The organism is Methylobacterium sp. Leaf361 (genome assembly GCF_001424445.1).
Taxonomy (GTDB): Bacteria; Pseudomonadota; Alphaproteobacteria; order Rhizobiales; family Beijerinckiaceae; genus Methylobacterium.
Genome location: NZ_LMPY01000089.1, coordinates 1 through 53,731, shown reverse-complemented (window position 1 = coordinate 53,731; position 53,731 = coordinate 1). Strand labels below are relative to the sequence as shown.

Below are 53,731 nucleotides of genomic sequence, written 5' to 3'. Positions count from 1 at the left end.
GGGCAGCATGTCGACGTCGCCCGAGGGGCTGTCGGCGAGCATGCGGAACTCGAGCTTGGCGGTGGAGCCGAGCAGCTTCTCGAGCCGCTCCGGGTTCTGCTCGCCGGGCACCTGGATCAGGATCCGGTCCGCGCCCTGCTGCTGGATCGAAGGCTCGGTGGTTCCGGTCGAGTCGAGGCGGCGCCGGATGACCTCGATGCCCTGGCTCACGGCCCGGCGGGTGCGGTCGGTGATGCCGGCATCGGTGAGGGTCAGGCGGATCACCCCGCCCGGCTGCTCGGCGATGTCCAGGGTGCGGGCCGCCGTCTGGCCGATCGAGGTGGTGATCGGCTGCGACAGCTCCTGGAGCTTCGGCAGGACCTTGGCCCGGGCGGCGGCGTCGTCGATCTTCACCTGCACGCCGCGCGGCAGCAGGCCGATGCCGCCGTCGGCGCGGACGTTCTCCTGCTGGAGCACGCGGCGCACGTCGTCGCGCAGGGCCTTCGCCTGCGAGGCGATCAGCTCGTTCTGGTCCACCTCGAGCAGCAGCTGCGAGCCGCCCTGCAGGTCGAGGCCGAGCACGATCGCGCGCGTCGGCACCACCCAGCTGGGGAACCAGGGGGGCAGGCTGGCGACGAAGCTCTTGCGCTGCTCGGGCGAGAAGAAGCTCGGCACGGCGAGCATCAGCCCCACCAGGATCAGGCCCAGTGTCGCGATGATCTTCGCACGGGAGAAGCGCAGCATCGGCCGTTTTTTCTCTTTTGGGCCGGCGCGCGGCGCCGGCCGGTTCAACCGGGAATCAGGCGGCCTTCACCGTGCCCTTGGCGCGGACCTCGGAGATCATCGACCGGACCACCCGCACGCGCACGTTCGGGGCGATCTCGACCTCGATCTCGGCCTGGTCGTCCGAAGCCTTGGTCACGCGGCCGACGAGGCCGCCGTTGGTGACGACCGTGTCGTCCCGGCGCACGGACTTGAGCAGCGCCTGGTGGTCCTTGACCCGCTTCTGCTGCGGTCGCAGGATCAGGAAGTACATGATCACGAAGATCAGGACGAACGGGACCACCTGAAAGGCGATCTCCGCTCCGCCAGCGGCCGCACCGGCCCCTTGCGCGAAGGCGGGGGTGATCAACGAGCGTCTCCTGCGAATGGCGCGCAGGCCTGCCGCCGGATGTGGCGCCCGCAGACCTGTCGAAAAGCGCGCGGACTATAGCCAGGGGCTTCCCGAAAGCAACGCCGAACCGCCGGGCATCGGCGGCGCGCTCATAGCAGGGCGCGTATCGCCGCCGCGAAGGCGTCCGGCGCCTCCTGGGGAAAGTTGTGGCCGACCCCCGCGACGATCTCACGCCGGTACGGGCCGGTGAAACGGCGGGCGTCGGTATCCGTGGCGGTCGGCGGCCCGACGCCGTCATCGCCGCCGAGCAGGACGATCGACGGCACGGCGATCGCCGGCTGGGCCGCCAGCCGCCCCTCGATCGCCACCAGCGCCGGATCGCTCGGAACGAGGCCGAAGCGGTGTCGGTAGGAATGCACCACCACGTCGACGAAGTCGGGATTGTCGAAGGCGCGGGCGGTCCGCGCGAAAGTCTCCGCGTCGAAGGCCCAGGTCGGCGACCAGAGCTGCCAGAGCAGGCGGCAGAAGGCGTCCCGGTTCTCCGCGAGGCCGGCGCGGCCGCGCTCGCCGTGGAGATAGTACTGGTACCAGAGGCGGTGCTCGGTCTCCGGCGCGGCCGGGCGCCCGGCGGCCGGGATGTTCTGGATGTTGTAGCCGACGCCGCAGCTGACGAGGCCCCGGGCCCGGCCCGGCCAGAGCGCCGCCACCACGCAGGCGGCCCGGCCGCCCCAATCGTAGCCGGCGAGCACGGCGCTCCCGACGCCGAGGGCGTCGAGGAAGGCGAGCAGGTCGGCCCCGAGCGCCGCCTGCTCGCCGGAGCGCGGCGTGGCGGCATCCAGGAAGCGCGTCGGCCCGTAGCCGCGCAGGTACGGCACGAGACAGCGCACGCCGTCGGCGGCGAGCTGCGCGGCCGCGGCCGCGCAGGCGTGGACGTCGTAGGGGAAGCCGTGGAGCAGCACCGCCGTCGGCCCGCCGGCCGGACCGAACTCGAGATAGGCGACCTCCAGGACGCCGGCCCGCACGCGCTTCATCGATGGCTCCCGGGTTCGTGACGCCGGGATCCTAGCCGGTTCGCCGCGCAATTGCCGCACGCGCTTGCCGTCGCCGGTTCGCGCCCGACTTCACCCTGCGACGAAGAAGCGCGACGGTGGAGAACCATGGGCCTGCTCGACGGTGCGAAGACCCTGATCGGCGATGTGGTTGCGGCGGCCGACCGGGCCCTCGAGGAGACCGGCAGCGGCAAGCTCGCCCTGTCGCTGGCGAAGTTCTATCCCGGCGGCCTCCCGGCCTTCCTCGACCGCCTGCGGGAGACCGGGCACAGGGAGGCGGTGGCATCCTGGCTCGGCTCGGGCGCGCGGCAGACGGTGCCGGAGAGCGCCATCGCGGCCTGCCTGCCGCAGGGCGTGACCGAGCGCCTCGCGTACGATCTCGGCGTCCCGGAGGCGCGCGTCCCCACAGTGCTGGCGGAGTTCCTGCCCGCGGCGGTCGCCGACCAGAGCGAGAACGGCACGCTGAAGCCGCAGCCGAATTTCAGCACCCAGGTCCGCTGATTGCCCTTATCACGGGGCGGCGCACTTCATCTGCGGCGGCGCGGTCGCGCAGCTCAGGTGGCAGCTCTGACCGGCGAAGCAGAACCACGACAGTTCGCCGCTCTTCAGGCAGGAGCCGCCGCAATGGCGGTACGTCCCGTAGAGCGGCCGAACGAAGACGGCATCCGCGAGAGGGCGCTCCTGAGCAAAGCGCTCCTGCGCCGGACGCGTCGCTTCCGCGTCCGGCAGGGCCGCGGAGACGGACGCGACCGCGAGCACGCATGACAGCGCCAGGGATCTCATGAGAGCCGACCGCGGACCGATGTCCCGGCCGGCATTCCGGACCGAAAGCCGATCGCTGTCGACTAAATTGCGGTTCACACCGGAGCGTCGCGGACCACCGGCCTCTCCCGCTTCGCGGAGATTGCTCTAGACTCCCGCCACTGACCATTCGACGGGGGTCCACATGAGTCTGCTCAACACTCTCGGCGGCTCGCTGGGGCAGATCGTGCTGAAGGCATTGCCGGGCGTGATCCAGCAGGTGCTGCCCGGCGGACTGAACGCGCTGCTCGATCAGCTCCGACGCTCCGGCTACGAGAGCCAGGTCAATTCCTGGCTCGGCCGCGGCCCGAACGAGCCGATCACGGCCGAGGACCTGCGCAAGGTGCTCGACAACGAGCAGGTGCGCCAGATGGCGGAGAAGCTCGGCATTCCGATGGACCAGCTGTTCCCGACCCTGGCGCAGGCTCTGCCCGAGACCGTCGACCGTCACAGCCCCGAGGGGACGCTGCAGGCGCCGAAGGCTTAGAACAGCCGGCGGCCGACCCGCGGACGACGACGCGAAACGGCGGCCCCGTCCGGGACCGCCGCCGCGTCTTGCCGTCTCGTTCGGTCGCGCGTGGGCCGGCCTCGGCCCGGCTCCGACCGCCTCAGTTGCTGGCGAGCTGGGACATCGGATCCACGGGCGCGCCGCCCTTGCGGATCTCGAAGTGCAGCTGCGGCGAGGTCACGTTTCCGGAGGCGCCGGACTTCGCGATGGTCTGTCCGCGCTTGACCTTCTCGCCGGGCTTCACGTCGATCTCACCGTTATGGGCGTAGGCCGAGACGTAGCCGTTGGCGTGGCGCACGAGGACCAGCTTGCCGTAGCCCTTCACGTCGGAGCCGGCATAGGCGACCGTGCCCTCCTCGGCTGCCTTAACCGGAGTACCCTCCGGCACGGCGATGTTGATGCCCTCGTTGCCGGAGGTGCCGTAGCCGGAGATCACCCGGCCCTTGGCGGGCCAGCGGAAGTTCTCCGTCGCTTCGGCCACCGAGCCGGTGGCGGCGGGCTCGGGCTTGGCCGGCGCGGCAGCGACCGGGGCCGCCTTCGGCGCCTCCTTGGCGGCGACCTTCTCGACCTTCTCGGCAGCGGCGGCCTCCTTGGCGGCCTTCTGGGCAGCTTCCTTAGCTGCCTTCGCCTCGGCCAGCTTCTGGGCGGCCTCCGCCTTCGCGGCGGCCTTCGCCTCGGCCTTGGCCTCTTGAGCCTTCGCCTCGGCCTTCGCCTTGGCCTCGGCCTTCGGATCCGCCTTCTTCTCGTCGGCCTTCTTCTCGTCCGCCTTGGCGACCTGTCCCGGGCGCACGTGCTTCGGCTTCTCGCCCTCCTTCGGGGCAACGTCCTTGCGGGTCTTGGCGTCGGCGACCTTGCGGGCGGCAGCGTCGCGGGCGAGCGCCTCCTTGCGCTCCGCCTCCTTCTCGGCGGCGGCGGCCTTCTGCGCGGCCTCCTTGGCGGCCTTCGCCTCGGCCAGCTTCTGGGCGGCCTCCTTGGCGGCTTCCTTGGCCTCCTCGCGCTTGGTCGCGATCTTGTTCTCGACCTGCTTGGCGTCCTCGCGCTTCTCCTCGGCGGCCCGGGCCGGCCGGGCGGTCATCGGGGACGCGGCGGGGTTCAGCCCGGAGGCGTTGTAGACCGGGATCACGATCTGGCGGCCGGGCGTGATCTGGTTCGCGTTGCTCAGGCCGTTGGCGGCCAGGATCGCCGAAGCGGGCACGCCGAAGCGGGTCGACATCTGGTTCAGGCTGTCGTTGCGCGACACGGTGATCTGCGTGCCACCCTCGGCGCTCCAGCCGACCTTGCCGGTCGAGGCGACGCGGGTCGCGGGGGCGGCGGCGTTGGTCTGGACCGGCGTCGCGGCGGCGGCCGGCCGCGCGGCGGCTGGCGCGCCCAGCGCCTCCGACTGGATGCGGCCAGTCCGGACCGGCGGGACGGATTTGAGGCTCCCGTCCGGCAGGCTGCCGGTGGCGGAGGGTTCCGAGTCGAACGGGTTCGAGAACGGGTTCGTCAGACGCGACGCGTCCGACGAACAGGCGGCAGCCGCACCGCCGATGATGCCGATGAGCGCGACGCGCGACAGCGTCCGCAACATCTGACCCGTACCGCGCACCCGCATCGACGCACCCGTTTGCCTGACGCAACCTGATGCGCCAATGAAGACGGATTCAGGTTAAGCAACCGTTCCCGTTCCGGCGGTCTGCGACCCTGGAGCGAAGGTAGGTGCAAGGTTTTCGCGTGGCCCCGAGGATGATTCCCGCTCGCGGGATCGTCCCTTTTCGTAACCGGCCGGCACCCCACATCGCATCCATGTTTACCATCCGCGGCGCGCGCGACACCCTGGCCGACCTGCCGGCGCTCGAGACGGCGCGCCTCGCGATCGCCGCCCTCCGGCCTGCCGACGCGCCGGCCGTCCGCGCGCTCACCGACGATCCGGCCATCACCGCGGCGGTGGATTTCCTGCCGACGCCGTTCACCCTGCAGGATGCCGAGGACCTGATTCGCAGCTGCGCCCGGGGCCGGGACTGCTTCCTCGGCGCCTGGACGCGGGACGGCGCGCCCGATCCGGCCGGGCGCGCGCTCGTCGGCGTCTTCGGCACGCATCTGCGCGGCGCCGGCACGATCGAGATCGGGTACTGGGTCGGCGGCGCCGCCCGCGGGCGCGGCTTCGCCTACGAGGCCGTGTCGGCGATCCTCGGGCTTCTCGGCGCGCGCTTCCCGGCGCGCCTCGTCGTGGCGGAGTGCCGCCCCGCCAACGTCGCCTCCTGGGGCCTTCTGGAGAAGCTCGGCTTCCGCGACACCGGCGAGGAGGGCCATCGGCCGGGCCGGCGCCTGCTCAGGCGGGACTGACGCCCGGGATCGGGCCGGCACCGACGTGCGCGGCCACGAGAAAGCCCCCGGACCGGAGGCCGGGGGCTCGAGGACGACCCGTTTCCTGAAGCGGACCGGGCGGTCCGATCAGAAGGTGATGCCGGTCTCGACCATGTAGCGGTCCTGCGAGGTGCGGTTTCCGGTGCGGCCGAAGCCGGTGCCGAGCGTGCCTTCCGCGAGGTTGCCGCGGGTGATCCCGCCGAGCTCGACGTGGGCGTACTCCACCCGGAAGAAGTAGCGGTCGAAGGTGAAGGTCGGCGTGACCGTCACCGAGAAGGCGTTGCTGCCGGCGCCGAAGCCCAGCAGGTTGGTGCCGCCCGACCCGCGGACGCCCGTCTGCTCGGTGTACTCGACGCGGCCGGCCAGGGCGAAGTTGTCGGTGAAGGAGTAGGCCGCCAGCAGCGCGCCGCCGTAGGTCGAGGCCGAGTTGGCGATGCCGACGCGCAGGTCACGCTCGACGTTGGTGAACTGGAAGTACGGCGAGATGATCCACGGGCCGTTCGCGTAAGTGTAGTTGATGTTGAAGATGCCGCTGTTCTGCTGGAGGTTCGGCGTCGCGAACTGGTAGCGCGGGCTGCGGTCGAGGGCGTTGGTCCGGCCGAGGTTCAGACCGCCGTTGACGCCAATCGTGTTGTAGTCGTCGAGCTTGTAGGCGACGTTGCCGGTGAACCACGAGATCTCGTTGGAGAAGAACCCGTCCGTGCCGGCGACCGACACCGAGAGCGGCCCGCTGCTGTAGTTGACCTGCACGCCCTGGTTGATGAAGTTCTCCTGCACGAACAGGAGGCCGCGGTTGATGTTCAGGTTCTGGTAGGTGAACAGCAGCTCGGTGCCGATCATGGTGAACATCCGGCCGCCCTGGACCGACCATTCATCGTTGATCTGGATCTTGCCGTAGGCGACCGGGACCGGGCCGAACAGGAGGTCGGTCTGGGTGAAGGTGCTGAGGGTGGGGAAGCCGAGCTGCGGGATCGAGTAGCCGCCGGCCTGGATGTAGAACTGGAACGCGCCCTCGGGCTTCTGGATGATGCCCTGCACGTTCGAGAAGTCGAACCGGGCCGCGCGGTCGCGGTCGTTGGGCGCCGCCGGAGTCGAGAACGACGCGAACGGGTTCGACTGGGTGTAGCCGTAGCCGGTGATGGCGCCGCCCACGTAGAGGTCGCCGAGCGGTCCGGCCGAGAAGCAGCTCGGATTCGGGTTGGCCTTGATCACGCCGCCGTAGGCCGGGCCGAGGAGCGTGGCCTTGCAGGGCTCGGCGGGGGGCGCGACCGGAACCGGCGCCGGAGCCGACAGGTCGGCCGCGAGGATGCTGGTCGAGGACAGCAGCACGGTGGCCAGTCCGGCCAGGGTGGATCGCTTCAGCATGGTGTCGCAGCTCGTTCGGGTTCGTCGACGGCCAAGCTGACATCGCGGTGCGATTGACACAAAATCAAACATAGAGCAGTTGCATAATTTTTAGGCAGTTCCGTATCGCTGATCACGTTCGATGCGGAAATGTGACTTTGCCGCCACAATTGTATCGGAACCCCGGCCTTTTCCTTCCGCGCAGGCCCGGAGGTCTTCCGCGCGGCGCCCCAATTCTACCGAGTCAGGCGGCCGGGCCGATCGGATCGCAGCGAAACCCTCCGAAGTCCTGCCGGGCCAGACGTTCTGCGAGCGCCGGCAGGAACAGCATCGCCTCATCGGCGAGGCGCCAGGGCGGGTTGACGACGATCAGGCCGCTGCCGGTCAGCCGCGTCGGGTCGTCCGGCCGGTCGATCAGCAGGTCGAGCCGCAGGGCGGGGCGGGGCAGGGCGGCCCCGAGGTCGCGGACCATCCGGTCGAGGGCCGCGGCGTCCTTGATCGGGTACCAGGCCAGGAACAGGCCGGTCGGCCACTTCGCCACCGCGCGGGCGAGATGGGCGCCGAGGCGCTCGATCTCGCCGGGCACCTCGTAGGGCGGGTCGATCAGCACGAGGCCGCGCCGCTCCGGCGGCGGGATCTGCGCGTTGATCGCGGTCCAGCCGTCGAGGTTCATGACCTTCGTGCGGGGATCGCGCGCGTAGCGGCCCTGCAGGGTCGCGGCGTCCGCCGGGTGCAGCTCGACGAACACGCCCTTGTCGCCAGGGCGGAGCGCCTCGCGGATCACGGCCGGCGAGCCCGGATAGGCGGTGGTGCCGTGTCGAGCGCGCACCGCCGCCACCGCGGCCCGGTAGGGCTCCAGCAGCGCTTCCACCCCCGGCGCGAAGGGCGCCGCCATCCGGCCCCAGCCGTCCCGCCACTCGCCGGTCCGGGCCGCCTCGTCGGCCTCGAGATCGTAGGCGCCGAGGCCCGCGAAGGCGTCCAGCGCCCGGAACGGCTTGTCCTTGAGGCGCAGGTGGTCGAGCACCCGCGCCAGGACGAGGTGCTTGAGGACGTCGGCGTGGTTGCCGGCGTGGAAGGCGTGCCGATAGTTCATGGCAGCGCGCTGAAGCCGATCCCGGGCGCCGGGTCCAGGGGCCGGTGCGCGAAAGGCGGAAAAAACTCAGCGCGCGGCGTCGAGGCTCACCTCGGGCGCCCGGCAATTGCCGCGGCCGACCTCGGGACAGGGGGTGAAGCCGCGCAGGTACTTGCCGAAGCAGATCCGGACCTCCTGCAGCTGCCCGCGGGTGCAGGTGACCGCCATCATGTCGGGGCGCAGGCCGCGATTGGCCGCCACGAACTGCCGCGCGATCTCGATCGGCGCGAGGGTCTGCGGCGGGGCGCCGCCCTTGAGCCCGTCGGGGATCGTCACCGCGAGCCGCGCCGCGCGGGCGGCCGCGAAATAGGCGGCGGGATCGAGGCCCGAGCAGGTGCCGTGCTTGCGCCACTCGTACCGGGCGAGACCCTCGCTCGGGTAGACCTGCCCGGCGACCTCCATCGCCTGCCGGGTCGGCGCGCGGTTCACCGCCGAGCAGTTCTGCGGGTACCCGCTCGCGTATTGCGGCCACAGGCCGTGGACGACGAAGCCGAGGCCGCGCCCGGGGGCGCACTGGACGTCGTCCTCCCGGCGGGCGCCTGGCCCCGCGCAGTAGGTCGGCGACCACGACAGGGCGAGGACGTAGAAATCGAAGTCGCCGGGCGTGCCGCGGCGGCCGAAGCCGCCGTAATCCTGGGCGGCGCCCGGGCCGGCGACGGACGCGGCGAGGAGCAGGCCGGCGAGGCCGGCGGCGCGCCCACGCATGGTCAGGGACGCGCCATCCGGCAGGCCGTGGCGTAGGCGTAGGAGAGGTCGCGGTCGAGGCCGTGGATGCAGAACTCGACGCCCCAGGTCGCGCCGATGATCCCGAGGCTCTCGCGCACCGAGTAGTCGACCTTGCGGCGGACCCCGTCGGAGGTGGTCACGGTCGCGGTGCAGAATCGGCGCGGATAGGTGTCGAGGCCCCAGGGCCGCCACGCGGTGCGCTCGATCGTGTCGAAGGACAGGATCGTCATCGACGAGTTCCAGAACTTCGCCTCCTTCTCGGCGAAGTTGGTCGAGACCCGCTCCAGCACCGACGGGTCCTGGCAGCCCGGGATCTGCGCGTCGAACGGGAAGATCCGCTCCTCGGCGGGCTCGATGTCCTCCCGGGCCGACCGGGCGAGCGCCGGCTGGGCCAGGGCGAGAAGGGCCAGCCCGAGGGCGAAGCCGTGAAGAACCGGGCGCATGGCGCGTGCCTCGACGGATGTGCGATCCTGCATCCGCGAACGATGGCTTCGCCGCGCCGCCAGTCAAGCTCCGGCAGTCCCGCGCCGGCGCTTTGCCGGCCTGTGCGGCGCGGCCGCTACAGTCACCGGTCGGGGCGCGGCGCGGGATCGGCGCCCGGTCGGATCCGGCGCCCGGCGCGAGTCCCGCGGGTCGCGCCCGCCTCTCAGTAGATCGGCTCCGCGCTCGGCGGCGCGCCGAGCTGCAGCGGCTCGTCGTACTCCTGCGCGGGCTCCTCGTGGGCGGCGGCGACCCGCGGCGCCGGCCGCGCGGGCGGCCCCGCGGTGTAGGCCGAGGCCGCGGCCGGACGGTCGAGGGGCCGGGCGGGCGCACGGGCGACCTGGGTCGCGCTCCCGGCCTTCGACATCGGCGACACGCCGTAGGGATCGTCCTCCTCGACGTCCACCGGCGCCTGAGGGCCGGCGGGCTGGCGCTGCGGCGGGATCGGACGGCTCAGCGGCCGCTCGGCGCCGGTGCCGAGCTGCGGCGTGAACTTGATCAGCGGCTTGCAGATCCGGCGCAGACCGCGCGGGTCGTGCCGTGCGAGATCGACGTGGATGTGATCGTAGTGGAACACGTTCGAGCCGGGCGCCAGCACGGTGGTGAAGCGCTGGCAGGCGCCCAGGAAGATCTCGCGCAGGAAGCCCTGCTCGGCCTCCGTGCCGCGCCAGCCGCCCTTGACGGTGATCACGTGGCCGTCGGCGAGCTTGATCGACATGACGTCGATCGCGTTCCCGAAGCCGTGCTCGGAGAGCTTGGCGCCGGGCTGGTTGTTGCGGCCGCGGCAGGAATAGGAGCCGGCGTTGATCTCGGCCACCGGCACGCCGAAGTAGAGGTTGGCGGCCGGCTGGATCGTGTCGGCGAGCCACGCCTCGGCCTCGGCCAGCGCCGGGCAGCCCAGCGTCATCCGCTGCTTCAGCAGGACGGAGCCGCCGCCGAGCCGCGTCACCCGGAAGGGCTGCTGCATGCCGCACGGCCCCGGGCCATCCATCGCCGCGATGGGCGTGATGTACTCCGAGGGCTCGACGAGCTTCTTGGCCAGGCAGACCTGCTCCGCCTGATCGCGCCACGGTTCACGTCGCTCGAAATGATTGATCGAGCACGCGGTGAGGCCCGCACCGAACAGCGCCAGGGCCGAGAACAGGGATACGCCACGCCACATGACCCGGACGATGCGCACGGTCGCGTAAAGCGTTCGTCAACGGCGTTTCGGGAATGCCGTCGGCTGTGGCGTCTCGGTTGACAGCGCCGCGGACCGCGGACTGAATGCATTATGCTCTCGCTTCTCGACCTCCGCGCCCGCATCGAAGCCGGCACCCTGACGCCCGCGGGCGCGATCGACCTGTGCCGCGCCGCGATCGCCGCGCGGGAGCCGGACCTGCGCGCGCTGGTCACCCTCGACGCGGCGCCGGCGATCCCCGAGGCCGGGCCGCTCGCCGGCATCGCGGTCGGCGTGAAGGACATCATCGACAGCGCGGGCCTGCCGACCCAGATGGGCTCGCCGATCTACGCGGGCTGGAAGCCCCGGGGCGACGCCGCGGTCGTGAGCCGGCTGAAGCAGCTCGGTGCCGTCGCCCTCGCCAAGACCACCACCACGGCCTTCGCCAGCAGCGATCCGACCGAGACGGTCAACCCGCACGATCCCGGCCACACGCCGGGGGGCTCCTCGGCGGGCTCGGCCGCCGCCGTCGGCGCCGGGATGCTGCCGCTGGCCCTGGGCACGCAGACGGCGGGCTCGGTGATCCGGCCCGCGAGCTTCTGCGGCTGCGCGGCGGTGAAGCCGTCGTTCCGGCTGATCCCCACGGTCGGCGTGAAGACCTACTCGTGGGCCCTCGACACGATCGGGCTGTTCGCCGCCGGGGTCGCGGACGTCGCCCACGCCCTCGCGCTCGTCACCGGGCGGCCGGAGATCGAGCGGGCGGAGGGGGGCTCGGCGCCGCGCATCGCCGTGGTGCGGCAGGATTTCGCCGGCACCCCCGAGCCGGAGGCCGAGGCGGCGCTCACCCGCGCCCGGCAGGCGGCCGAGCGGTCCGGGGCGTGGGTGAGCGACCTCGCCCTGCCGACCGAGCTGGCGCAGGCCTGGGAACGCCACCGCCTCATCCAGAACTACGAGGGTCGGCTGGCGCTGGCCTGGGAGTACGACACGCAGGCCGACGCGCTGCCGCCGCGCACCCGCGCCCATCTCGATGACGGGGCGACGATCAGCCCGGCCCAGTACGATGACGGGCGCCGCCACGGCCATCACGCCCGCCGGGTGCTGAAGGGCCTCTTCGCCGATTACGACGCGATCCTGACCTTCTCGGCGCCGGGCCCGGCGCCCGCGACCCTGGCCTCGACGGGCGACCCGCGCTTCAACCAGCTGTGGACGCTGATGGGCGTGCCCTGCGTGAACGTGCCGGTGCCCGGCCACCGCCTGCCGGTGGGCGTCCAGGTGATCGGCCGCTTCGGCGACGACGGCCGGGCCCTGGCGGTCGCCCGGATGATCGAGGCCGCGCTGCGCGGCTGACCGGCCGCCCGCGCCCGTCGACGGCGCGGGCGCTCGGGGCGCTCAGCTGCTCGGCTGCTCGTGGAGCGTGTCCTCCACGTAGAGCTGCTCCAGCAGGACCTTGATCACCGCCATCAGCGGCAGGGCGAGGGCGATGCCCCAGAGCCCGAAGATCACGCCCAGGATCAGCTGGCCGGCGAAGATCGTGGCCGGCGGGATGTCGAGCGCCCGCTTCTGGATGAACGGCGTCAGGCCGTAGCTCTCCAGGCACTGGACCGCGAGATAGACGCCGATCGCGCCGATCACCGCCTTCGTGCCCGAGGCCAGGGCGGCCAGGACGATGACGAGGCCCGCCACCAGCGGCCCGACCGTGGGCACGAAGGCGAGCAGGCCCGCCTGCAGGCCGAGGATCAGCGCGCCGCCGATACCCAGGAAGGCGAGGCCGGCCCAGGTGCACAGGAAGATCACCGCCATGATGATCAGCTGGCCGAACAGCCAGTGGCGGAGGGTCTCGCCGGCCCCGTCGAGGACCTGGCTGGCCCGCCAGCGCTTCGCCGGCGGCACGAACCGGACCACCCCGTCCCGGTAGGCCTTCGGGTCGGCCGCGAAGGCGAGCCCCAGGAAGGCGATCACCAGCACGTTGCCGAGGGCGTCGAACAGGCCGAGGATCACGGCCGCGGCCGGTCCGAGGACGCTGCCGGCATCCGAGACGATCGAGCTGCTGCCCTTCAGGAGTCCGTTCGCGAGGCCGCCGAGCCCCCCCTCACGCTGGCCCGAATCGGTCGAGCCGTCCTTGCCACCGCCCTGCGGTGCGAGGCTCGGCACGTCGATGCCGCGCTCCGACAGCCAGCCCGTGACGGTTCCGGCCTGATCCTTGATCGTCGTCCCGAGGTCCCGGCCCTGCTGGACGATGGTGGCGCCGCCGTAGCTCCCGAAGCCGATCACCGCGACCGCGACCGCCACGCTGGCGAGGGACAGCCGCAAGCCGCGCGGGAGCGGCAGGACGCGGCCGAGCCCGCGGGTCAGGCCGTCGAGGAACACGCCGAGGAGCACTCCGGCGAAGATGAGCAGGAGCGTGCCGGCCGACATCCAGGCCAGGGCCAGCGCCGCCACGAAGCACACGACGGCGATCCCGGAGGCCGCGAGCGGTGCGGCCCCGCGCCAGGGCCCGACGGGACCGTCCAGTTCCTGAAGGTTGCTGTCCGACATCGTCGCTCCTAAACCGCGGGCTCACGAACGCCGCGGGCTCTCAGGGGTCAAGTCCGGCGGCCGGCTTCTGTGCAATCCGGGGTGGGGATGCGCGTCCACGCGTCGTCCGCGCACGTCGCCGGACCGCAGGCTCCGGCCACCTCACCGTCGGCACCGACTGCGACCGACAGGGTCCGTCCCCCGGCCCGGACCGGCCCGTCGATACCGGCCATCGGCCCGGCGGCGTGGTCCGTCCCGGACTCGCGCGTCGGTGCCGCGGGCGCGGCCCCGATCACCGCACCGGTCGTCGAGCGCCCTGGGGCAGCCTGAGCGCGACCCCGGGCACGGCCATCAGGCCCAGCGGCCGGCCGCGGCCTCGTCGTGGGCCGCCGCCTCGACCCAGCCGCCGGTCGTGCCGTCGGCGAGGTGCTCCCGCTTCCAGAACGGGGCGCGGGTCTTGAGGTAGTCCATCAGGAAGTCCGCGGCCTCGAACGCCGCGACCCGGTGGCTGGCGGCGGTGACCACCAGCACGATGCCGTCGCCCGGACGGACCAGGCCGTGCCGGTGGATCACCCGCAGGGCCTGGAGCGGCCAGCGCGCCATCGCCTCGTCGGCGACGCGCCGGATCTCAGCCTCGGCCATGCCGGGGTAGTGCTCCAGCTCGAGGGCGGTCAGCCGCCCGCCCTCGTCGCGGCACAGGCCGGTGAAGGTCACGACGGCGCCGGCCCGGCCGCCCAGCGCGGCGCTCAGGCCGGCGATCTCGGCCGCGGTGTCGAAGGGCTCGGCCTGGATGCCGACGCTCGGGACGGGGGCGCTCATGGCCCGATCCATAGGAGTCCCCGGCTTCGCGGACCAGCCCCGTCCCTGTCACACCCGGTCCCGCCTCTATATGACACGGTCCGTCGCGCCCTGCCGGCCCGGCGCGCGGCCCGCCATCGTCCGGATGTCCCCGCGCGCTCCCGACGGCGCTGGAGAAGGATACCCGCGTGACCCCCGACCTGATCCTGCCCTACGACGGCGAGCAGCCGGACTTCGCCAGTCGCCCCGTCTGGTGCGGCCGCGGCAGCACGGTGATCGGCGCCGCCCGGATCGGCGCGCAGGCCTGGATCGGCGACGAGGCGGTGATTCGCGCGGATGGCCAGACCGTCACCCTCGGCGACCGCTTCTGGCTCGGCCACCGCTCGACGGTGCACATCGCCACCGCGACGCACGGCACCCGGTGCGGCGACCGGGTCACGGTCGGGCGCAACAGCGTGGTCCACGCCTGCACGCTCGGCTCCGACGTCGTCGTCGAGGACGACGTGGTGATCCTCGACGGCGCCGAGGTCGGCGACGGCGCGGTCCTCGAGGCCGGCGCGACGGTCTTCCCCCGGGCGACGCTGCCCGGCGGCTTCGCCTACGCGGGCAGCCCGGCCCGTCCCAGCCGCGCGATCGGATCCGACGAGGTCGCCGAGCGGGCCGAGCGGTTGCGCGAGCGGATGGGCGACGGGCCCGCGCTCCCGGCCGGGGAGGCGCTGGAGGTCGAGGACAGCGTCTTCGTGGCGCGCACCGCCCGCCTGCGCGGGCGGGTGAGCCTCGGCGCCGGCGCGAGCGTGCTGTTCTGCTGCGACCTCAACGCGGAAGTCGGACCGATCGTGGTCGGCGCGGACACCAACATCCAGGACAACACGGTGATCCGCACCCGGGCGGACGGGGTGGTGATCGGGCGGGACACGACCATCGCCCACAATGTCCGGATCGCCGATTGCCGGATCGGGGCGCGGGCGCTGATCGGCATCGGCGCGACGATCGCGGCCGGCACCCTCATCGCCGACGACGTCATGCTGGCGGCCGGGGCCACCACCGATCCCGGGCAGATCCTGGAGGCCGGCTACCTCTGGGGCGGCCGCCCCGCCCGCATCCTGGGCCCCCTCGACGCCGAGAAGCGGGCCATGATGATCCGCATCGTCGAGGGCTACTGCCGGCACGGCCGGGAATACCGGGCCGCGCAGGAGGCGCTGACCTGACGGCCCGCCGTCAGTGCTGCAGGATCTTCGACAGGAAGGTCTGCGCGCGCTCGGAGCGGGGGCTGCCGAAGAACTCGTCCTTCCGGGCGTCCTCGACGATCTCGCCGCGATCCATGAAGATCACCCGGTCGGCGACCTTGCGGGCGAAGCCCATCTCGTGGGTCACGACCATCATGGTCATGCCCTCCTTGGCGAGCTCCACCATCACGTCGAGCACCTCGCCGACCATCTCGGGGTCCAGCGCCGAGGTCGGCTCGTCGAACAGCATCACCACCGGGTTCATGGCGAGCGCCCGGGCGATGGCGACGCGCTGCTGCTGCCCGCCCGAGAGCTGGCCCGGGAACTTGTTCGCGTGGGCGCCCAGACCGACGCGGGCGAGCAGGTCGAGGCCGCGCTTCTTCGCGTCCTCGCCGCTGCGGCCCAGCACCTTGCGCTGGGCGATGGTGAGGTTCTCGGTGATCGACAGGTGCGGGAACAGCTCGAAATGCTGGAACACCATGCCGACCCGCGAGCGGAGCTTCGGCAGGTTGGTGGCCTTGTCGGCGACCTTAGTGCCGGCCACCGTGATCTGGCCCTTCTGGAAGGGCTCCAGGGCGTTGACGCACTTGATCAGGGTCGACTTGCCCGAGCCCGAGGGACCGCAGACGACCACAACCTCGCCCTTGGCGACCTGGGTGCTGCAGTTCGTCAGCACCTGGAAGTCGCCGTACCATTTGCTGATGTTGTCGATGGCGATCATCGTCTCGCCGGGGGCCGCCGCCTGGGCGCCGGAGATCAGGCTGCCCGGCTGCAGGCCGGCATCCTTCGGCGCGTGGCTGGCATCGGCGACGGGTTCGGCGGCGGTGGGGGCCGGCATCGGGGACGAGGTCATGACACGGTCTCCAGTGTCGGTCAGCGGATGATGGCCACGCGGCGCTGCAGGCGGCGCACGAGGTACGAGGCCGAGAAGCAGATCGCAAAATAGACCACGGCGGCGAAGACATACATCTCGACGAGACGGCCGTCGCGCTGGGCGACCTTCGAGGCGGCGCCCATGAAGTCGGTGAGCGAGAGCACGTAGACCAGCGACGTGTCCTGGAACAGGATGATGGTCTGGGTCAGCAGCAGCGGCAGCATGTTGCGGAAGGCCTGGGGCAGGATCACGTTGCCCATGGTCTGCCAGTAGTTCATCCCGAGGGCCTGGGCAGCCGCCGTCTGACCCTTCGGGATCGACTGGATGCCGGCGCGCATGATCTCCGAGAAGTAGGCCGCCTCGAAGGCCATGAAGGTGATCAGGGCCGACGGGAAGGCGCCGACCTGGATCGGCGTCGAGGATCCGGTCAGGTAGGCGCCGATATACGGCACCAGGAAGTAGAACCAGAAGATCACCAGAACCAGCGGCAGCGAGCGGCAGAGCTCGACGTAGGCCTTGGCGAGGTGCCACAGGCCGGGAATGCCCGACAGGCGCGCCATCGCCAGCAGCGTGCCGATGATGACGCCGCCCACGGCGGCCATGGCGGTGAGCGTCACGGTGAAGACCATGCCCTGACCGAACAGGTAGGGCAGGGACGAGGCGATGACGGAGAAGTCGAAATTCGAGAGCATCGGGGCCTGTTACCGGTGGCCGTCGGGCGGGGTGGCGGAGCGGAAGCGGGCGGCCCTCAGCGCTGGCCGGGGATGGCGACCGCCTTCTCCAGGAAGGTCGCCGCCGTGACGACCACGAGGTTGATGATCACGTAGAGGATCGTCGCGGCCGTGAAGGCCTCGAACACCTGGAACGAGAATTCCTGCATTGAGCGGGCCCGGGCGGTCAGTTCCAGCAGGCCGATGGTCAGCGCCACCGACGTGTTCTTGAGATTGTTGAGGAATTCCGAGGTCATCGGCGGCAGGATGATCCGGTAGGCGTTGGGCAGCAGCACGTAGCGGTAGGTCTGATAGGTCGTGAAGCCCATGGCGGTGCCGGCCATGCGCTGGCCCCGCGGCAGCGACTGGATGCCGGCGCGGACCTGCTCGGCCACGCGCGACGCGGTGAAGAAGCCGAGGCAGACCACCGCCGTGTAGAACGGCGCGTCCGGCAATTGCTTGATCGCGTCGCCGATCCGGGTCGGGACCACTTCGGGCAGCACGAAGTACCAGAGGAACATCTGCACCAGCAGCGGCACGTTGCGGAACAGCTCGACATAGGCCGTGCCGATCGCGTTCGCGGGCTTCGACGGCAGGGTGCGCATCACGCCGACCAGGGAGCCCAGGAAGAAGGCGATCGCCCAGGAGCAGAGCGCGGTCGTGATCGTCCACATGAGGCCCGAGAGCAGCATGTCGAGATACGTGCCGTTGCCCTCCGGCGAGGCGTCGAAGAAGATCCGCCAGTTCCAGTTGTAGTTCATCGCGCCGCTTCTACTGTGAACTTACAGAGACGCACCGCGGGCCGGAGCCCGCGGTGCGCATCATGGCATGAAACCGGACCGAACGGGTCTCAGTAGGCCGCCGGATCGGGGCTCGAGATCGGGGTCGTGAACTGCTTCTTCATCTCCGCACTCATCGGCAGGTTGAGGTTGATGTTGCGCGGCGGGATCGGCTGGGTGAACCACTTGTCGTAGAGGGCCTTGCCCTCGGGGCTCGTGTAGAGCTTGGCGGTGGCGTCGTCCGCGACCTTCTTGAACTCCGTGTCGTCCTTGCGGAGCATGATGCCGTAGGGCTCAGGCTTCGACAGGGCCTCGGTGGAGATCTCGTAGGCGGACGGGTCCTTCGACGAGGCGGCGAGCGAGGCGAGCAGCACGTCATCCATCACGAAGGCGGCGGCGCGGCCGGTCTCGACCATCAGGAACGCCTCGGCGTGGTCCTTGGCCGGCAGGATCGTCAGGCCGAGCTTGCGCTCCGTGTTGGCCTCGTTGATCTGCTTGATGTTCGTGGTGCCCGAGGTCGACACGACGGTCTTGCCCTTCAGGTCCTCGATCGTGTGCAGGTTGGCCGACTTCTTCGAGACGTAGCGGGTCGCGGTCAGGAAGTGCGAGTTGGTGAACCACACCTGCTTCTCGCGCTCGGCGTTGTTGGTGGTCGAGCCGCACTCGAGATCGATCGTGCCGTTCGCCATCAGCGGGATGCGGGTGGCGGAGGTGACCGGGTTGAGCTTCACCTCGAGGTTCGGGAGGTTGAGCTTGGCCTTCACCGCGTCGGCGATCTTGTAGCAGATGTCCATCGCGTAGCCGATCGGCTTCTGATCGGCGCCGAGATACGAGAACGGCACGGAGGCGTCGCGGTAGCCGATGACGATGGCGTTGGCGTCCTTCACCTTCTTGAGGGTGCCGGTCAGCTCCTGCGCCCCGACGCTCATCGGAGCGAGGACGAGGGTCAGGCCCAGCGCCGCGGCGGCGCCGCGGCGAGCGATATCAGACTGCATCGGTACGGAACTCCTGGATCGGGCCGAACGACATCGGCCGGCGGCGGGGTACGCGGGCCCGCCCGCTCGGGCGACGCCTTTGCAATGATGGTGCCGGGAGAAAGCGCGAAGCGCCGCGCGAGCCTGCGGCTGAGTACGGACAAGTTGCGGCCAAGCCTCTGCGCACGTCCGCAGATGCGGTCCCTGCCGTCCTCATGGCCTCCTCCCAAGCGCTGAGCCGGCCTCACGCTCGCGCCGGCGGCATCATGCACACTTCTTAGGCGTACGCACGCGGTGCGGAGGACGGATCCGCCCGGAAAGCTGACGAATCCACGGTATAGAAAACGACGACGCCGCCCCCCGCGGTATCGGGAGGCGGCGTCGGACTGAAATCCCGGTTCGTGACCGCGGCTTACTTCGTCAGCTCATTGCCGCTGTAGTCGATCTTGCCGTCGGGTCCCTTCTTCCACTCGTACATGACGTAGTCGGGCCGGGTGATGTCGCCCTTCTTGTCGTAGGCGATCGGGCCGACCACCGTGTCCACCGGCTTGCCCTGGTGCAGCCATTCGGCGAGCTTCTTGCCATCGCTGGAGCCGGTCTCGGCCATCGCCTTGGCCAGGACCTCCACGGCCGCGTAGGAGTAGAGCGTGTAGCCCTCGGGATCGATGTTCTTGGCCTTGAAGGCGGCGAGCGCCGCCTTGGCGTTCGGGTTCTTGCGGGCGTCCGGCGGGAAGGTGGTCAGCGTGCCCTCGGCCGCGGGACCGGCGATCGCCACCAGCTCGCGGTCGACCATGCCGTCGCCGCCCATCATGGGCGCCTTCAGGCCCTGATCGCGCATCTGGCGCAGGATCAGCCCGGCCTCGGTGTAGTAGCCACCGAAATAGACGACGTCGACGTTGGCGGACTTCAGCTTGGAGACGAGCGCCGAGTAGTCCTTCTCGCCCGGGTTGATGCCCTCGGACATGACCTCCTTGCCGCCCTTGGCCTTGAAGGCCTTCAGCGTCTCGTCGGCCAGCCCCTTGCCGTAGGGGGTCTTGTCGTGGACGAAGGCGACCTTCTTGCCCTTGAAGTGATCGGCCAAGTAGTTGCCGGCGACGGCACCCTGCTGGTCGTCGCGGCCGCAGGTGCGGAACGTGTTCCACATCCCGCGCTCGGTGAACTTCACGTTCGTGGAGGCCGGCGTGACCTGGATGATGCCGGCGTCGAGATAGACGTCGGAGGCCGGGATCGACACGCCGGAATTGTAGTCGCCGACGACCATCTTCACGCCGTCGCTGGCGAACTTGTTGGCCACCGAGACGCCCTGCTTCGGGTCGGAGGCGTCGTCGCCGACCGTNGAATTGTAGTCGCCGACGACCATCTTCACGCCGTCGCTGGCGAACTTGTTGGCCACCGAGACGCCCTGCTTCGGGTCGGAGGCGTCGTCGCCGACCGTCACGGTCAGCGTCGTGCCCTTCAGCGTCCCGGCCTTGTTGAGGTCCTCGACCGCCTGGCTCGCGCCGTTCTTGAGCTGCGCGCCGATGGCGGCGCTGTTGCCCGTGATCGGCGCGGCGACGCCGAGCTTGACCTCGGCGGCCTGCGCGGCCGCCGCCAAGGCGCCGAGGGCGAGCCCGGCCAGCAGAATCGATCTCATCGCGTACTTCCCCTAAGTGTCAGGACCGCACGTGCGGATCCGGCCGCACTCATCGGACCTCGCCGGCCGCGGGCGCCCGTGCGCGCCATGTCAGCGGTGAGGTCTTCTCGTAGAGCCAGCGGTACTGGCTCGTCATCTGGCGCGTCCGCGTGTAGCGGAAGCCCGCAGCGCCGATGATCATGACGATGACCGCGTCGACCGCATAGTAGTGCAGCGACAGCAGGGTGCCCGAAAACAGGGCGTAGTGAATGAAGCGCACGGCGGCTGCCACCAGAAGCAGCGCCAGGGCGCATTGCCAGAACGGCCGCCAGCCCCGGGCGATGCCGCGAGCGGCCATCCATCCGGCCCACCCGCCCATCACGACGGTCACCAGCAGGAACAGCCAGGCCGACGGCTCCTCGTACAGGATCCCCTGCAGCATGCTCATGTGATGTCCGGTCGATTGCTTCGGTTAACGCGCCCCTCGCCGTCATCGCGAGCGCAGCGAGGTGACCCAGGGGAGCGCAGCCTCGAAAGGTGGGGCGCCGCCCTGGATTGCTTCGCTCCGCTCGCAAAGACGGGGATGCCAATGGCATCAACCGAAAACGGCATCATGCCCCGACCGGGCCGGCATGGCCCCCCTCCAGGTAGGCGGCCTGGACGTTCGGGTCGTCGAGCAGCGCCCGACCCGTCCCGCTCATCGTGACCCGACCGTTGACCAGCACGTAGCCGCGATGGGCGAGCTTGAGGGCGTGGTAGGCGTTCTGCTCGACGAGGAAGATCGTCATGCCGTCGGTCCGGTTCAGCTCCCGGATCGCGTCGAAGATGCCCTTCACCACGAGCGGCGCGAGGCCGAGCGACGGCTCGTCGAGCAGCAGCAGCCGCGGGCGGCTCATCAGCGCCCGGGCGATGGCCAGCATCTGCTGCTCGCCGCCCGACATGGTGCCGGCGCGCTGGTTGAGGCGCTCCTTGACCCGCGGGAACAGGGCGCAGACCTTCTCCAGATCCTCGGCGAAGAAGCGACCGTCATGGAGCGCGGCGCCCATCTGGAGGTTCTCGTAGACGGTCATGCGCGGGAAGACCCGGCGCCCCTCCGGCGACTGGGCGATGCCGAGCCGGGCGATCGCGTGGGTCGGCAGCCGGGTGATGTCGCGGCCGTCGTAGGTGATCGTCCCCGAGCGCGCCTGGGGGCTGCCGAAGATCGTCATCATCAGGGTCGACTTGCCGGCGCCGTTGGCGCCGATCAGCGTGACGATCTCGCCCTCGGCCACGTCGAGGTCGACCCCGCGCAGGGCCGCGACGCTGCCGTAATAGGTCGAGACGTCGCGCACCGCGAGGAGCGGCGGCTTCCGTCCCGCCTGGATCGCCCGCGTCTCCTCGACGAGGACGTTGATGCCGGCGACGCTCATGCCGACGCTCCCGTGTGCGCCGCGTCCCCGTGCGGCACGGTGATCCCGACCTCGGCCTCCACGGCCTCGACCTCCTCGTCCTCGACGCCGAGATAGGCGGCGATCACCTTCGGGTCGGCCCGCACATCGGCGGGGGAGCCGTCGGCGATCTTCACGCCGTAATCGAGCACGACCACGTGGTCGGAGATCTCCATCACCACCGACATGTCGTGCTCGATCAGCAGCACCGAGGTGTCGTGCTCGTCGCGGATGTGGCGCAGGAGGCCGTTCAGCTCGGCCGATTCCCGCGGGTTGAGGCCGGCCGCCGGCTCGTCGAGGCAGAGCAGCACCGGGTCGGTGCACATCGCCCGGGCGATCTCCAGGCGCCGCTGCGCGCCGTAGGGCAGGGCGCCCGCCGGATCATCCGCCCGCTTCATCAGGTCGATGCGCTCGAGCCAGGCCTTGGCCCGCTCGATCGCCGCGGCCTGCGCGTCCCGGTAGGTCTTGAGGCCGAGCAGCCCGAGGATCGTGTAGCCCGAGGCCCGCATCAGCGGCGCGTGCTGGGCGACGAGCAGGTTCTCCAGGACGGTCATGCCCTGGAACAGGCGGATGTTCTGGAAGGTGCGGGCGACCCGCGCGGTGCGGTTCACCTTGTGGTTCGGAAGCCGCTCCAGCAGGTGCGCCGTGCCGTCGGCGTGCGCCAGCGTCAGCATGCCCTCGGTGGGCTTGTAGAAGCCGGTGATGCAGTTGAACACCGTGGTCTTGCCGGCCCCGTTCGGGCCGATCAGCGCGGTGATGTCGCCGCGGCGCGCCTCGAAGGACAGGTCGGAGACGGCGGTGAGGCCGCCGAACCGCATGGTCAGGTGCTCGACCGTGAGCACCGGCGGGGGGAGGGGGGACGTCGCCATCAGCCGTGCCCCTCGCTGACATGGGCGCCCGAGACCGCGCGCCGCTGGCCGAGCGACACGGACGGCATCCGCTCCGAGATCAGCCCGCGCGGCCGCCAGACCATCATGGCGACCATGGCGAGCCCGAACAGCAGCAGCCGGTACTCGCTGGGGTCGAAGCCCTCGCCGAACACGGCCTTCAGGAACCCGAGGTTGCGCAGCATCTCCGGCCCGCCGACCATCGCCACTGCGGCGATCGCGACGCCGACCTGGCTGCCCATGCCGCCGAGGACGACGATCGCCAGGATGATGGCGCTCTCCAGGAAGTTGAAGCTCTCCGGGCTGATGAAGCCCTGGCGCACGGCGAAGAACGAGCCGGCGAAGCCCCCGAAGGCCGCGCCCAGCGCGAAGGCCGTGAGCTTCGTGGCGGTGGTGTCGATGCCGAGCGAGCGGCAGGCGATCTCGTCCTCGCGCAGGGCCTCCCAGGCCCGCCCGATGGGCAGGCGGCGCAGGCGCAGGGTGACGAAGTTGGTGATCAAGGCCAACCCGAGGATCAGGTAGTACAGGAAGATCAGCCGGTGCATCGAGTCGTACGGGATGCCGAAGGTCGCGGCGAACCCGCCCTCGCCCGCCGTGAACGGGATGCCGAAGAAGGTCGCCCGCGGGATCGACGAGATGCCGGCCCCGCCGCCGGTGACGTCGGTCCAGTTGATCAGGACCAGGCGGATGATCTCGCCGAAGGCCAGGGTGACGATGGCGAGGTAGTCGCCGCGCAGGCGCAGCACCGGGAAGCCGAGGATCATGCCCCACAGGCCGGCGAACAGGCCCGCCAGCGGCAGGCAGACCCAGAACGACAGGCCGAAGGTCGTCGACAGCAGCGCGTAGGAATAGGCCCCGACCGCGTAGAAGGCGACGTAGCCGAGGTCGAGCAGGCCCGCGAGGCCGACCACGATGTTCAGGCCCCAGCCGAGCATGACGTAGGTCAGGATCAGGATGCCGAGGTCGATCCAGTAGCGGGCCGAGGACAGGCCGCCGGTCGCCAGCGCGGAGATCATCGGCAGGGTCAGCGCGACGAAGATGAACAGCCAGAGGCCGACCTTCGAGGTCTTCTGCCCGGCATCGGGCTCGCCGTGCACCGCCTCGGTGGCCTGGGCCGGGGATGGAGTCAGCGCCCGCCGCGCGTCGCGGCGCAGCAGCACGAGGCGCTGGACGAGGCGCAGCGCGAAGATCGCCGCGCAGAGCGCCGCCACCAGCCCCCAGCGCGGCACGAGCACCAGCTCGCTCCCGGGCCCGGGATCGGTCCGGTAGGCGATGATCGGGACACAGAGGCCGAAGGTGACGAGGGCGTAGAGGGCGGCGTCGCGCAGGATGCCGGCCATCGCGGAGCCGGGGAGAGCGTTCTGCGAGGCGGCCATCAGACTTTCTCGACCTCGGGCCGGCCCAGGATGCCCGACGGCATGAAGATCAGCACGATCGCCAGGATCGAGAAGGCGGCGACGTCCTTGTACTCGATGGAGAAATAGGCCGACCAGAAGGTCTCGATCAGGCCGATGATCAGGCCACCGAGCACGGCGCCGGGCAGCGAGCCGATGCCGCCGAGCACCGCCGCCGTGAACGCCTTCACGCCGGGCACGAACCCGTCCGAGAAGGACACGACGCCGTAGTACATGAGGTAGAGGACGCCCGCGACAGCCGCGAGCGCGGCGCCGAGCACGAAGGTCAGCGAGATCGTGCGGTCCACGTCGATGCCGAGCAAAGCCGCCATCTTGCGGTCCTGCTCGCAGGCGCGCTGCGCCCGGCCGAAGGGCGTGCGCTGCACGAGGTACCAGAAGCCGGTGAGCAGCACGGCGGTCACCGCCATGATCAGCACCTGCTTCCAGGCCAGGAACACCGCGTAGCCGTCGCGCTCGAACAGCGTGATGCCGCCCGACAGCATCGGCGGGGTCGGCTTGTTGCGCGCGCCCTGCACGACCTGCACGAAGTTCGACAGGAAGATCGAGACGCCGATCGCCGAGATCAGCGGCGCGAGGCGGAACGAGCCGCGCAGCGGCCGGTAGGCCACCCGCTCGATCGCCCAGCCCCACAGGGCGGTCAGCACCATGGCGACCACCAGCACCACCAGGAAGGCCAGCGCGATGGAGCTGACCCCGAGCCAGACCGTCAGCAGCAGGAAGGTGATGAGTGCGATGAAGCAGGAGACCATGAAGACGTCGCCGTGGGCGAAGTTCACCATGCCGATGATGCCGAACACCATCGTGTAGCCGATCGCGATCAGGCCGTAGATCGAGCCGAGCGTCAGCCCGTTGATGAGCTGCTGTACGAAGACGTCCATGAACTCTCGCGCGCAGGTTGCTTGGGCCGCCTACGGAGAGCGCAGGCAGCTTGGCGGGGCAAGTCTCGTACCGCAGCCGTAGCACACCGGCCACCGGTTTCATCGCCGCCCGAGCGTCGCGTGAAAACAGTCGACCACGCCAGTAACGCCCCCTGGCCGGGCTTGCGTGTGGCGCAGTTCCTGCGACACGTTAACGAATTGCAATGCTCGATCATCCCGGGCCCAGGCGAGGAGCAGTACCGATGGCAGGGTCGCGACTCACGACGATGATCTTCATCGGCATGCTCCTCGGCATCGCCGTGGGCTACGCCTGCAGCATCACCTGGCCCGATCCGCAGACCGCCAAGGAGATCGCCGGCTACATCGCGCTGGTCTCCGACGTGTTCCTCCGCCTGATCAAGATGATCATCGCGCCGCTGGTCTTCTCCACGCTGGTCGTCGGCATCGCCCATCTCGGGGATACCGCCTCCGTCGGCCGGGTCGGCGGCAAGGCGCTGCTCTGGTTCGTCGGCGCCTCGTTCTGCTCTCTGATGCTCGGCCTCATCATGGTCAACCTGATGCAGCCCGGCCACAACCTGAACCTGCCGCTGCCCGATGCCGGGGCCGGCACCGGGCTCAAGGCGGCTTCGCTCTCGCTCAAGGAGTTCGTGACGCACCTCGTGCCGAAGAGCGCCGTCGAGGCGATGGCCAACAACGAGATCCTGCAGATCGTGGTCTTCTCGATCTTCTTCGGCGTGGGCCTCGCCGCCCTCGGCGAGAAGGGCCGCCTGCTCGCGCAGGGCATCGAGGGCATCGCCGACGTCATGCTCAAGGTGACGGGCTACGTGATGATGTTCGCCCCCGTTGCGGTGTTCGCCGCCATCGCGGCGACGATCACCACGCAGGGCATCGGCGTGCTCGTGACCTACGGCAAGTTCCTCGTGGAGTTCTACATCAGCCTCGGCGTGCTCTGGACGCTGCTGATGGGCGTCGGCTTCCTGCTGCTCGGGGGCGGCGGCATCATGCGCCTGTTCAACCTGATCAAGGAGCCCTTCGTGCTGGCCTTCTCGACGGCGTCGAGCGAGGCCGCCTACCCCAAGATGCTCTCGAACCTGGAGAAGTTCGGGGTGCCGAACCGGATCACCTCGTTCGTGCTGCCGATGGGCTACTCGTTCAATCTCGACGGCTCGATGATGTACTGCACCTTCGCGGTGATGTTCATCGCGCAGGCCTACAACATCCCGCTGAGCTGGGGCCAGCAGCTCACGATGCTGCTCCTGCTGATGGTGACCTCGAAGGGCATGGCCGGCGTGCCGCGCGCCTCGCTGGTGGTGATCTCGGCGACGCTGTCGCACTTCAACATCCCGGAGGCCGGGCTGCTGCTGATCATCGGGATCGACCAGTTCCTCGACATGGGCCGGTCGGCCACCAACGTGCTCGGCAACAGCGTCGCCACCGTGGCGGTCGCCAAGTGGGAGGGCCAGCTCAGCACCACCGACCAGCGCCTCGACCATGTCGGCACGGTGGCCTCGCCCGCGGAGTAGGGGCCAGTCCGGCGAAATCTGCGCGCGCCGCGATGGCGGGCGCAGGACGGCCGCTCTCATGAGCGCTCTCACGGGTGCCCTGAATCGCGGCGTGGCTTGTGCGGTGCCCTTCGGAGGCGGAGTGATGACGATGCGGCTCGTCGCGGTTCTGGCGCTGGCGCTGGCGGCGACGCCCGCCTCCGCCGTCGAGGTGCTCACCGGGACGCTCAGGAGCGTCGCCGAGCGCGGGGAGATCGTCCTCGGCTACCGGGAGAGCTCGGTGCCGTTCTCCTTCGTGGAGGGCAAGCAGTCGGACGGGAGCCCCCGACCGATCGGCTACGCCATCGACCTCTGCGGCGAGATCGCGGACGACATCCAGGCGGCGATCGGCCGGCCGGTGAAGATCCGCTACGCACCGGTCACGGCCGAGAGCCGCATCGAGGCGGTGACCTCCGGCAAGATCGACCTCGAGTGCGGCTCGACCACCGCCAATGCCGAGCGCCGCAAGCAGGTCGCCTTCTCGCCGGTGGACTACATCAGCGCGACGCAGCTGCTGGTGAAGCGCGGATCGGGCATCGCCTCCTACCGCGATCTCGGCGGGAAGACCGTGGTGGTCACGGCCGGCACCACCAACGAGAAGGCCGTGCGCGAACAGTTCGCCCGCCTGAAGATCGACGCGCAGGTGGTGACGGCGCCCGACCACGCTGCCTCCTACGCGATGGTCAAGGCCGGCAAGGCCGACGCCTTCGCCACCGACGACGTGCTGCTCTACGGGCTGATCGCCACGGACGCGAAGGACGGGGCGAACTACACGGTGCTGCCCGACAAGCTCTCCTACGAGCCCTACGGGATCATGTTCCGCAAGGACGATCCGGAACTCGCCGGCCTCGTGCAGCAGACCTTCACGCGACTCGCCGAGTCGCGGGCGCTGCGCTGGACCTACGAGCGCTGGTTCCTCAAGCGCCTGCCCAACGGCGAACGCCTCGACATCCCGATGTCGAACGACCTGCGGGTCAGCTTCCAGCTGATGGGCCTCGACGGGGGCGAGTGACCGGCGCGGGGACAGGCGCGACGACCGGACGGCGCCTCGCTTTCGCCCAACCGGCACGCGAGGAAGACGCGGCCTGATCGCTTCCCTCCCGCCGCGAGCGTGCCACCGTCCATGCTGATCGCCGCGCCCTGCCCGAAACCGCTCGCCCTGGCACTGGCCGCCGCCCTCGGCTGCGCCGCCTCGGCGGCCTCCGCCCACCCGCACGTCTGGGTGACCGCCAAGGCGCAGCTCGTCTACGCGGACGGCAAGCTCGTCGGCGTCCGCGACACGTGGAGCTTCGATCCCGAGTACACGGCCTTCGTCACGCAGGGCCTCGACACCAACAAGGACGGCAAGCTCAGCCCGGAGGAGCTCGCCGGGCTCGCCGCCGAGAACACCGCCAACCTCGCCGAGTTCGGCTACTTCACGAAGCTGAAGGTCGGCGGCAAGGAGCAGGCCTTCGGCGATCCGAAGGAGCCGGCGGCGCACATGGACGACCGGGCGCTGGTCATGACCTTCCTGCTGCCCCTGAAGACCCCGGTCCAGCAGGGGCGGGGGGTCGCCACGCTGGAGGTCTACGACCCGACCTACTTCGTCGCCTTCTCGTTCGCCGAGGGCGCGGACGCCGCCACCCTCGCGGGTGCGCCCCAGGGCTGCGCCGCCACGGTCACCCGGCCGAAGACCGAGCAGCCGAAGACGGCCGATGCCGGGTCGCCGGGCATGACCGAGGCCTTCTTCGAGGCGCTCACTGCCGCCTCGACCTACGGGGTGCAGTTCGCCAGCCGGGTTCTCGTGGCATGTCCGTAGGCATCGGGATCGTCGCCCCCGCCGGGGCGGGACGGCTGGGGCTGAGGCTCGGCCTCATGGCCGCGGCCATCGCGCTGGCCGCGCTGCTCGCGGCCGCGATCGCGTGGCTGGTCGCGCCCGGCCTCGCCGCGCCGCCGCCGCGCTCGCCCTTCGGGATCGGCTTCCGCGAGGCCGCGCCGGCCGCCACGGGTCTCGGCGGCGTCATCCTGGCGCTGCAGGCGAGCTTCTCCCGCAGCCTCAACGCCGCGGTGAGCGCGCTGCGGGGCGGCGGCAGCTGGACCCCGCTGATCGGCCTCGCCTTCGCGTACGGCGTGTTCCACGCCGCCGGCCCGGGCCACGGCAAGGCGGTGATCGCCGGCTACATCCTGGCGGGGGAGCGGGCGCTCCGGCGCGGCGCCGCGCTGAGCGTCTGCGCCGCGCTGCTCCAGGCCTGCGTGGCCGGGGCGATCGTCGGCCTCGGCACGCTGGTCCTCAACGCCACGGCGGCGAGCATCACCCGGGCCGGCACCCTGATCGAGACCGTGAGCTTCGCCCTCGTCGCCCTGATCGGGCTGGTCCTGACGTGGCGCAAAGCCGGTCGCCTCGCCAATCTCGGCGCGGGTTGCGGCCCGGGCTGCAGCCACCTGCCGGAACCGCAGGCCCTCGACACCCTCGACACGTGGCGCGAGCGGGCCGGGGTGGTGCTGGCGGCCGGGACACGCCCCTGCGCCGGCGCCGTGCTGGTCCTCGTCTTCGCGGTGTCGCAGGGCGTGCCCGGCGCGGGCGTGCTGGCGGTCCTGGCGATGGCGCTCGGCACCGCGCTGACCACGACGGCCCTGGCCTGCCTCGCGGTCTTCGCCAAGCGGGTGGCGCTGCGCCTCGCGGGCGGACGAGGACAGGCCGGACTCCTGGCGCTCGGTGGCCTCGAACTCGTCGCCGCCGCCTTCGTGCTGGTCCTGGGCGCCGCGATGCTCTCGGGCCTCGCCCCGGGCCTCGGCGGCTGAAGGGCCTCGCCTTCCGGGGCGCGGCGTGCCACGCTGCGCGACCGAGACGGAGCGCGCGCCGATGCATCCCGACTTCGCGACGATCCTGAACTGGCGTCTGCTCGCTGGATCGCATCCCTTCCCCGGGCCAGACGGCGGGACCTGCATCAACGAGGCCGCGATGGTGGCCGCGGGCCTGCCCTACCGGGCGATCCGCTCCAGCGCGGACTGCCCACCCTGCTTCTCGCGGCCGGCCGCCGCCTACGCCCTCGGGCTCAACGACGCCATGCCGGACGAGGTGCGGCCGCAGCTGATGGCCTTCGTCCTGCGCCTGTCGGGCAGCGCCGACACGGCGGAGATCGAGGGCGCCCGCACCCGGCATCTGGCGCTGGAGAGCGTCCGCCGCATCCTGGCGCCGCTCTGCGCGGTCGCCGGGATGGTCGAGGACGCGGAAGCCTGCTCCGGCGCGCCCGACTGGCCCGCGGCCCTGGCGGCGGCCCGCGCGGCTGCGTGGCGGGGCGGGGCGCGCGCGCAGGCGGCGGCCCAGGCGCGGCGCTGGCGGGAAGGCGCGCTGACCGCGGCGGTGTCCCGCACCGCGACGGCGGCGGAACGCGCCGGCGAGGACGCGCGCTGCGCCGCCGAGGTGGCCGAGGGGGCGGCGCCGTTCCTGACCGGAACCTGGGCCGAGGCCTGCACGATCCTCGCGGAGGCCCTCGCCATCGGCCGGCAGGCGCCGGAGATCGCCGTCGCCGGCGCCCGTCAGCGCATGGACGCGGCGCGCGCCCGGGTGCCGGCCTGATCAGGCCGCCGCGGGCGCGGCGTCGAGATCGAAGTCGATGGTGCCGCAATTCTCCAGGAACGTGCCGGTGAGGTGGTAGAAGAACGTCCCGTGGCCGACCACCGCGATGGTGGTCTCCGGCCGGGCCCGCAGCCAATCGCGGAACGCCGCGACCCGGGCGTCGAACAGGGGGCGGGGCTCCACCGGGTAGCCGCCGACCTCGCAGCCGGGCTCCGCGTGCCACCAGACCTCGGGCAGGTGCCCGACATCGAGGTGGGGGAAGTCCGCGGCGATCTCCGAGGCGGCCCGGCCGACATCGCAGCTGCTCTCCTGGCACTCGCGGTGCAGCACCTCGACCAGCACCCGCGGCCGGCTCGGATGCTCGCCGAACAGGATCGCCGCGGTCTCGATGGCGCGGGTCAGGGGCGAGACCACCACGAGGTCGAAGGGGATCGGCCGGAGCCGCTCCCGCGCGGCCCGGGCCTGGGCTTGGCCCAGCTCGGTCAGGCGGGCGTCGGGCAGGCCGGGATCGCCGCCCCCGTGCCGGTGGGCCGCGTTGAAGGTCGACTGCCCGTGGCGGATGCAGACGATGCGGGTCTTGTCCTGCATGGATCTCGAAGACGTTCCGGAGAGGGAATGGCGGACCGGACCGGTCACGCGAAGCGGCCGCCGCGCTGGATGACCTCGATCTTGTAGCCGTCCGGGTCGGTGGCGAAGAAGAACCGCGCGAGCACGTCGTCCCCGTGCTTGAGGGTCTTGACGTCGGTGGCCGTGAAGCCCTCGCGCCGGTGCCGGGCGTGCTCGGCCTCCACGTCGTCGACCACGAAGGCGATGTGCCCGTAGCCGTCGCCGAGATCGTAGGGCTTGTCGCGGCCCTTGTTCACCGTGAGCTCCAGCTCGAACGGCGAGTCCGGATCCCGCATGTAGACGAGGGTGAAGTCCGGGAAGTCGAACCGGCCGGACACCGCGAGACCGAAGGCACGGGCATAGTAGTCGCGCGCGCGCTCTTCCTCGAGGACGCGGATCATGGCGTGGACGGGCTTGGACATGCGCGCGGAGTTCCGTGGGCACGCCGGCGGCGTGCAGCGCCCACTATGTGGCGCGATCCGCAGCCGCGAAAAGGCCGGTGGCGCGGCGCCGGGGTCGCGCCCCGGGACGTCGGCCACGAGCTGTCGAAGAACCCGGCCCGTATAGACCGATCCCATATTGCATATCCTAAATCAATATCTGTTCTTTAAATCTTTCCAAGGAGTGTATTAGAGTCAATATATGAGGAGCCATGCTGATATAAGATATCGCAGAAGGCTCGGAGACACAAAATCAAACCGCACAATGATATTTCTCATTGACACAATCGCGCTTCCAACGCTTTATCGACCTCGACGACCAAAGTGAATCCCATGAGATCATGAGGCCGATCATCGATCGAGTGAAGGGATTTCAAGACAGTGATACGCTTATCCAATATCAATATACTTCCAAAAATTGCTGCCGTCATCGCGCTGATATGCGTGATTGTCGGCGGATGTATCTGGTACGCTCAGGCGCGGATGACGGTCATCGACGACCGCTACAGCGAGTTCCTCGCCCGCGAGGCGACGGCGGTGGCGGAGGCACGCAGGCTGAACCGCCTGGTGATCGAGTTGAATTACTGGGTCTACCGGATCATCGCGGAGACCGATCAGGGCCAGATGCAGGCCGCCAACGGGGGCTTCGAGGCCGCGCTGCCCGCGGTGAGGGCGCTCCTTCCGAGCCTCCGATCGCACGCACCGACCTTCGCCGCGCGCATCGATGAGCAGGCCGCGCGGATCGAGCGCTATCTCAGGGACGTGAGCGAGGTCCGCCGGCTGGGCACTGCCAATCAGAACGAGCAAGCCATCGCGCTGATCCACACGGCGATCGATCCGACGTTCTCCGGCTTGCTGACCGACGGCAACCGGATGGCCGAGGACATCGATGCGTACATGCATAGGGGCTCGGGCGACCTGACCGATCAGACCAACGAGACCCGCCGGACGCTGATGATCGTCAGCGGTCTCGGCATGCTGGCGGGGCTGCTGGCGGCGGTGTTCATCGCCACGGTCGGGATCACGCGGCCGCTCGACCGGCTGGTCAAGGTCCTGCAGCGGATGGCGCAGGGCGAGGTCGAGGCCGAGATCCCCGAGGCCGCCCGAAGGGACGAGGTGGGCGCCGTCGGCAAGGCCGTCGAGGGCATCAAGGTCATGGTCGCCCGTAAGGCCGCCGAGGAAGCCGAGATGAAGCGCCGCGCCGACGAGGCGGCAGCGGCCGCGCGCAGGCGGACCATGGTGGAACTCGTGGACGGGTTCGAGCGGGCCGTGGGGAGCATCGTCGGGATGGTCTCGTCCTCGGCCACCGAGTTGCAGGCCACGGCGCAGACCATGACGTCGAGCGCGACCGAGACGGCCAGCCAGTCCACCACGGTGGCGGCCGCCGCCGAGCAGGCCTCCGCCAACGTCCAGACCGTGGCGGCCGCCGCCGAGGAGCTGGGCACCTCCGTGCAGGAGATCGGCCGGCAGGTCCTCGGCTCGGCCAACCTCGCGCAGGCGGCGGTCGGCGAGGCGGACGAGACCCAGCACCTCGTTCAGGCGCTCAGCCAGGCGGCGACGCGCATCGGCGACATGGTCGGGCTCATCGCGAACATCGCCGGGCAGACCAACCTGCTGGCGCTCAACGCCACGATCGAGGCGGCCCGGGCCGGCGAGGCTGGCCGCGGATTCGCGGTCGTCGCCGCCGAGGTCAAGGAGCTCGCCGGCCAGACCGCCCGGGCCACCGAGGAGATCAGCCAGCAGATCGGCCAGATCCAGGGTGTGACCGGCCAGGCGGTCTCGGCCATCGACACGATCGCCGCCCGGATCCGCGAGATCGACGCGGTCGCCGCCACCATCGCGGCGGCGGTGGAGCAGCAGGGCGCGGCCACGCAGGAGATCGTCCGCAACGTCTCGCAGGCGGCGGCCGGCACCGACGAGGTGACGAGCAACATCGCCGGCGTGGCGCGGGCCTCGGAAGAGACCGGCGCCGCGGCAGCCCAGGTTCTGGGGGCGGCCGGCGAGCTGTCGCGCCAGTCCGAGCATCTGGGCGTCGAGGTCTCCCGCTTCCTCGGGTCGGTCCGGGCGGCCTGAGGCCGATCAGCCGCCGACCCGCAGGACCTGCGTCCGGGTGCCGGCCTGCGCGAAGGCGTCCGGGTCGGCGCCGGTCATCCAGACCTGCCCCGGCAGGGCCTCGAGGGCCTCGAACAGGCCGGCCCGGCGGCGGGGATCGAGGTGGGCCGCCACCTCGTCCAGGAGGATCAGCGGGGCGATGCCGCTCATGGCCTGCACCAGCCGCGCGTGGGCGAGGACGAGGCCGATGAGCAGCGCCTTCTGCTCGCCCGTGGACGCCGTCCCGGCCGGCACGTCCTTCGGGCCGTGGCGGACCACGAGGTCGCTGCTCTGCGGCCCGATCAGCGTGCGGCCGGCGGCCCGGTCCCGGTTGCGGCCGTTGCGGAGCGCCATGCGGTAGCGATCCTCGGCCTCGAGGGCCGGCCAGACCGCGACCAGATCGTCGAGGTCGCCCTCGAGGCGGATGGCCGCCCAGGGGAAGGGCTGCGCGTCGTCCCGGGTCTCGGCGATCAGCCGGTCGAGGCGCTCGGCGGTCTCGCGCCGGGCGAGCGCCACGGCGACGCCGAGCTCCGCGACCTCCCGCTCCACCGCGTCGAGCCAGCGGTCGTCGTCGGGCCGCTCCTCCAGCAGGCGGTTGCGCGAGCGCAGGGCCCGCTCCAGCGCGGAGACCCGGGCGCCGTGGGCGGCGTCGACCGCCAGCACGAGACGGTCGAGGAACCGTCGCCGGTCTCCGGCCGCCCCGCGGAACAGGCCGTCGAGGTCGGGGGTCAGCCAGACGACCCGCAGGAACTCGCTGAACGCCACCGGCGAGGCCGCGGTGGCGCCGTCGATCCGGCACAGCCGGCTCGCGCGCCCGTCGGGACCCGGCGGCTCGAGCCCGGTGCCGAGCCGGTGCTCGGCGCCGTCGCGATCGAGGGTGAGCGAGACCGCGAATCCGCCCGGGCCGCCGCTGCGCGCCATGGCGGCGAACTCCGCCCGGCGCAGGCCCCGGCCCGGTACGAACAGCGAGAGCGCCTCGAGCAGGTTGGTCTTGCCCGCGCCGTTCTCCCCGACCAGCGCGACGAAGCGGGCCTCGGGCGTCAGTTCGAGGTCCGCGTGGTTGCGGAAATCGCGGGCGATCAGGCGGGTGACGCGCAGGCTCGACCCGTCGGGCTCGTCCCGCGGATCGCGGATGTCGCTCATCGGTGAACCGAGGGGTGAACCGAGGGGCCGAGACGCGCCGCGCTCAACCGTCCCTTGCTGTCTGACATCCCATCCAACCACCTCGCCCCGAGGCGCCCGCGTCAGCGGGCCGCGCGGGCGGGCTCCAGAAACCACATCGCCGTCCGGGGACCTCCCGCGCGGCCCCCGCTGCGCTCCGGCACCTCGGGACGAGGGCGGGACCGGGATCCGCGCGGCCGCCTCACACCCGCATCGGCATCAGCACGTACAACGCCGGCGCGCCCTCGCGGTCCTGGATCAGGGTCGGCGAGCCGGGATCCGCGAGCTTGAACAGGGCGGTGTCGCCCTCGAGCTGCGCGGTGATGTCGAGGAGGTAGCGGGCGTTGAAGCCGATATCGAGGCCGGCCGCCTCGTAGTCGACGTCGAGCTCCTCGGTGGCACTACCGGAATCCGGGTTGTTCACCGAGAGCGCGAGGCGCCCTTCGGCGAGCCCGAGCTTCACCGCGCGCCCGCGCTCCGACGAGATCGTCGAGACCCGGTCCACGGCCTTCGCGAAGGCGTCGCGCTCGACGGTCAGCCGCTTGTCGTTGTTGGCCGGGATCACCCGCTGGTAATCCGGGAAGGTGCCGTCGATCAGCTTGGAGATCAGCGTCAGGCCGCCGGCGAAGCGCAGGCGGATCTTCGCGGGCGACAGGTCGACCGCGACGGTCTCGCCGCCGTCGTCGAGGAGCTTCTGAATCTCGGCGACCGCCTTGCGCGGCACGATCACGCCCGGCATGCCGACGCTGCCCTGCGGGGCCGGGATCTCGACGCGGGCGAGCCGGTGGCCGTCCGTTGCCACCGCCCGCATCGCCGGGCCGTTCTCGGTCTCCAGCGTGTGCAGGTAGATGCCGTTCAGATAGTAGCGGGTCTCCTCGGTGGAGATCGCGAACTGGGTCTTCTCGATCAGCCGCTTCAGGTCGGCGGCGGCGATCTCGAAGCCGTGCGGCATCTCGCCGGCGGCGAGGTCCGGGAAGTCGCCCTCCGGCAGGGCGCCCAGGGCGAAGCGCGAGCGTCCGGACCGGATCGTCATCTGGCCGGACTCGCCGCCGGTCTCCAGGGAGACCTGCGCGCCGTCGGGGAGCTTGCGCACGATGTCGTAGATCACGTGTGCCGGCACGGTTGTGGCGCCCGCATCCGCCACGTCCGCCGGCACGCTCTCGGTCACCTCGATGTCGAGATCCGTCGCCCGGAGCTGGAGACCCGACCCTTCCGCGCGCAGGAGCACGTTCGACAGGATCGGGATCGTGTTGCGGCGCTCGACGACCCGGTGCACGTGGCCGAGCGACCTGAGCAGGGCCGCGCGCTCGACAGTGACTCTCATCGCAATACTCAAGTGATAGGGACGGCGCCGCGGCCGGCGACCGTCGCGGAATATGGCCGTTCAGCTTGGCGAAGGGGACAGGGGAACGCAAGGCCGCCGTCGGTGCACCGCACAGCGACCTCCGCGTCCAGGGCGGATGCCCATGTCCGGAGCGGGGTATCGGCCCCCGGCGGCCCGTGCGAAAGCGCCGCGACCGACCCGGATCCCCCCATCCCGATCATGCTGCAGACCATCGACCCCGCGGGCAACACCGCAGACCCCTCGCAGGCCGCCCCGAGCGCCCCCCCGAGTGCTCGGCGGATCCTCGCCGCGAGCTTCGTCGGGACGGCGATCGAGTTCTTCGACTTCTACATCTACGCCACCGCCACCGCCCTGGTGATCGGCCCGGTCTTCTTCCCCGCCGGCGCGCCCGGCGTGCAGCAGCTCAGCGCCTTCGCGACCTTCGCCATCGCGTTCATCGCGCGGCCCGTCGGCGCGGCCCTGTTCGGGCATTTCGGCGACCGGGTCGGCCGCAAGGCGACGCTGGTGGCGTCCCTGCTGATCATGGGCATCTCCACGGTGCTGATCGGCTGCCTGCCGACCTACGCGTCGGTCGGCTGGTGGGCGCCGGCGGCGCTGTGCATCCTGCGCTGCGGGCAGGGGATCGGGTTCGGCGGCGAGTGGGGCGGCGCGGCGCTGCTGGCGGTCGAGAACGCGCCGCCGGGCCGGCGCGCGTGGTACGGCATCTTCCCGCAACTCGGGGCGCCGGTCGGCTTCGTCCTGGCCAATCTCGGCTTCCTCGCCCTCAGCTTCGGCCTGACGCCCGAGAGCTTCCAGGCCTGGGGCTGGCGCCTGCCGTTCCTGGCCTCGGCGGCGCTCGTCGGCGTCGGGCTCTACGTGCGCCTGAAACTCACCGAGACGCCGGCCTTCAAGGCGGCGCTCAGCCAGGCCCGGCCGGAGCGCGTGCCCTTCGCCACCATGCTGACCCAGCACGGACACGCCGTCCTGGTCGGCACCTTCGCGATGGTGGCGGTCTACGCGGTGTTCTACCTCTCGACCGTCTTCGCCCTGGGCTACGGCACCGGCACCCTCGGCTACAGCCGGCCGACCTTCCTGCTGTTCGAGTGCATCGCGGTCTGCTTCATGGCGCTCGGCACCGTCGTGTCGGGGGCCGCAGCCGACCGCTTCGGCCGCCGGCCTGTGCTGCTCTCCGGCATGGCTGTGACGTTCCTGCTGGGCTTCCTCATGGGGCCGATGCTGGGCCACGCCGCCGGCACCGGCACCTGGCCGCCGGTCCTCGGCTTCCTGTGCCTCAGCCTCCTGACAATGGGGTGGGTGTTCGGACCGATGGGCGCCGTCCTGCCTGAGCTGTTCCCGACGCGGGTGCGCTACACGGGCGCCTCGGTGACCTACAACCTGGCGGGGATCCTGGGGGCCTCGGGGGCGCCCTACATCGCGCAGCAGCTCGCGGCCTACGGCGGCATCGGCTTCGTCGGGTTCTACCTAGCGGGGGCCGCGATCCTCAGCTTCCTCGCCGTGCTGGCCATGCCGGAGACTGCCGGCCGCTGACGGGACGGGCGGGCGCCGCCGGCCTCAGCGGCCGGCGCGATCCTGAGCCGCCGCCACGGTGGGCTCGAAGCGCCCGAGGAAGCGCGTCCGCTCCCACAGCTCGATCGCGTCGCGCCCGACCATCGCCCGGGCGCGGCGGCGCGCCTGCGTGTCGTCCTCGGCCGACAGGATCTCGGCCGCGCGGACGCGGCCCGCCCGGTCGAGCCGGAAGGCCCTGTAAGCGCGGCTCCGGTGAGCCGTTCCAGCATCCAGCGCGAGCATAGCGACATCCTCCGGGCCGGAACGTCCCGGAAGATGGTTAACCGTCGGTAAACCGCGGTTCTCGCGATCGAGGACGCGGTCCCGACGCGCCCGCTCGGCGGGGGCGGAGCTCCTCAGCTCCGCTTGTCGAGCGGGCGACCGAGGAGGCGGGCGAACTCGGCCTCGATCTCCTCCACCGAGAACGGGTTGCCGGATCCCTTCGCGTCGGGCTTGGGCGCGGACGGCGGCGGCGGCGGCGGGGCCGGCACGGGCGGAGGGGGTTCGACCTTGGGCATCGCCGGCGGCGGCACGGGTTTGGCCGGAGGCGGAGGCGGAGGCGGAGGTGGGGGCGGGGGGGCCTCCGGCTCGTCGACCGGGGCGGGGGCGGGCACCGGCTCGACCGGGACGCTCGCCATCGCGGCGGCCAGCGGATCGACGCCCTCGGGCGCCGGCGGGGCGGGCGCGGGCTGCGGCGGCGGCGTCACGGCCGAGGACGAGCGCGACAGGGCGGCCTGGAGCTGCCGGGCCATGTCGGACAGTACCACCGGATCGACCGACTTGCGCTCGGAGGGCACCGCGAGGCTCGGGGCCAGACGGGCGGGCTCCGGCTCCGCCGGTGCCGGCTCGGGCTTGCGCTCGGAGGCCGGGTTGGGCCGCGGCTCGATCAGCGGCGGCGCGGTTCGGCTCAGGATCCGCCGCGGCGCGACCGGCTCGCGCGGCGGGGGCGCGGGCGACTCCACCGCCGGCGGCGCGATTGGCGGCGACACCATCGGCGGCGGCACCACCGGCTCGGGCGCGGGCGGCGCCGGGGGTTGAGGCGGCGCGGCACTCAGAGGTGCGGTGACGTCCTGGCCGGGCTCGTCGCCGCCGAACAGCCCGGGATCGAGGGGCAGCGTCACGGGCGGAGCGGAGGCCGAGCGCGGCACCGGCGACGGCACCACCACCGGCATCGCGAAGCCCGGATCGAACAGCGGTTCGGCGCGCCGCCCGCCGGATTCCGGCAGACCGCGGGGCGGCTCGGGCAGGCGGCCACCCTGGACCAGGGGGTCCGGGAGCGGCTCGTCCAGCGGCTCCGGCGCCAGCTCCGGCCGGATCGCCGCCTCGGGCAGGGGCCGCTGGCCGCGCTGGATGTTGCGCTCGACCACCACATCGTTGGGGCCGCCCACGAGGAGCAGGTGCTCGACATTGTCCCGGCGCAGCAGGATGAGCTGCCGGGCCCGATCGAGCTCGTACACGTCGACGATCCCGAGCCGCGGCTGACGCCCGCGGCTCCCGGACCGGCCCGGCAGGGCGAGGCTTCGGCCGGTGAGCCGGCGCACCGTGAACACGATCGCCGCGAGCGCCGTGAAGATGACGGCGAAGATCACGATATACTGGACGATGGGGGAGCCGTCAGAGCCGAACACGGATTGCAGCCATCGCAAGATTACGCACTCGCACGTTCCGACCGCCGCGGGTGCGCGCCGGCACGGACTTGATCCATACCACGCCGGAGGGGCGGCAAGGCAAACGACGTTAAGAGTTCGTTAACAGACCTTTTAATTGAGCGCGCGCAAGACAATAGGTCGGGACTGCGCCGCCGGTCCGGACGAGCCGGGGCATTTCCGCGCCCGCAACGCGATCCGACGCGGGCACCGGGCGTCCCTGAGATCGGGCTTAACGCGCCGTTAACCATGTAGGCGGCAGATTTTGCCGAGCCCGCTCGTCCCGGCGCGGCCACGCCATCCCGGAGGCGACCATGGCCCTCACCGATCTGCCCGTGCTGAGCATGCTGCGCACGCGGATGCAATGGGCGCAGGCGCGCCAGGGCGTGATCGCCGAGAACGTCGCCAACGCCGACATGCCGGGGTTCAAGCCCCGCGACCTCGTGGAGCCGCGCTTCGATCGGGCGACCGGCGCCCTCGCCACCAGCGGCTCCGGCCTGACGCTCACGAGCGCGGGCCACATGGCGCCGCCTGGCCAGACGGTCGGAGCCGACTCCAAGCGCGCCAAGGGCTTCGAGGTCCGGCCCAGCGGCAACGGCGTCAACCTCGAGGACGAGATGATGAAGGCCGGCGAGAACCAGGCGGACTACCAGCTCGCCGCCTCGCTGTACCAGCACAGCCTGACCACCCTGAAGATCGCGATCGGCAAGAGCTGACGCGCGACGGCCGAATGTGGAGCGCCGACGGCCGCGGAGTCGCGGCAGCGGGAGGGTCCTGAGCCATGGAATTCACGAAGTCGCTGGCGGTGGCGGCCGCGGGCCTCAAGGCCCAGTCGGGCCGGATGCGCATCATCGCCGAGAACATCGCCAACGCCGATTCCGCGCCGGCCTCCGCCGGGGCGCAGCCCTACCGCCGCAAGATCCCGACCTTCACCAGCCACCTCGACGACGAGACCGGTGCCAAGCTCGTCGAGGCTGGCCGCGTCAGGCGCGACCCGTCGGCCTTCCGGACCAAGTACGAGCCCGGCAACCCCGCGGCCGACGCCCAGGGCGTGGTGCAGATGCCCAACGTCAACGCGCTCATCGAGAACATGGACCTGCGGGAGGCCCAGCGCTCCTACGAGGCGAACCTCAACATGATCAGCGCCACCCGCAAGATGCTGGCGCAGACCCTCGGCATCCTGAAGTGACCCCCGAAGCCCGCGGCAGGACCGCTTAGCAAGGACGCATGGCGATGGCTTCGAGCAACTTCGCGGCGGGTGCCTACGCGGCCGTCCAGGGCCTCGCCGGCGGCCGGCCCGCCCCCCGGGTGCAGCCGACGACCGGCACCGGCACCGACTTCATGCAGATGCTCGGGCAGACCCTGGACAGCGTCGGCGATGCGGGCCGTCGGGCCGATTCCCAGGCCGTCTCCGCGGCCGCCGGCAAGGCCAACGTCGTGGACGTGGTCACCGCGGTCGCCGAGAGCGAGACCGCCCTGCAGACCATGGTAGCGGTGCGCGACCGCATGATCTCCGCCTACGAGGAGATCATGCGGATGCAGATCTGACCGGCCGACCGTTTCGCCGCCCGCTCCCCCCGCACAGATCGCACCCCCATGACCGGCCTCGCCATCCTCGACATCGCCCGCGACGGCATCTTCGTGTTCCTCAAGGTGGCCGGGCCCCTGATGCTGGTCGCGCTCGCGGTCGGCCTCGCCGTGTCCCTGGTCCAGGCCCTGACGCAGATCCAGGAGCAGACGCTGATCTACGTGCCCAAGGTCGTGGCGGTGTTCGCCGCGCTCCTGCTGATGCTGCCCTTCATGGGTGACGCCATGGCCGGCTACATGACTCGCATCGCCGCCCGCATCGCGGCCGGCGGCTGATGCGCGCCGGCCGGGACAGGCGCGGCCGCCGCGTGCCATAGGGGCCGCGATGAACCTGCTCCTGCCCGGCATCGCCTCGGCCTACCTGATCACCTTCGCGCGCATCGGCACGCTGATCATGCTGATGCCGGGGATCGGCGAGCAGACGGTGTCGCCGCGCCTGCGCCTCGCCTTCGCGCTGCTCACGTCCCTGGTGCTGTTCCCGACCGTGCGCCCGCTGCTCGGCGGCACGGAGGGCGTGGCCGGCCCGCGGCTGATCGGGCTCCTATTCGGCGAGACGATCATCGGGCTGGTGCTCGGCCTCACGGTGCGGATGATCCTCGCCGCCCTTCAGACCGCCGGGGTGATCATCTCGGCGCAGGTCGGGCTGTCCTACGCGATGACGGTGGATCCGAGCCAGGGCGGCCAGCAGGTGGCGATCGGCAACTTCCTGTCGTTGCTCGGGATCACGCTGATCTTCGCCGCGGACCTGCACCATCTCGCCATCGAGGGCGTGGCCCGCAGCTACGTGGTGCTGCCCCCCGACGGCGTGCCGTCCTTCTCGGACGCGCTGATGCTGGCCACGAAGGCGCTCGCCCGGGGCTTCACCCTGGCGGTGCAGATCGCCGGCCCGTTCATCGCCTTCGGGATCCTGTTCAACCTGGGTCTCGGCGTGCTGTCGCGGCTGATGCCCCAGATGCAGGTGTTCTTCCTGGCGGTCCCGGCCTCGGTGCTGATCGGCATGCTGCTGCTGATGGGCTGCCTCGGCGTCATGATGGGCGTCTTCCTGGACGACCTGGGCCGGTATCTCGGGGATTACGTCGGCCGCTGAGCGGCCGGATCGCCCATACCCCGACGATGTCCCCGCTCTGAGCCCGACGCGCGATGGCCGACGATACCGACGACGAGGACAAGACCGAGGAGCCGTCCCAACGACGGCTCGATCAGGCGATCGAGCGCGGCGACGTCGCGACCAGCACCGAGATCAACACCTTCGCGATACTGGCCGCGTTCACCCTGGCGCTGCTGGTCGCGGCCCCGACCATCGCCTCGAACCTGCTGCACGGGCTCAAGGCCTACCTCGCCAACGCCCATACCCTCCCGGACGACGCCACGGCCATGAAGGCGGCCATGACGCGCGGCCTGTGGCTGTGGCTCCAGGCGGTGGCGGTGCCGGTCGGGCTGGCGGTCGTGGCCGGGCTGGCCGCGGGGCTCCTGCAGCACCCGCTGGTCTTCTCCGCCGAGACGCTGATGCCGAAATTCTCGCGCCTCTCGCCGATGGCGGGCGTGAAGCGGCTCCTCGGCGTCGAGGCCCTGTTCCAGTTCGGCAAGGGGCTGGCGAAGATCGCCGCCGTGGGCGTGGTCGGCGCGGTGATGCTGTGGAACGACCGCGACCGGCTGGAAGTGTTCGCCCAGCTGGACCCGGCCGCCTCCATGCCGGCGATCCTGTCCCTCAGCCTGAAGCTGCTCGCCGGCATGCTGTGCATGCACCTCGCGATCACCCTCGGCGACGCGCTCTACGCGCGGTTCCGCTGGCGCAAGCGCCACCGGATGTCGAAGGAGGAGCTCAAGCAGGAGATGAAGGAGTCGGAGGGCAATCCCGAGGTGAAGGGGCGCCTGAAGCAGCTCCGGATGGCCCGGGTGAAGAAGCGCATGATGGCCGCGGTCCCCACTGCCACCGTCGTGGTGACGAACCCCACCCACTACGCGGTGGCGCTGCGCTACGAGACCGGCATGGCCGCGCCGGTCTGCGTGGCCAAGGGCGTCGACGCGCTCGCCCTGCGCATCCGCGCGGTGGCGGCCGAGCACGGCGTCGCGGTGATCGAGAACCCGCCGCTCGCCCGGGCGCTCCACGCCACCGTGGAGATCGACCGGGAGATCCCGGCCGAGCACTATCGCGCGGTGGCGGAGGTCATCGGGTTCGTGCTGCGCCTGCGGAGACGGGCAGCGTAGCCCCGCGCGATCCGCGCGCCGCGCCGTCTCGCCGAACGCCCGGTGGGGCGAAAGCCACGCTTCCTCCACCTTTTTTCGCGAGGCTGTGTCAAGGCTTGGCGCGACGAGACTGATGCCGCGCCCCGCATGTCCTGATATGGCCGGCGGACTAACCGGGTGACTGTTCTGGAATGAAGCCGATGGCCGACGTCACTGGACCTCCGGCGCCCGCCGCGGGCCCGCAGAATTCGGGTCCCCCGGTCGCGCAGGCCTCGTCCCTGCTCGGAACGGGCTCGATCGACCGCTCGGAACAGCCGGGCCGGGTCGGCCTGCTCCTCGTGCTCGCCGGCCTGCTGGTCGGCGCGGCCATCGGCCTGTCCTTCGTGGCCAACGAGCAGGCCCAGTCGCTGATCGTCTGGCTGCTGGCCCTGCTGGCCATGGCGGGCGTGTTCTTCCTGTTCGCCCTCGCCATCGGGGCGCTCCAGCTCAGCGGCAGCGCCGCCCGGGACGACATCACCAAGGGCATCGTCGACGCCTCGCCGGACGGCCAGCTGGTCGTCGAGGACGGCGGCCGGCTGATCTACGCCAACGAGGCCTATCTCCGGATCGCCAGCGGCGACACCTTCTCCAACCTCGTGCCGGTGGAGCGCATCCTCGTCGGCTCGCCGGAGGTCTCCGAGGCGGTCTACCGCCTGTCGCAGGCCTCGCGCGACGCCCGGGCCCACACCGAGGAGGTGCGGATGTCGCCGCCCCTCGGCCCCACGGCCGGCGAGCGCGGCTTCGGCTGGTACCGGGTCTCGGTGCGGCCCCTCGCGCGCCCGCGCCGGGCGGCCTCCCTCTGGACGGTGGCCGACATCACCGCCGAGCGGGAGCGGCAGGAGAACGTCTTCCAGGAACTCCAGCACGCCATCGACTACCTCGACCACGCCCCGGCGGGCTTCCTGTCGATCGATCCGGCGGGCGCCATCGTCTACATGAACGCGACCCTGGCGGCCTGGCTCGGCTACGACCTCGCCAGCGTCGGCCCCGGCGGCCCGCACCTCACCGAGATCGCCCCGGAGGCGGACGTGCTGGTGCGCACGGCCGGCCTGCCGGGCGAGGTCCGCACCGACCGCTTCGACCTCGACCTGCGCCGCCGCAACGGTCACACCCTGCCGGTCCGGCTCTACCACCGGGTCGCCTTCGGCAAGGACGGCAAGCCCGGCTCGTCGCGGACCTTCGTGATCAACCGCTCCGCCGGGGCCGAGACCGACGAGCCGCAGCGCGCCGCCGAGGTCCGGCTCGCCCGCTTCCTCAACAACTCGCCGATCGCCATCGCGACCCTCGACAGCGGCGGCCGGATCGCCCGCGCCAACGCCTCGTTCACGCGCCTGTTCGGCACGGTACCGCGGCAGGCCGACGACGGCGCCCCGGACGGGGAGGGTGTCCCGCGGGTCGAGCCCAACGTCGCCGACTCGGTGGCCGACCGGACCGCCCTGGAGGCCGGGCTCGCCCGCGCCGCGAGCGGGCGGACGGATCCGGAGCCCATCGAGGTCCAGCTCAACGGGCCCGGCGGCCGCTCGGCCCGGGTCTGGCTCAGCCCGGCCGACGGCGGCGATGCCGGCCAGCAGACCGACGAGGCCGAGCGGGTGATCCTCTACGCCCTCGACACGACGGCGCAGCGCCAGCTGGAGCAGCAGGTCGCCCAGGCCCAGAAGATGAACGCGGTCGGCCAGCTCGCCGGCGGCATCGCGCACGACTTCAACAACGTCCTGCAGGCGATCATCGGCTACTCGGACCTGCTGCTCGCGAGCCACCGGCCGACCGACCCGGCCTTCCAGGACATCATGCAGATCAAGCAGAACGCCAACCGGGCGGCGGGCCTCGTCCGCCAGCTCCTGGCGTTCTCCCGCCGGCAGACGCTGCGCCCGGAGGTGATGAATGTCGGGGAGGCGCTCTCCGAGCTGACCCTCCTCCTCAAGCGGCTGCTCGGCGAGCGCGTCGCGCTGGAGCTGAAGCACGGCCGCGAGGTCTGGCCCGTGAAGGCCGACGTCAATCAGTTCGAGCAAGTGATCGTCAATCTCGCGGTCAACGCCCGCGACGCCATGCCGGAGGGCGGCAAGCTGATGATCCGCACCGAGAACGTCTCCGATCCGGGGGCGGCCGCCGGTGCGGAGGGGCGCGGCGGGGCGCCGGCGGGCGACCACGTGCTGATCGAGGTGCGCGACACCGGCCAGGGCATCCCGCCCGAGCTGATGGAGAAGATCTTCGAGCCGTTCTTCACCACCAAGGAGATCGGCAAGGGCACCGGCCTCGGGCTCTCGACGGTGTTCGGCATCGTCAAGCAGTCCGGCGGCACCATCGACGTGCAGTCGAAGGTCGGGGAGGGTACGGCCTTCCGCATCTACCTGCCGCGTCACGTGCCCGTGGCGGAGCCCGAGGAGGTGCCGGTCGCGGCGGCCGAGCCGGCACTGCCGCGCGCGGAGCCGCTCGCGCCGGCTTCCACCACCGCCCATCCCGATTCCGGGTCGGACGCCAAGCCGGTCACCGCGCCGGCCGCGGGCGGCGACGCCGCTGTGCCGAAAGGGGAGACGCCGCCCGCCAAGGTCGACAAGCCGGCGCCGCGCAAGCCCGCCGCCGATCATACGGGGCAGGGGACCATCCTGCTCGTCGAGGACGAGGACCCGGTGCGGGCGGTCAACAGCCGGGCGCTCTCGGCCCGCGGCTACACGGTGCTGGAGGCGGCCTCGGGCCTCGAGGCCCTGGCGATCGTCCGCGAGGGCGCGCAGACCATCGATCTCGTCGTCTCCGACGTGGTCATGCCCGAGATGGACGGCCCGACGCTCCTGCGGGAGGTGCGCAAGCATCAGCCCGACCTGAAGGTGATCTTCGTGTCCGGCTACGCCGAGGACGCGTTCCGCAAGAACCTGCCCGAGGGCGAGACCTTCAACTTCCTGCCCAAGCCCTTCAGCCTGAAGCAGCTCGTCGAGACCGTGAAGAAGACGATGGCGGACTGACCGGCCCCTCGCTTCCGCTCACCGTCGCTCAACGAAGAGCGGCCCCGGAGAGACTCCGGGGCCGCTCTTCGAACGTCGCAGGTCCACCGCGCGCCGTCGCCGGCCCGCGGCGGCGCGGCCTAGGCCTCGCCCTCGTCGAGATCGTCCGCCGTCGGGGCGGCGTTCTCCAAGATCTTCTCGGCGACCAGACCGGAATTCTGCCGGATCGAGCCCTCGATCTCGGCGGCGATCTTCGGATTGTCGCGCAGGAAGCCCTTCGAGTTCTCGCGACCCTGGCCGAGGCGCTGGCTGTTGTACGAGAACCAGGCGCCGGACTTCTCGACGATGCCGGCCTTCACGCCAAGGTCGATCAGCTCGCCGACCTTCGACACGCCCTCGCCGAACATGATGTCGAACTCGACCTGCTTGAAGGGTGGCGCGACCTTGTTCTTCACCACCTTGACGCGGACCTGATTGCCGATCGCCTCGTCGCGGTCCTTCAGGGTCGAGATGCGGCGGATGTCGAGGCGCACCGAGGCGTAGAACTTGAGGGCGTTGCCGCCCGTGGTCGTCTCGGGGCTGCCGTACATGACGCCGATCTTCATCCGGATCTGGTTGATGAAGATGACCATGCAGTTCGAGCGCGAGATCGAGCCGGTCAGCTTGCGCAGGGCCTGACTCATCAGGCGGGCCTGAAGGCCCGGCTGGCTCTCGCCCATCTCGCCCTCGATCTCGGCCCGCGGGGTCAGCGCGGCCACCGAATCGACCACCAGCACGTCGATGGCGCCCGAGCGCACCAGCGTGTCGGTGATCTCGAGCGCCTGCTCACCCGTGTCGGGCTGGGAGATCAGTAGGTCGTCGAGGTTCACGCCGAGCTTGCGGGCGTAGACCGGGTCGAGGGCGTGCTCGGCATCCACGAAGGCGCAGACGCCGCCCTTCTTCTGGGCCTCCGCGATCGTGTGGAGCGCCAGCGTCGTCTTGCCGGACGATTCCGGACCGTAGATCTCGATCACCCGGCCGCGCGGCAGGCCGCCGACGCCGAGCGCGATGTCGAGGCCCAGCGAGCCGGTCGAGACGGTCTCGACCTCTTGGACCTTGTCGTTCTTGCCGAGCCGCATGATCGAGCCCTTGCCGAAGGCGCGCTCGATCTGAGCCAGGGCAGCGTCAATGGCCTTGGACTTGTCCTTGTCCACCGGGGGCATGTCGACCACTTTCAATGCGGGCTGGGCCATCTGGCGGGCTCCTTATGAAGGGGTTGGACGCAGTTCACAACGCGCGTCGCCACCGCCTCTATGTACCCGTTTTGTTCTCCGCCAGCAAGGCCGGAACGCCGTTTTGCTGGACGCAAGTCACGAAATCCCGGCTCGAGCCCCGGATGCCCCGCGACAGCAATCCAATCCGGTAATCGCCCGCGAGGACCTGTACGAACGCCGACACAACGCGCCGGACGGGACGACCGCCAGCCGCAATGGCGACGCCTCGCGCGGTCCCGCAGCAGGCTCGGCCCGCCGGCGACCGGGACCCAACCGCCAGACATGTGGCCGAAAACGACGACGCCCGGCACGAATCCGGCTCTCGCGAGTCGAATTGCGTCCGGGCGTTCGTCGTACCGGTCGCCGGGCATCCCCGGGATGGTCACCCCAGAGGAGGCACCATCCCGCGACGCCGCGGGCCGGGATCTGGCGGACGCGGAGACCGCAGCCGCCGGGATCCCGGGATCAGGCGGCCTCGCCGGCCTCGGCCTGGGCGGCCTCGCCCTCGACCAGCTTCCAGGTCTTGGTCTTGGAGAACGGACGGCACTCCTCGATGAACACCGTCTGCCCGACCTTGGCGACGTTGCCCTCGTCGTGCGCGTGGTAGTTCTTCGACCGCCGCACGGTCTTCTTCATCACCGGGTGCGTGAAGCGGCGCTCCACCTTCACCACGATGGTCTTCTCACCCTTGTCGCTGACGACGGTGCCCTGCAGGATGCGCTTCGGCATGGTTGTCTCCTAAAACCCGCCTCAGCCCTTGGCCTGCTGCAGCGTCTTGGAACGCTGCAGAGTCCGGACACGGGCGATGTCGCGACGGACCTCGCGGACGCGGGCGACGTTCTCGAGCTGGCCGGTGGCCCCCTGGAAGCGCAGGTTGAACTGCTCCTTCTTGAGGTTGATCAGCTCGTCATTCAGCTGATCCGGCGACAGCGCCTTCAGATCAGACAGTCTCTGGGTCGACTTCACGATATCCTCCGTTCAGTCGGCGATGCGCTGGACGACCCGCGTGCGGATCGGGAGCTTCGCGGCGCCGAGGCGGAGCGCCTCCTTGGCGATGTTCTCGGCAACGCCGTCGACCTCGAACATGATCCGGCCGGGATGAACCCGGGCCGCCCAGTAATCCGGGGCGCCCTTACCGGAGCCCATGCGGACCTCGGTCGGCTTCGACGACACCGGGACGTCCGGGAACACCCGGATCCAGACGCGACCCTGGCGCTTCATCTCGCGGGTGATCGCGCGGCGGGCCGCCTCGATCTGGCGGGCGGTGACGCGCTCGGGCTCCACCGCCTTCAGGCCGAACTGGCCGAAGTTCAGCTCGAAGCCGCCCTTGGCCGCACCGTGGATGCGGCCCTTGAACTGCTTGCGGAAGCGGGTCTTTTTCGGTTGCAGCATGGCTTCCTACCTTACGCGTGCTCGCGCTCGCGGCGTCCGCGCTCGCGGCCGCCCTCGCCATCGCGCTCACGGCGTCCGCCGGAGCGGCCGCCCTCTTCCTGGGCCTTCTTGTCCTGGGCCATCGGATCGTGCTCGAGGATCTCGCCCTTGAACACCCACACCTTGATGCCGCAGGTCCCGTAGGTCGTGAACGCCGTGGCGGTGCCGTAATCGACGTCGGCGCGCAGCGTGTGCAGCGGGACGCGGCCCTCGCGGTACCATTCCTGGCGGGCGATCTCGGCGCCGCCGAGACGGCCCGAGCAGTTGATCCGGATGCCCTCGGCGCCCAGACGCATGGCCGACTGCACGGCCCGCTTCATGGCACGCCGGAAGGCGACGCGGCGCTCGAGCTGCTGGGCGATCGAGTCGGCCACCAGGGTGGCGTCGATCTCGGGCTTGCGCACCTCGACGATGTTGATGGTCACGTCGGCCTTCGTCATCGTGCCGACGAGCTTGCGCAGCTTCTCGATGTCCGCGCCCTTCTTGCCGATCACCACGCCCGGACGGCCCGAGTGGATGGTGACCCGACACTTCCGGTGCGGGCGCTCGATGACGATCTTGGAGACCGCCGCCTGCTTGAGCTGCTTCATGAGGGCGGCGCGGATCGCGACGTCCTCGTGCATGAGCTTCGCGTAGTCGCCCTTGTTGGCGAACCAGCGGGAATCCCAGGTCCGGTTGATGCCGAGCCGGAGACCGATCGGGTTGACTTTCTGACCCATCAGATCCTCCTCAAGCCGCTTCGGCTTGGCGGACTTCGCGAACCACGATGGTGAGGTTCGAGAAGGGCTTCAGGATGCGCGCGCCGCGGCCGCGGGCGCGGGCGTGGAAACGCTTGAGAACCAGCGCCTTGCCCACGAAGGCCTGGGACACGACGAGGTCGTCGACGTCCAGGTCGTGGTTGTTCTCGGCGTTGGCGATGGCGCTCTCGAGGCACTTCTTGACCTCGGTCGAGATCCGCTTGCGCGAGAACTGCAACTCGGCGAGCGCCGTGTCGACCTTCTTGCCGCGGATCATCTGCGCCACGAGGTTGAGCTTCTGCGGGCTGACGCGCAGCATGCGCGCGACGGCCTTCGCCTCGTTCTCGGGGAGCGCGCGGGGGGTGGCTTGCTTGCCCATCTCAGCGCCTCTTCGCCTTCTTGTCGGCCGCGTGACCCGGGAAGGTGCGGGTCGGCGAGAACTCGCCGAACTTGTGCCCGACCATCTCCTCGGTGACGTAGACCGGGATGTGCTTCTGCCCGTTGTGCACACCGAAGGTGAGCCCGACGAACTGCGGGAGGATCGTGGAGCGGCGGCTCCAGATCTTGATGACCTCGGAGCGCGAGGAGCCCCGCGCCGCCTCGGCCTTCTTGAAGAGGTAGCCGTCGACGAACGGCCCCTTCCAGAGAGAGCGTGCCATAGCGATTACTTCTTGCGGTTGTGGCGGCTGGACAGGATGAACACGTCGGTCCGCTTGTTGGACCGGGTCTTCTTCCCCTTGGTGGGCACGCCCCAGGGCGTGACCGGGTTGCGGCCGCCCGAGGTGCGACCCTCGCCGCCGCCGTGCGGATGGTCGACCGGGTTCATCGCCACACCGCGGTTGTGCGGGCGCTTGCCGAGCCAACGGTTGCGCCCGGCCTTGCCGAGCGAGATGTTCATGTGGTCCGGGTTCGAGACCGCGCCGACGCTGGCGAAGCACTGGCCGTGGACCAGGCGCTGCTCGCCCGAGTTCAGGCGGAGCGTCACGTAGCCCTGGTCGCGGCCGACGATCTGCGCGTAGTTGCCGGCCGAGCGGGCGATCGCGCCGCCCTTGCCGATCTTCAGCTCGACATTGTGGACGATCGTGCCCACCGGCATCGAGCCGACCGGAGCGGCGTTGCCCGGCTTGATGTCGACGCTCTCGCCGGCCACCACCTTGTCGCCCGGCTGCAGGCGCTGCGGGGCCAGGATGTAGCTCTGCTTCCCGTCGGGGAAGTTGATCAGCGCGATGAACGCCGTGCGGTTCGGATCGTACTCGATCCGCTCCACCGTGGCGGCGACGCCGAGCTGCTCGCGACGCTTGAAGTCGACGTTGCGCAGCACGCGCTTGTGGCCGCCGCCGCGGAAGCGGACGGTGATGCGGCCGAGATTGTTGCGGCCGCCGGAGGACGACTTGCCCTCCGTCAGCGCCTTCACCGGCTTGCCCTTGTAGAGCTCACGGCGGTCGACGAGCACGAGCTGGCGCAGGCTCGGCGTGACCGGTTTGAATGTCTTCAAGGCCATCGGCTTGGATCCCTAAATCCCGTCCTCAGAGCCCGGTCGTGACGTCGATCGAGTGGCCCTCGGCCAGGGTCACGATCGCCTTCTTCACGTCGGAGCGCTGTCCGCGGAGACCGCGGAAAATCTTCTTCTTACCCTTGGTGACAAGGGTGTTCACGGCCGTGACCTTCACGTCGAACAGCTTCTCGACGGCCTCCTTGATCTGAGGCTTCGTCGCCTTGGGGGCGACGCGGAAGACGACCTTGTTCTGCTCGGTCAGGTTGGTCGCCTTCTCGGTGATGACCGGGGAGACGACGATGTCGTAGTGGCGCGGATCGGCACTCATTTGAAACGCTCCTCCAGCGCGTCGACGGCAGCCTTCGTCAGGACGAGCGTGTCGCGGCGCAGGATGTCGTAGACGTTGATGCCCTGCACGGGAAGCACGTCGATCTGCGGGATGGCGCGGGCGGCCCGGCCGAAATTCACGTCGACCTCGGCACCGCCGATGATCAGCGCGTTCGAGAGGCCCATCTTGCCGAAGCGCTCGATGAGACCCTTGGTCTTGTGATCCTCGATCTTGATGTCGTCGACGACGATCAGGGTCGAGGCCTTGGCCTTGGCCGACAGGGCGTGGCGCAGGGCCAGGGCGCGGACCTTCTTGGGCAGGTCGTGGCTGTGGTCGCGCGGCACGGGGCCGAAGGCGCGCCCGCCGCCGCGGAACTGCGGCGCCGAGGCCGCGCCGTGGCGGGCGTTACCGGTGCCCTTCTGCTTGTAGAGCTTCTTGCGGGTCCGGTTCACGTCCGAGCGGTTCTGCACAGCGTGGGTACCGGCGCGCCGCTTGGCGAGCTGCCAGCGGACCATGCGCTGCAGCAGATCGGCGCGCGGCTCCAGGCCGAAGATCTCTTCGTTCAGCTCGACCGAGCCGGCACCGGCACCGTCGAGGGTTTTGATATCGAGCTTCATCACGCGGTCTCCTCAGCCGCAGGGGCCTCGGTCGCCGGGGCGGAGGCGCCGTTCTCGCGGAACTTGCCCGGCAGCGGAACGTCGGCGGGGAGCTTGCGCTTCACCGCGTCGCGGATCTGGATCCAGCCGCCGGCGACGCCCGGGACCGCGCCCTCGACCAGAATCAGGCCGCGCTCGGGATCGGTGCGCACGACGCGCAGGTTCTGGGTGGTGACCCGCTCGACGCCGAGGTGACCCGGCATCTTCTTGTTCTTGAAGGTCTTGCCCGGATCCTGGCGGCCGCCGGTCGAACCGATCGAGCGGTGCGAGATCGACACGCCGTGGGTGGCGCGCAGGCCGCCGAAGTTCCAGCGCTTGATACCGCCGGCGAAGCCCTTACCGGTCGTGGTGCCGGTGACATCCACGAACTGGCCGGGGATGAAGTGGTCCGCGGTGATCTCGGCGCCGACCGGGATCAGCGCGTCCTCGGACACGCGGAACTCGGCGAGCTTCTTCTTCGGCTCGACCTTGGCGACCGCGAAGCGACCCCGCTCGGCGGCCGAGACGTTCTTGACCTTGGCCTTGCCGACGCCGACCTGCAGCGCGACGTAGCCGTTCTTCTCGACGGTGCGGTGGGCAACCACCTGGCACTGATCGATCTTGAGCACGGTGACGGGGACATGCTCCCCCGCGTCCGTGAAGACGCGGGTCATGCCGACCTTCTGTGCGATGACGCCTGAGCGCATAGGTTCTCTCCCTCGCGCGATGAAACGGTAAGCTCTAAGTCCTCAGCGGACTCAGAGCTTGATCTCCACGTCCACGCCAGCGGCGAGGTCGAGCTTCATCAGCGCGTCCACGGTCTGAGGCGTCGGATCGACGATATCGAGCACCCGCTTGTGCGTGCGCATCTCGAACTGCTCGCGCGACTTCTTGTCGATGTGGGGCGAGCGGTTCACAGTGAACTTGGCGATGTGCGTCGGGAGCGGGATCGGGCCGCGGATGGTCGCGCCCGTACGCTTGGCCGTGGAGACGATCTCCTTGGTCGACGCATCGAGGATGCGGTGATCGAACGCCTTGAGGCGAATGCGGATGTTCTGACCGTTCATGATCCTGGAACCTTGAGAGGGACGGCGGGGTACGCGAGGCCTTCACCCCGCCGCGCCCTGCTAAGGATGCTTGCTCGAGCTCAGTCGTTGATGGCGGCGACGACGCCGGCGCCGACGGTGCGGCCGCCCTCGCGGATGGCGAAGCGCAGCTTCTCCTCCATGGCCACCGGCACGATCANTCAGTCGTTGATGGCGGCGACGACGCCGGCGCCGACGGTGCGGCCGCCCTCGCGGATGGCGAAGCGCAGCTTCTCCTCCATGGCCACCGGCACGATCAGCGCCACGTCCATGGTCACGTTGTCGCCCGGCATCACCATCTCGGTGCCCTCCGGCAGCGTGCAGATCCCGGTCACGTCCGTGGTCCGGAAGTAGAACTGCGGCCGGTAGTTGGTGAAGAACGGCGTGTGGCGGCCGCCCTCCTCCTTGGTCAGGATGTACGCCTCGGCCTTGAACTTCGAGTGCGGCTTCACCGAACCCGGCTTGCACACGACCTGGCCGCGCTCCACGTCCTCGCGCTTCGTGCCGCGCAGCAGCACGCCGACGTTGTCGCCCGCCTGCCCCTGGTCGAGCAGCTTGCGGAACATCTCCACGCCCGTCACCGTCGTCTTGGTGGTCGCCCGGATGCCGACGATCTCGACTTCCTCGCCCACCTTCACGATGCCGCGCTCGACGCGACCCGTCACCACCGTGCCGCGGCCCGAGATCGAGAACACGTCCTCGATCGGCATCAGGAACGGCATGTCGATCGGACGCTCCGGCTGCGGGATGTAGCTGTCCACGGTCGCCATCAGCGCCAGGACCGCCTCCTTGCCGATCTTCGGCTCCTTGTCCTCAAGCGCCATCAGCGCCGAGCCCTTGGTGATCGGGATGTCGTCGCCCGGGAAGTCGTACTTCGACAGCAGCTCGCGCACCTCCAGCTCGACCAGCTCCAGGAGCTCCTCGTCGTCGACCATGTCGACCTTGTTGAGGAACACCACCAGCGCCGGGACGCCGACCTGGCGGGCCAGCAGGATGTGCTCGCGGGTCTGCGGCATCGGGCCGTCGGCCGCCGACACCACCAGGATCGCGCCGTCCATCTGCGCCGCGCCCGTGATCATGTTCTTCACGTAGTCGGCGTGGCCGGGGCAGTCCACGTGCGCGTAGTGACGGTTCTGCGTCTCGTACTCCACGTGCGCCGTCGAGATCGTGATCCCGCGCGCCTTCTCCTCAGGCGCCTTGTCGATCTGGTCGTAGGCCGTGAACGTCGCCCCGCCCGTCTCGGCCAGGACCTTCGTGATCGCCGCCGTCAGAGACGTCTTGCCGTGATCGACGTGGCCGATCGTGCCAATGTTGCAGTGCGGCTTGGTGCGGGAGAACTTTTCCTTGCCCAT

The 53,731-nt window shown here is 70.6% G+C and carries 60 protein-coding genes and 1 pseudogene (1 of these 61 cut by a window edge); 19 read left to right on the top strand and 42 right to left on the bottom strand.

The genetic code is table 11. The features are described from left to right. The 3 genes from secD to ASG32_RS31340 form a co-directional block, all read right to left on the bottom strand. Positions 1 to 723, bottom strand: the beginning of a protein-coding gene (gene secD, locus ASG32_RS31350) for a protein translocase subunit SecD (RefSeq protein WP_020094207.1). It extends 882 nt beyond the left edge of the window; the window shows 723 of its 1,605 coding nt (coding positions 1–723); its start codon is at positions 721 to 723; the stop codon falls past the left edge of the window. A 55-nt stretch (positions 724 to 778) separates the two neighbouring features. Further along, complete coding sequence (gene yajC / locus ASG32_RS31345) at positions 779 to 1,111, bottom strand: preprotein translocase subunit YajC (RefSeq protein WP_020094208.1); 333 nt, start codon at positions 1,109 to 1,111, stop codon at positions 779 to 781. Between the two features lie 131 nt (positions 1,112 to 1,242). After that, positions 1,243 to 2,124 carry an alpha/beta hydrolase gene (locus ASG32_RS31340; protein WP_056533927.1) on the bottom strand — a complete coding sequence of 294 codons (882 nt, stop codon included), beginning with the start codon at positions 2,122 to 2,124 and terminating at the stop codon, positions 1,243 to 1,245. A gap of 126 nt (positions 2,125 to 2,250) precedes the next feature. Here ASG32_RS31340 and ASG32_RS31335 point away from each other — a divergent pair, with 126 nt between their 5' ends. Beyond that, a complete protein-coding gene (locus tag ASG32_RS31335) occupies positions 2,251 to 2,643 on the top strand; it encodes a YidB family protein (protein WP_056533926.1) in 393 nt (130 codons plus the stop codon). Between the two features lie 9 nt (positions 2,644 to 2,652). Here ASG32_RS31335 and ASG32_RS31330 read toward each other — a convergent pair whose 3' ends face one another. Beyond that, on the bottom strand, positions 2,653 to 2,925 hold the full coding sequence (locus ASG32_RS31330; protein ID WP_056533925.1) for a hypothetical protein: 273 nt from the start codon (positions 2,923 to 2,925) through the stop codon (positions 2,653 to 2,655). Positions 2,926 to 3,088: 163 nt separating this feature from the next. On the opposite strand from ASG32_RS31330, the gene ASG32_RS31325 reads away from it, so the two are divergent. Then, a complete protein-coding gene (locus tag ASG32_RS31325; protein WP_056533921.1) occupies positions 3,089 to 3,430 on the top strand; it encodes a YidB family protein in 342 nt (113 codons plus the stop codon). A gap of 121 nt (positions 3,431 to 3,551) precedes the next feature. On the opposite strand, the gene ASG32_RS31320 is transcribed toward ASG32_RS31325, so the two are convergent. Continuing rightward, entirely contained in the window at positions 3,552 to 5,045 is a 1,494-nt protein-coding gene (locus ASG32_RS31320) for a peptidoglycan DD-metalloendopeptidase family protein (RefSeq protein ID WP_056533920.1), read from the bottom strand. Positions 5,046 to 5,236: 191 nt separating this feature from the next. Here ASG32_RS31320 and ASG32_RS31315 point away from each other — a divergent pair, with 191 nt between their 5' ends. Then, the gene (locus tag ASG32_RS31315) at positions 5,237 to 5,776 is read left to right on the top strand and encodes a GNAT family N-acetyltransferase (protein WP_056533918.1); all 540 of its coding nucleotides are present in this window, start codon (positions 5,237 to 5,239) and stop codon (positions 5,774 to 5,776) included. Between the two features lie 108 nt (positions 5,777 to 5,884). Here ASG32_RS31315 and ASG32_RS31310 read toward each other — a convergent pair whose 3' ends face one another. The 5 genes from ASG32_RS31310 to ASG32_RS31290 form a co-directional block, all read right to left on the bottom strand. Next, on the bottom strand, positions 5,885 to 7,162 hold the full coding sequence (locus ASG32_RS31310) for a porin (protein WP_020094215.1): 1,278 nt from the start codon (positions 7,160 to 7,162) through the stop codon (positions 5,885 to 5,887). A 223-nt stretch (positions 7,163 to 7,385) separates the two neighbouring features. Beyond that, the gene (rlmJ, locus tag ASG32_RS31305; RefSeq protein ID WP_056533916.1) at positions 7,386 to 8,234 is read right to left on the bottom strand and encodes a 23S rRNA (adenine(2030)-N(6))-methyltransferase RlmJ; all 849 of its coding nucleotides are present in this window, start codon (positions 8,232 to 8,234) and stop codon (positions 7,386 to 7,388) included. 66 nt (positions 8,235 to 8,300) lie between these two features. Beyond that, positions 8,301 to 8,978, bottom strand: coding sequence for a ribonuclease T (locus ASG32_RS31300; protein WP_056533915.1), 678 nt, complete (start codon positions 8,976 to 8,978; stop codon positions 8,301 to 8,303). Between the two features lie 2 nt (positions 8,979 to 8,980). Further along, positions 8,981 to 9,442, bottom strand: coding sequence for a hypothetical protein (locus ASG32_RS31295; protein ID WP_020094218.1), 462 nt, complete (start codon positions 9,440 to 9,442; stop codon positions 8,981 to 8,983). 203 nt (positions 9,443 to 9,645) lie between these two features. Then, positions 9,646 to 10,641, bottom strand: coding sequence for an extensin family protein (locus ASG32_RS31290; protein ID WP_056534127.1), 996 nt, complete (start codon positions 10,639 to 10,641; stop codon positions 9,646 to 9,648). Positions 10,642 to 10,752: 111 nt separating this feature from the next. Here ASG32_RS31290 and ASG32_RS31285 point away from each other — a divergent pair, with 111 nt between their 5' ends. Continuing rightward, positions 10,753 to 11,985, top strand: a complete 1,233-nt coding sequence (locus tag ASG32_RS31285) for an amidase (RefSeq protein ID WP_056533914.1) — start codon at positions 10,753 to 10,755, stop codon at positions 11,983 to 11,985. A gap of 42 nt (positions 11,986 to 12,027) precedes the next feature. On the opposite strand, the gene ASG32_RS31280 is transcribed toward ASG32_RS31285, so the two are convergent. Beyond that, a complete protein-coding gene (locus tag ASG32_RS31280; RefSeq protein ID WP_056533911.1) occupies positions 12,028 to 13,173 on the bottom strand; it encodes an AI-2E family transporter in 1,146 nt (381 codons plus the stop codon). 330 nt (positions 13,174 to 13,503) lie between these two features. Next, positions 13,504 to 13,971 carry a molybdenum cofactor biosynthesis protein MoaE gene (locus ASG32_RS31275; protein WP_020094223.1) on the bottom strand — a complete coding sequence of 156 codons (468 nt, stop codon included), beginning with the start codon at positions 13,969 to 13,971 and terminating at the stop codon, positions 13,504 to 13,506. A 167-nt stretch (positions 13,972 to 14,138) separates the two neighbouring features. Between ASG32_RS31275 and ASG32_RS31270 the strand changes: the two genes are divergently transcribed. Further along, positions 14,139 to 15,158 (top strand): DapH/DapD/GlmU-related protein, encoded by a 1,020-nt coding sequence (locus ASG32_RS31270; RefSeq protein ID WP_056533910.1) that lies wholly within the window; start codon positions 14,139 to 14,141, stop codon positions 15,156 to 15,158. Between the two features lie 10 nt (positions 15,159 to 15,168). Here ASG32_RS31270 and ASG32_RS31265 read toward each other — a convergent pair whose 3' ends face one another. The 11 genes and pseudogenes from ASG32_RS31265 to ASG32_RS31220 all read right to left on the bottom strand — a co-directional run bounded on the left by ASG32_RS31265 (position 15,169) and on the right by ASG32_RS31220 (position 24,732). Beyond that, a complete protein-coding gene (locus tag ASG32_RS31265) occupies positions 15,169 to 15,897 on the bottom strand; it encodes an amino acid ABC transporter ATP-binding protein (RefSeq protein ID WP_056534124.1) in 729 nt (242 codons plus the stop codon). 152 nt (positions 15,898 to 16,049) lie between these two features. Beyond that, a complete protein-coding gene (locus ASG32_RS31260; RefSeq protein ID WP_056533906.1) occupies positions 16,050 to 16,742 on the bottom strand; it encodes an ABC transporter permease subunit in 693 nt (230 codons plus the stop codon). Between the two features lie 56 nt (positions 16,743 to 16,798). Next, on the bottom strand, positions 16,799 to 17,521 hold the full coding sequence (locus ASG32_RS31255) for an amino acid ABC transporter permease (RefSeq protein WP_056533905.1): 723 nt from the start codon (positions 17,519 to 17,521) through the stop codon (positions 16,799 to 16,801). A gap of 89 nt (positions 17,522 to 17,610) precedes the next feature. After that, on the bottom strand, positions 17,611 to 18,534 hold the full coding sequence (locus ASG32_RS31250; RefSeq protein WP_056533904.1) for an amino acid ABC transporter substrate-binding protein: 924 nt from the start codon (positions 18,532 to 18,534) through the stop codon (positions 17,611 to 17,613). Between the two features lie 391 nt (positions 18,535 to 18,925). After that, positions 18,926 to 19,849, bottom strand: a pseudogene (locus tag ASG32_RS31245) (branched-chain amino acid ABC transporter substrate-binding protein); the annotation flags it as partial. 1 nt (position 19,850) lies between these two features. Beyond that, positions 19,851 to 20,146: ABC transporter substrate-binding protein (locus ASG32_RS35535; protein ID WP_244492329.1), on the bottom strand; the 296-nt coding region annotated here is incomplete at its 3' end. 49 nt (positions 20,147 to 20,195) lie between these two features. Next, complete coding sequence (locus ASG32_RS31240; RefSeq protein ID WP_026605095.1) at positions 20,196 to 20,564, bottom strand: DUF6867 family protein; 369 nt, start codon at positions 20,562 to 20,564, stop codon at positions 20,196 to 20,198. 172 nt (positions 20,565 to 20,736) lie between these two features. Beyond that, positions 20,737 to 21,534, bottom strand: coding sequence for an ABC transporter ATP-binding protein (locus tag ASG32_RS31235; RefSeq protein ID WP_056533898.1), 798 nt, complete (start codon positions 21,532 to 21,534; stop codon positions 20,737 to 20,739). After that, positions 21,531 to 22,421, bottom strand: a complete 891-nt coding sequence (locus tag ASG32_RS31230) for an ABC transporter ATP-binding protein (RefSeq protein WP_056533897.1) — start codon at positions 22,419 to 22,421, stop codon at positions 21,531 to 21,533. Before ASG32_RS31230 ends, ASG32_RS31235 begins: the two co-directional genes overlap by 4 nt. After that, complete coding sequence (livM, locus tag ASG32_RS31225; RefSeq protein ID WP_056533896.1) at positions 22,421 to 23,815, bottom strand: high-affinity branched-chain amino acid ABC transporter permease LivM; 1,395 nt, start codon at positions 23,813 to 23,815, stop codon at positions 22,421 to 22,423. Before livM ends, ASG32_RS31230 begins: the two co-directional genes overlap by 1 nt. Continuing rightward, positions 23,815 to 24,732 carry a branched-chain amino acid ABC transporter permease gene (locus ASG32_RS31220; protein ID WP_020094234.1) on the bottom strand — a complete coding sequence of 306 codons (918 nt, stop codon included), beginning with the start codon at positions 24,730 to 24,732 and terminating at the stop codon, positions 23,815 to 23,817. Before ASG32_RS31220 ends, livM begins: the two co-directional genes overlap by 1 nt. 242 nt (positions 24,733 to 24,974) lie before the next feature. Here ASG32_RS31220 and ASG32_RS31215 point away from each other — a divergent pair, with 242 nt between their 5' ends. The 5 genes from ASG32_RS31215 to ASG32_RS31195 all read left to right on the top strand — a co-directional run bounded on the left by ASG32_RS31215 (position 24,975) and on the right by ASG32_RS31195 (position 29,832). Continuing rightward, entirely contained in the window at positions 24,975 to 26,255 is a 1,281-nt protein-coding gene (locus ASG32_RS31215) for a dicarboxylate/amino acid:cation symporter (protein WP_026605096.1), read from the top strand. A gap of 124 nt (positions 26,256 to 26,379) precedes the next feature. Continuing rightward, positions 26,380 to 27,285, top strand: coding sequence for an amino acid ABC transporter substrate-binding protein (locus ASG32_RS31210; RefSeq protein WP_056533894.1), 906 nt, complete (start codon positions 26,380 to 26,382; stop codon positions 27,283 to 27,285). A 111-nt stretch (positions 27,286 to 27,396) separates the two neighbouring features. Continuing rightward, positions 27,397 to 28,071, top strand: coding sequence for a DUF1007 family protein (locus ASG32_RS31205; protein ID WP_056533892.1), 675 nt, complete (start codon positions 27,397 to 27,399; stop codon positions 28,069 to 28,071). Further along, a complete protein-coding gene (locus ASG32_RS31200) occupies positions 28,062 to 29,054 on the top strand; it encodes a nickel/cobalt transporter (protein WP_056533891.1) in 993 nt (330 codons plus the stop codon). Before ASG32_RS31205 ends, ASG32_RS31200 begins: the two co-directional genes overlap by 10 nt. Positions 29,055 to 29,115: 61 nt before the next feature. Then, a complete protein-coding gene (locus tag ASG32_RS31195) occupies positions 29,116 to 29,832 on the top strand; it encodes a hypothetical protein (protein ID WP_056533890.1) in 717 nt (238 codons plus the stop codon). Here ASG32_RS31195 and ASG32_RS31190 read toward each other — a convergent pair whose 3' ends face one another. Both ASG32_RS31190 and ASG32_RS31185 read right to left on the bottom strand, forming a co-directional pair. Next, positions 29,833 to 30,420, bottom strand: a complete 588-nt coding sequence (locus tag ASG32_RS31190; protein ID WP_020094240.1) for a histidine phosphatase family protein — start codon at positions 30,418 to 30,420, stop codon at positions 29,833 to 29,835. Between the two features lie 44 nt (positions 30,421 to 30,464). Beyond that, positions 30,465 to 30,860, bottom strand: a complete 396-nt coding sequence (locus ASG32_RS31185; RefSeq protein ID WP_020094241.1) for a VOC family protein — start codon at positions 30,858 to 30,860, stop codon at positions 30,465 to 30,467. Positions 30,861 to 31,259: 399 nt separating this feature from the next. Here ASG32_RS31185 and ASG32_RS31180 point away from each other — a divergent pair, with 399 nt between their 5' ends. Further along, the gene (locus ASG32_RS31180) at positions 31,260 to 32,951 is read left to right on the top strand and encodes a HAMP domain-containing methyl-accepting chemotaxis protein (RefSeq protein WP_107352022.1); all 1,692 of its coding nucleotides are present in this window, start codon (positions 31,260 to 31,262) and stop codon (positions 32,949 to 32,951) included. Positions 32,952 to 32,957: 6 nt separating this feature from the next. Here the strand turns inward: ASG32_RS31180 and recF are convergent, their stop codons facing one another. Both recF and dnaN read right to left on the bottom strand, forming a co-directional pair. Continuing rightward, on the bottom strand, positions 32,958 to 34,112 hold the full coding sequence (gene recF, locus ASG32_RS31175) for a DNA replication/repair protein RecF (protein WP_056533889.1): 1,155 nt from the start codon (positions 34,110 to 34,112) through the stop codon (positions 32,958 to 32,960). Positions 34,113 to 34,332: 220 nt separating this feature from the next. Further along, entirely contained in the window at positions 34,333 to 35,454 is a 1,122-nt protein-coding gene (gene dnaN / locus ASG32_RS31170; protein ID WP_012319207.1) for a DNA polymerase III subunit beta, read from the bottom strand. A 219-nt stretch (positions 35,455 to 35,673) separates the two neighbouring features. Here dnaN and ASG32_RS31165 point away from each other — a divergent pair, with 219 nt between their 5' ends. Further along, a complete protein-coding gene (locus ASG32_RS31165; RefSeq protein WP_056533885.1) occupies positions 35,674 to 37,002 on the top strand; it encodes an MFS transporter in 1,329 nt (442 codons plus the stop codon). 24 nt (positions 37,003 to 37,026) lie between these two features. On the opposite strand, the gene ASG32_RS31160 is transcribed toward ASG32_RS31165, so the two are convergent. Then, positions 37,027 to 37,263 carry a hypothetical protein gene (locus tag ASG32_RS31160; protein WP_020094245.1) on the bottom strand — a complete coding sequence of 79 codons (237 nt, stop codon included), beginning with the start codon at positions 37,261 to 37,263 and terminating at the stop codon, positions 37,027 to 37,029. 113 nt (positions 37,264 to 37,376) lie between these two features. Continuing rightward, the gene (locus ASG32_RS31155) at positions 37,377 to 38,648 is read right to left on the bottom strand and encodes a hypothetical protein (protein WP_082558133.1); all 1,272 of its coding nucleotides are present in this window, start codon (positions 38,646 to 38,648) and stop codon (positions 37,377 to 37,379) included. Between the two features lie 332 nt (positions 38,649 to 38,980). On the opposite strand from ASG32_RS31155, the gene flgB reads away from it, so the two are divergent. The 7 genes from flgB to ASG32_RS31120 all read left to right on the top strand — a co-directional run bounded on the left by flgB (position 38,981) and on the right by ASG32_RS31120 (position 45,436). Next, positions 38,981 to 39,382, top strand: coding sequence for a flagellar basal body rod protein FlgB (gene flgB / locus ASG32_RS31150; RefSeq protein WP_056533882.1), 402 nt, complete (start codon positions 38,981 to 38,983; stop codon positions 39,380 to 39,382). Between the two features lie 65 nt (positions 39,383 to 39,447). Continuing rightward, the gene (gene flgC, locus ASG32_RS31145; RefSeq protein WP_020094248.1) at positions 39,448 to 39,855 is read left to right on the top strand and encodes a flagellar basal body rod protein FlgC; all 408 of its coding nucleotides are present in this window, start codon (positions 39,448 to 39,450) and stop codon (positions 39,853 to 39,855) included. Positions 39,856 to 39,899: 44 nt separating this feature from the next. Then, entirely contained in the window at positions 39,900 to 40,214 is a 315-nt protein-coding gene (gene fliE / locus ASG32_RS31140; RefSeq protein WP_012319201.1) for a flagellar hook-basal body complex protein FliE, read from the top strand. Between the two features lie 48 nt (positions 40,215 to 40,262). Continuing rightward, complete coding sequence (gene fliQ / locus ASG32_RS31135; protein ID WP_012319200.1) at positions 40,263 to 40,529, top strand: flagellar biosynthesis protein FliQ; 267 nt, start codon at positions 40,263 to 40,265, stop codon at positions 40,527 to 40,529. 49 nt (positions 40,530 to 40,578) lie between these two features. Next, positions 40,579 to 41,340 carry a flagellar biosynthetic protein FliR gene (gene fliR, locus ASG32_RS31130; protein WP_042675345.1) on the top strand — a complete coding sequence of 254 codons (762 nt, stop codon included), beginning with the start codon at positions 40,579 to 40,581 and terminating at the stop codon, positions 41,338 to 41,340. A 53-nt stretch (positions 41,341 to 41,393) separates the two neighbouring features. Beyond that, positions 41,394 to 42,461: a flagellar biosynthesis protein FlhB gene (gene flhB / locus ASG32_RS31125; RefSeq protein WP_056533880.1), complete on the top strand. Its 1,068-nt coding sequence runs from the start codon at positions 41,394 to 41,396 to the stop codon at positions 42,459 to 42,461. 179 nt (positions 42,462 to 42,640) lie between these two features. Then, positions 42,641 to 45,436: a PAS domain-containing sensor histidine kinase gene (locus ASG32_RS31120; protein ID WP_082558137.1), complete on the top strand. Its 2,796-nt coding sequence runs from the start codon at positions 42,641 to 42,643 to the stop codon at positions 45,434 to 45,436. Positions 45,437 to 45,555: 119 nt separating this feature from the next. On the opposite strand, the gene recA is transcribed toward ASG32_RS31120, so the two are convergent. The 13 genes from recA to tuf all read right to left on the bottom strand — a co-directional run bounded on the left by recA (position 45,556) and on the right by tuf (position 53,731). Then, positions 45,556 to 46,647, bottom strand: coding sequence for a recombinase RecA (recA, locus tag ASG32_RS31115; protein WP_026605101.1), 1,092 nt, complete (start codon positions 46,645 to 46,647; stop codon positions 45,556 to 45,558). A gap of 486 nt (positions 46,648 to 47,133) precedes the next feature. Further along, a complete protein-coding gene (gene rpsQ / locus ASG32_RS31110; RefSeq protein ID WP_020094254.1) occupies positions 47,134 to 47,397 on the bottom strand; it encodes a 30S ribosomal protein S17 in 264 nt (87 codons plus the stop codon). A gap of 21 nt (positions 47,398 to 47,418) precedes the next feature. Then, entirely contained in the window at positions 47,419 to 47,634 is a 216-nt protein-coding gene (gene rpmC / locus ASG32_RS31105; RefSeq protein ID WP_020094255.1) for a 50S ribosomal protein L29, read from the bottom strand. 12 nt (positions 47,635 to 47,646) lie between these two features. Beyond that, positions 47,647 to 48,060 (bottom strand): 50S ribosomal protein L16, encoded by a 414-nt coding sequence (gene rplP / locus ASG32_RS31100; RefSeq protein WP_012319193.1) that lies wholly within the window; start codon positions 48,058 to 48,060, stop codon positions 47,647 to 47,649. 11 nt (positions 48,061 to 48,071) lie between these two features. Next, entirely contained in the window at positions 48,072 to 48,818 is a 747-nt protein-coding gene (gene rpsC / locus ASG32_RS31095; protein ID WP_012319192.1) for a 30S ribosomal protein S3, read from the bottom strand. Positions 48,819 to 48,828: 10 nt separating this feature from the next. Beyond that, the gene (gene rplV / locus ASG32_RS31090) at positions 48,829 to 49,215 is read right to left on the bottom strand and encodes a 50S ribosomal protein L22 (protein WP_012319191.1); all 387 of its coding nucleotides are present in this window, start codon (positions 49,213 to 49,215) and stop codon (positions 48,829 to 48,831) included. Position 49,216: 1 nt separating this feature from the next. Continuing rightward, positions 49,217 to 49,495, bottom strand: coding sequence for a 30S ribosomal protein S19 (rpsS, locus tag ASG32_RS31085; protein ID WP_012319190.1), 279 nt, complete (start codon positions 49,493 to 49,495; stop codon positions 49,217 to 49,219). Between the two features lie 5 nt (positions 49,496 to 49,500). Further along, the gene (gene rplB, locus ASG32_RS31080) at positions 49,501 to 50,337 is read right to left on the bottom strand and encodes a 50S ribosomal protein L2 (protein WP_020094256.1); all 837 of its coding nucleotides are present in this window, start codon (positions 50,335 to 50,337) and stop codon (positions 49,501 to 49,503) included. Positions 50,338 to 50,362: 25 nt separating this feature from the next. Continuing rightward, the gene (locus ASG32_RS31075; protein WP_020094257.1) at positions 50,363 to 50,659 is read right to left on the bottom strand and encodes a 50S ribosomal protein L23; all 297 of its coding nucleotides are present in this window, start codon (positions 50,657 to 50,659) and stop codon (positions 50,363 to 50,365) included. Next, positions 50,656 to 51,276, bottom strand: a complete 621-nt coding sequence (rplD, locus tag ASG32_RS31070) for a 50S ribosomal protein L4 (protein ID WP_020094258.1) — start codon at positions 51,274 to 51,276, stop codon at positions 50,656 to 50,658. Before rplD ends, ASG32_RS31075 begins: the two co-directional genes overlap by 4 nt. Continuing rightward, positions 51,276 to 52,001 carry a 50S ribosomal protein L3 gene (gene rplC, locus ASG32_RS31065; RefSeq protein ID WP_020094259.1) on the bottom strand — a complete coding sequence of 242 codons (726 nt, stop codon included), beginning with the start codon at positions 51,999 to 52,001 and terminating at the stop codon, positions 51,276 to 51,278. Before rplC ends, rplD begins: the two co-directional genes overlap by 1 nt. A 51-nt stretch (positions 52,002 to 52,052) precedes the next feature. Further along, entirely contained in the window at positions 52,053 to 52,361 is a 309-nt protein-coding gene (gene rpsJ / locus ASG32_RS31060; protein WP_007569268.1) for a 30S ribosomal protein S10, read from the bottom strand. 179 nt (positions 52,362 to 52,540) lie between these two features. Beyond that, entirely contained in the window at positions 52,541 to 53,731 is a 1,191-nt protein-coding gene (gene tuf / locus ASG32_RS31055; RefSeq protein ID WP_020093754.1) for an elongation factor Tu, read from the bottom strand.

Bases quoted from the DNA above. Each gene is read 5' to 3' on its own strand.
- ASG32_RS31340 (WP_056533927.1), bottom strand. From the start codon at position 2,124: ATGAAGCGCGTGCGGGCCGGCGTCCTGGAGGTCGCCTATCTCGAGTTC.
- ASG32_RS31335 (WP_056533926.1), top strand. From the start codon at position 2,251: ATGGGCCTGCTCGACGGTGCGAAGACCCTGATCGGCGATGTGGTTGCG.
- ASG32_RS31330 (WP_056533925.1), bottom strand. From the start codon at position 2,925: ATGAGATCCCTGGCGCTGTCATGCGTGCTCGCGGTCGCGTCCGTCTCC.
- ASG32_RS31325 (WP_056533921.1), top strand. From the start codon at position 3,089: ATGAGTCTGCTCAACACTCTCGGCGGCTCGCTGGGGCAGATCGTGCTG.
- ASG32_RS31320 (WP_056533920.1), bottom strand. From the start codon at position 5,045: ATGCGGGTGCGCGGTACGGGTCAGATGTTGCGGACGCTGTCGCGCGTC.
- ASG32_RS31315 (WP_056533918.1), top strand. From the start codon at position 5,237: ATGTTTACCATCCGCGGCGCGCGCGACACCCTGGCCGACCTGCCGGCG.
- ASG32_RS31310 (WP_020094215.1), bottom strand. From the start codon at position 7,162: ATGCTGAAGCGATCCACCCTGGCCGGACTGGCCACCGTGCTGCTGTCC.
- rlmJ (WP_056533916.1), bottom strand. From the start codon at position 8,234: ATGAACTATCGGCACGCCTTCCACGCCGGCAACCACGCCGACGTCCTC.
- ASG32_RS31300 (WP_056533915.1), bottom strand. From the start codon at position 8,978: ATGCGTGGGCGCGCCGCCGGCCTCGCCGGCCTGCTCCTCGCCGCGTCC.
- ASG32_RS31295 (WP_020094218.1), bottom strand. From the start codon at position 9,442: ATGCGCCCGGTTCTTCACGGCTTCGCCCTCGGGCTGGCCCTTCTCGCC.
- ASG32_RS31290 (WP_056534127.1), bottom strand. From the start codon at position 10,641: ATGTGGCGTGGCGTATCCCTGTTCTCGGCCCTGGCGCTGTTCGGTGCG.
- ASG32_RS31285 (WP_056533914.1), top strand. From the start codon at position 10,753: ATGCTCTCGCTTCTCGACCTCCGCGCCCGCATCGAAGCCGGCACCCTG.
- ASG32_RS31280 (WP_056533911.1), bottom strand. From the start codon at position 13,173: ATGTCGGACAGCAACCTTCAGGAACTGGACGGTCCCGTCGGGCCCTGG.
- ASG32_RS31275 (WP_020094223.1), bottom strand. From the start codon at position 13,971: ATGAGCGCCCCCGTCCCGAGCGTCGGCATCCAGGCCGAGCCCTTCGAC.
- ASG32_RS31265 (WP_056534124.1), bottom strand. From the start codon at position 15,897: ATGATCGCCATCGACAACATCAGCAAATGGTACGGCGACTTCCAGGTG.
- ASG32_RS31260 (WP_056533906.1), bottom strand. From the start codon at position 16,742: ATGCTCTCGAATTTCGACTTCTCCGTCATCGCCTCGTCCCTGCCCTAC.
- ASG32_RS31255 (WP_056533905.1), bottom strand. From the start codon at position 17,521: ATGAACTACAACTGGAACTGGCGGATCTTCTTCGACGCCTCGCCGGAG.
- ASG32_RS31250 (WP_056533904.1), bottom strand. From the start codon at position 18,534: ATGCAGTCTGATATCGCTCGCCGCGGCGCCGCCGCGGCGCTGGGCCTG.
- ASG32_RS31235 (WP_056533898.1), bottom strand. From the start codon at position 21,534: ATGAGCGTCGCCGGCATCAACGTCCTCGTCGAGGAGACGCGGGCGATC.
- ASG32_RS31230 (WP_056533897.1), bottom strand. From the start codon at position 22,421: ATGGCGACGTCCCCCCTCCCCCCGCCGGTGCTCACGGTCGAGCACCTG.
- livM (WP_056533896.1), bottom strand. From the start codon at position 23,815: ATGGCCGCCTCGCAGAACGCTCTCCCCGGCTCCGCGATGGCCGGCATC.
- ASG32_RS31220 (WP_020094234.1), bottom strand. From the start codon at position 24,732: ATGGACGTCTTCGTACAGCAGCTCATCAACGGGCTGACGCTCGGCTCG.
- ASG32_RS31215 (WP_026605096.1), top strand. From the start codon at position 24,975: ATGGCAGGGTCGCGACTCACGACGATGATCTTCATCGGCATGCTCCTC.
- ASG32_RS31210 (WP_056533894.1), top strand. From the start codon at position 26,380: ATGACGATGCGGCTCGTCGCGGTTCTGGCGCTGGCGCTGGCGGCGACG.
- ASG32_RS31205 (WP_056533892.1), top strand. From the start codon at position 27,397: ATGCTGATCGCCGCGCCCTGCCCGAAACCGCTCGCCCTGGCACTGGCC.
- ASG32_RS31200 (WP_056533891.1), top strand. From the start codon at position 28,062: ATGTCCGTAGGCATCGGGATCGTCGCCCCCGCCGGGGCGGGACGGCTG.
- ASG32_RS31195 (WP_056533890.1), top strand. From the start codon at position 29,116: ATGCATCCCGACTTCGCGACGATCCTGAACTGGCGTCTGCTCGCTGGA.
- ASG32_RS31190 (WP_020094240.1), bottom strand. From the start codon at position 30,420: ATGCAGGACAAGACCCGCATCGTCTGCATCCGCCACGGGCAGTCGACC.
- ASG32_RS31185 (WP_020094241.1), bottom strand. From the start codon at position 30,860: ATGTCCAAGCCCGTCCACGCCATGATCCGCGTCCTCGAGGAAGAGCGC.
- recF (WP_056533889.1), bottom strand. From the start codon at position 34,112: ATGAGCGACATCCGCGATCCGCGGGACGAGCCCGACGGGTCGAGCCTG.
- dnaN (WP_012319207.1), bottom strand. From the start codon at position 35,454: ATGAGAGTCACTGTCGAGCGCGCGGCCCTGCTCAGGTCGCTCGGCCAC.
- ASG32_RS31165 (WP_056533885.1), top strand. From the start codon at position 35,674: ATGCTGCAGACCATCGACCCCGCGGGCAACACCGCAGACCCCTCGCAG.
- ASG32_RS31160 (WP_020094245.1), bottom strand. From the start codon at position 37,263: ATGCTCGCGCTGGATGCTGGAACGGCTCACCGGAGCCGCGCTTACAGG.
- flgB (WP_056533882.1), top strand. From the start codon at position 38,981: ATGGCCCTCACCGATCTGCCCGTGCTGAGCATGCTGCGCACGCGGATG.
- flgC (WP_020094248.1), top strand. From the start codon at position 39,448: ATGGAATTCACGAAGTCGCTGGCGGTGGCGGCCGCGGGCCTCAAGGCC.
- fliE (WP_012319201.1), top strand. From the start codon at position 39,900: ATGGCTTCGAGCAACTTCGCGGCGGGTGCCTACGCGGCCGTCCAGGGC.
- fliQ (WP_012319200.1), top strand. From the start codon at position 40,263: ATGACCGGCCTCGCCATCCTCGACATCGCCCGCGACGGCATCTTCGTG.
- fliR (WP_042675345.1), top strand. From the start codon at position 40,579: ATGAACCTGCTCCTGCCCGGCATCGCCTCGGCCTACCTGATCACCTTC.
- flhB (WP_056533880.1), top strand. From the start codon at position 41,394: ATGGCCGACGATACCGACGACGAGGACAAGACCGAGGAGCCGTCCCAA.
- ASG32_RS31120 (WP_082558137.1), top strand. From the start codon at position 42,641: ATGGCCGACGTCACTGGACCTCCGGCGCCCGCCGCGGGCCCGCAGAAT.
- recA (WP_026605101.1), bottom strand. From the start codon at position 46,647: ATGGCCCAGCCCGCATTGAAAGTGGTCGACATGCCCCCGGTGGACAAG.
- rpsQ (WP_020094254.1), bottom strand. From the start codon at position 47,397: ATGCCGAAGCGCATCCTGCAGGGCACCGTCGTCAGCGACAAGGGTGAG.
- rplP (WP_012319193.1), bottom strand. From the start codon at position 48,060: ATGCTGCAACCGAAAAAGACCCGCTTCCGCAAGCAGTTCAAGGGCCGC.
- rpsC (WP_012319192.1), bottom strand. From the start codon at position 48,818: ATGGGTCAGAAAGTCAACCCGATCGGTCTCCGGCTCGGCATCAACCGG.
- rplV (WP_012319191.1), bottom strand. From the start codon at position 49,215: ATGGGCAAGCAAGCCACCCCCCGCGCGCTCCCCGAGAACGAGGCGAAG.
- rpsS (WP_012319190.1), bottom strand. From the start codon at position 49,495: ATGGCACGCTCTCTCTGGAAGGGGCCGTTCGTCGACGGCTACCTCTTC.
- rplB (WP_020094256.1), bottom strand. From the start codon at position 50,337: ATGGCCTTGAAGACATTCAAACCGGTCACGCCGAGCCTGCGCCAGCTC.
- ASG32_RS31075 (WP_020094257.1), bottom strand. From the start codon at position 50,659: ATGAGTGCCGATCCGCGCCACTACGACATCGTCGTCTCCCCGGTCATC.
- rplD (WP_020094258.1), bottom strand. From the start codon at position 51,276: ATGAAGCTCGATATCAAAACCCTCGACGGTGCCGGTGCCGGCTCGGTC.
- rplC (WP_020094259.1), bottom strand. From the start codon at position 52,001: ATGCGCTCAGGCGTCATCGCACAGAAGGTCGGCATGACCCGCGTCTTC.
- rpsJ (WP_007569268.1), bottom strand. From the start codon at position 52,361: ATGAACGGTCAGAACATCCGCATTCGCCTCAAGGCGTTCGATCACCGC.
- tuf (WP_020093754.1), bottom strand. From the start codon at position 53,731: ATGGGCAAGGAAAAGTTCTCCCGCACCAAGCCGCACTGCAACATTGGC.